This is a genomic window from Sulfurospirillum sp. HTRB-L1 (assembly GCF_059415125.1).
In genome coordinates this window covers 1-57,025 of the sequence record NZ_JCAHZR010000008.1, presented here as the reverse complement: position 1 = coordinate 57,025, position 57,025 = coordinate 1, and the positions used below count along the sequence as shown (strand labels likewise).

The 57,025-nt window shown below is 46.3% G+C and carries 61 protein-coding genes and 2 pseudogenes (1 of these 63 cut by a window edge); 31 read left to right on the top strand and 32 right to left on the bottom strand.

All coding sequences use genetic code 11. The annotated features are described in order from the left end of the window. The 7 genes in view from AC5SLM_RS12175 to AC5SLM_RS12145 are tightly spaced (at most 9 nt apart) and all read right to left on the bottom strand, a layout consistent with a single transcriptional unit that may run on beyond the window. On the bottom strand, nt 1-976 hold the 5' portion of the coding sequence (locus AC5SLM_RS12175; RefSeq protein WP_495251236.1) for a UDP-glucose dehydrogenase family protein. 350 nt of this gene lie to the left of the window's left edge; the window shows 976 of its 1,326 coding nt (coding positions 1-976); it begins with the start codon at nt 974-976; the stop codon falls past the left edge of the window. Further along, nucleotides 966-1,964 carry a UDP-glucose 4-epimerase GalE gene (galE, locus tag AC5SLM_RS12170; protein ID WP_495251235.1) on the bottom strand — a complete coding sequence of 333 codons (999 nt, stop codon included), beginning with the start codon at nt 1,962-1,964 and terminating at the stop codon, nt 966-968. Before galE ends, AC5SLM_RS12175 begins: the two co-directional genes overlap by 11 nt. After that, nucleotides 1,964-2,779, bottom strand: coding sequence for a DNA ligase (locus AC5SLM_RS12165; RefSeq protein WP_495251234.1), 816 nt, complete (start codon nt 2,777-2,779; stop codon nt 1,964-1,966). Before AC5SLM_RS12165 ends, galE begins: the two co-directional genes overlap by 1 nt. Beyond that, complete coding sequence (locus tag AC5SLM_RS12160) at nt 2,776-3,828, bottom strand: NAD-dependent epimerase (protein WP_495251233.1); 1,053 nt, start codon at nt 3,826-3,828, stop codon at nt 2,776-2,778. The genes AC5SLM_RS12165 and AC5SLM_RS12160 overlap by 4 nt, the downstream gene beginning before the upstream one ends. Before the next feature lie 9 nt (nt 3,829-3,837). Next, nucleotides 3,838-4,629, bottom strand: a complete 792-nt coding sequence (locus AC5SLM_RS12155; RefSeq protein WP_495251232.1) for a 3'-5' exonuclease — start codon at nt 4,627-4,629, stop codon at nt 3,838-3,840. Then, the gene (locus AC5SLM_RS12150; protein ID WP_495251231.1) at nt 4,626-5,399 is read right to left on the bottom strand and encodes a BUD32 family EKC/KEOPS complex subunit; all 774 of its coding nucleotides are present in this window, start codon (nt 5,397-5,399) and stop codon (nt 4,626-4,628) included. Before AC5SLM_RS12150 ends, AC5SLM_RS12155 begins: the two co-directional genes overlap by 4 nt. Then, nucleotides 5,386-7,119, bottom strand: coding sequence for an ABC transporter ATP-binding protein (locus AC5SLM_RS12145; RefSeq protein ID WP_495251230.1), 1,734 nt, complete (start codon nt 7,117-7,119; stop codon nt 5,386-5,388). Before AC5SLM_RS12145 ends, AC5SLM_RS12150 begins: the two co-directional genes overlap by 14 nt. A gap of 150 nt (nt 7,120-7,269) precedes the next feature. Between AC5SLM_RS12145 and rfaD the strand changes: the two genes are divergently transcribed. From rfaD to AC5SLM_RS12045, 20 genes are all read left to right on the top strand, one after another. Further along, a complete protein-coding gene (gene rfaD, locus AC5SLM_RS12140) occupies nt 7,270-8,268 on the top strand; it encodes an ADP-glyceromanno-heptose 6-epimerase (RefSeq protein ID WP_495251229.1) in 999 nt (332 codons plus the stop codon). Beyond that, nucleotides 8,261-9,676 (top strand): D-glycero-beta-D-manno-heptose-7-phosphate kinase, encoded by a 1,416-nt coding sequence (gene rfaE1, locus AC5SLM_RS12135; protein ID WP_495251228.1) that lies wholly within the window; start codon nt 8,261-8,263, stop codon nt 9,674-9,676. The genes rfaD and rfaE1 overlap by 8 nt, the downstream gene beginning before the upstream one ends. Next, on the top strand, nt 9,673-10,248 hold the full coding sequence (gene gmhA, locus AC5SLM_RS12130; RefSeq protein WP_495251227.1) for a D-sedoheptulose 7-phosphate isomerase: 576 nt from the start codon (nt 9,673-9,675) through the stop codon (nt 10,246-10,248). The genes rfaE1 and gmhA overlap by 4 nt, the downstream gene beginning before the upstream one ends. A 1-nt stretch (nt 10,249) precedes the next feature. Beyond that, nucleotides 10,250-11,002: a lipopolysaccharide kinase InaA family protein gene (locus AC5SLM_RS12125; protein ID WP_495251226.1), complete on the top strand. Its 753-nt coding sequence runs from the start codon at nt 10,250-10,252 to the stop codon at nt 11,000-11,002. Next, nucleotides 10,992-11,717 (top strand): polysaccharide deacetylase family protein, encoded by a 726-nt coding sequence (locus AC5SLM_RS12120; RefSeq protein WP_495251225.1) that lies wholly within the window; start codon nt 10,992-10,994, stop codon nt 11,715-11,717. The genes AC5SLM_RS12125 and AC5SLM_RS12120 overlap by 11 nt, the downstream gene beginning before the upstream one ends. Next, the gene (locus tag AC5SLM_RS12115) at nt 11,710-12,468 is read left to right on the top strand and encodes a glycosyltransferase family 2 protein (protein WP_495251224.1); all 759 of its coding nucleotides are present in this window, start codon (nt 11,710-11,712) and stop codon (nt 12,466-12,468) included. Before AC5SLM_RS12120 ends, AC5SLM_RS12115 begins: the two co-directional genes overlap by 8 nt. Next, entirely contained in the window at nt 12,465-13,385 is a 921-nt protein-coding gene (locus tag AC5SLM_RS12110; protein ID WP_495251223.1) for a glycosyltransferase family 9 protein, read from the top strand. The genes AC5SLM_RS12115 and AC5SLM_RS12110 overlap by 4 nt, the downstream gene beginning before the upstream one ends. Continuing rightward, entirely contained in the window at nt 13,382-14,416 is a 1,035-nt protein-coding gene (locus tag AC5SLM_RS12105; protein WP_495251222.1) for a hypothetical protein, read from the top strand. Before AC5SLM_RS12110 ends, AC5SLM_RS12105 begins: the two co-directional genes overlap by 4 nt. Continuing rightward, on the top strand, nt 14,413-15,348 hold the full coding sequence (locus AC5SLM_RS12100; protein WP_495251221.1) for a glycosyltransferase family 9 protein: 936 nt from the start codon (nt 14,413-14,415) through the stop codon (nt 15,346-15,348). The genes AC5SLM_RS12105 and AC5SLM_RS12100 overlap by 4 nt, the downstream gene beginning before the upstream one ends. A gap of 9 nt (nt 15,349-15,357) precedes the next feature. Continuing rightward, a complete protein-coding gene (locus AC5SLM_RS12095; RefSeq protein ID WP_495251220.1) occupies nt 15,358-16,143 on the top strand; it encodes a glycosyltransferase family 32 protein in 786 nt (261 codons plus the stop codon). After that, complete coding sequence (gene rfbA, locus AC5SLM_RS12090; RefSeq protein ID WP_495251219.1) at nt 16,140-17,030, top strand: glucose-1-phosphate thymidylyltransferase RfbA; 891 nt, start codon at nt 16,140-16,142, stop codon at nt 17,028-17,030. The genes AC5SLM_RS12095 and rfbA overlap by 4 nt, the downstream gene beginning before the upstream one ends. 1 nt (nt 17,031) lies before the next feature. After that, entirely contained in the window at nt 17,032-17,607 is a 576-nt protein-coding gene (gene rfbC / locus AC5SLM_RS12085) for a dTDP-4-dehydrorhamnose 3,5-epimerase (protein ID WP_495251218.1), read from the top strand. Further along, on the top strand, nt 17,600-18,469 hold the full coding sequence (rfbD, locus tag AC5SLM_RS12080; protein ID WP_495251217.1) for a dTDP-4-dehydrorhamnose reductase: 870 nt from the start codon (nt 17,600-17,602) through the stop codon (nt 18,467-18,469). The genes rfbC and rfbD overlap by 8 nt, the downstream gene beginning before the upstream one ends. Further along, the gene (gene rfbB / locus AC5SLM_RS12075; RefSeq protein ID WP_495251216.1) at nt 18,469-19,488 is read left to right on the top strand and encodes a dTDP-glucose 4,6-dehydratase; all 1,020 of its coding nucleotides are present in this window, start codon (nt 18,469-18,471) and stop codon (nt 19,486-19,488) included. Before rfbD ends, rfbB begins: the two co-directional genes overlap by 1 nt. Continuing rightward, the gene (locus AC5SLM_RS12070) at nt 19,489-20,319 is read left to right on the top strand and encodes a glycosyltransferase (RefSeq protein WP_495251215.1); all 831 of its coding nucleotides are present in this window, start codon (nt 19,489-19,491) and stop codon (nt 20,317-20,319) included. It begins immediately after the preceding gene. Between the two features lie 205 nt (nt 20,320-20,524). Next, a complete protein-coding gene (locus tag AC5SLM_RS12065; RefSeq protein WP_495251214.1) occupies nt 20,525-21,445 on the top strand; it encodes a glycosyltransferase family 2 protein in 921 nt (306 codons plus the stop codon). 180 nt (nt 21,446-21,625) lie between these two features. Further along, nucleotides 21,626-22,699: a DegT/DnrJ/EryC1/StrS family aminotransferase gene (locus tag AC5SLM_RS12060; protein ID WP_495251213.1), complete on the top strand. Its 1,074-nt coding sequence runs from the start codon at nt 21,626-21,628 to the stop codon at nt 22,697-22,699. Further along, nucleotides 22,699-23,250 (top strand): acyltransferase, encoded by a 552-nt coding sequence (locus AC5SLM_RS12055; RefSeq protein WP_495251212.1) that lies wholly within the window; start codon nt 22,699-22,701, stop codon nt 23,248-23,250. Before AC5SLM_RS12060 ends, AC5SLM_RS12055 begins: the two co-directional genes overlap by 1 nt. Then, nucleotides 23,247-24,149, top strand: a complete 903-nt coding sequence (locus AC5SLM_RS12050) for a hypothetical protein (RefSeq protein WP_495251211.1) — start codon at nt 23,247-23,249, stop codon at nt 24,147-24,149. The genes AC5SLM_RS12055 and AC5SLM_RS12050 overlap by 4 nt, the downstream gene beginning before the upstream one ends. Further along, on the top strand, nt 24,149-25,429 hold the full coding sequence (locus tag AC5SLM_RS12045; RefSeq protein WP_495251210.1) for an O-antigen ligase family protein: 1,281 nt from the start codon (nt 24,149-24,151) through the stop codon (nt 25,427-25,429). Before AC5SLM_RS12050 ends, AC5SLM_RS12045 begins: the two co-directional genes overlap by 1 nt. A gap of 143 nt (nt 25,430-25,572) precedes the next feature. Here AC5SLM_RS12045 and AC5SLM_RS12040 read toward each other — a convergent pair whose 3' ends face one another. The 5 genes from AC5SLM_RS12040 to gmhB all read right to left on the bottom strand — a co-directional run bounded on the left by AC5SLM_RS12040 (nt 25,573) and on the right by gmhB (nt 29,895). Further along, nucleotides 25,573-26,391 (bottom strand): glycosyltransferase, encoded by an 819-nt coding sequence (locus AC5SLM_RS12040; protein WP_495251209.1) that lies wholly within the window; start codon nt 26,389-26,391, stop codon nt 25,573-25,575. Beyond that, on the bottom strand, nt 26,382-27,512 hold the full coding sequence (locus AC5SLM_RS12035) for a glycosyltransferase family 4 protein (protein ID WP_495251208.1): 1,131 nt from the start codon (nt 27,510-27,512) through the stop codon (nt 26,382-26,384). The genes AC5SLM_RS12040 and AC5SLM_RS12035 overlap by 10 nt, the downstream gene beginning before the upstream one ends. Further along, a complete protein-coding gene (locus AC5SLM_RS12030; RefSeq protein WP_495251207.1) occupies nt 27,442-28,332 on the bottom strand; it encodes a lipid A biosynthesis lauroyl acyltransferase in 891 nt (296 codons plus the stop codon). Before AC5SLM_RS12030 ends, AC5SLM_RS12035 begins: the two co-directional genes overlap by 71 nt. Continuing rightward, entirely contained in the window at nt 28,325-29,320 is a 996-nt protein-coding gene (gene waaC, locus AC5SLM_RS12025; RefSeq protein ID WP_495251206.1) for a lipopolysaccharide heptosyltransferase I, read from the bottom strand. Before waaC ends, AC5SLM_RS12030 begins: the two co-directional genes overlap by 8 nt. A gap of 74 nt (nt 29,321-29,394) precedes the next feature. Then, nucleotides 29,395-29,895, bottom strand: coding sequence for a D-glycero-beta-D-manno-heptose 1,7-bisphosphate 7-phosphatase (gene gmhB / locus AC5SLM_RS12020; protein ID WP_495251205.1), 501 nt, complete (start codon nt 29,893-29,895; stop codon nt 29,395-29,397). 125 nt (nt 29,896-30,020) lie between these two features. Between gmhB and AC5SLM_RS12015 the strand changes: the two genes are divergently transcribed. Further along, entirely contained in the window at nt 30,021-30,320 is a 300-nt protein-coding gene (locus AC5SLM_RS12015) for a c-type cytochrome (protein WP_495251204.1), read from the top strand. A gap of 4 nt (nt 30,321-30,324) precedes the next feature. Here the strand turns inward: AC5SLM_RS12015 and ccoS are convergent, their stop codons facing one another. Both ccoS and AC5SLM_RS12005 read right to left on the bottom strand, forming a co-directional pair. Then, a complete protein-coding gene (gene ccoS / locus AC5SLM_RS12010) occupies nt 30,325-30,558 on the bottom strand; it encodes a cbb3-type cytochrome oxidase assembly protein CcoS (protein WP_495251203.1) in 234 nt (77 codons plus the stop codon). Then, complete coding sequence (locus AC5SLM_RS12005; RefSeq protein ID WP_495251202.1) at nt 30,555-32,972, bottom strand: heavy metal translocating P-type ATPase; 2,418 nt, start codon at nt 32,970-32,972, stop codon at nt 30,555-30,557. Before AC5SLM_RS12005 ends, ccoS begins: the two co-directional genes overlap by 4 nt. A 70-nt stretch (nt 32,973-33,042) precedes the next feature. Between AC5SLM_RS12005 and AC5SLM_RS12000 the strand changes: the two genes are divergently transcribed. The 4 genes from AC5SLM_RS12000 (at nt 33,043) to AC5SLM_RS11985 (ending at nt 37,588) form a co-directional block, all read left to right on the top strand. Next, nucleotides 33,043-33,474, top strand: coding sequence for a hypothetical protein (locus tag AC5SLM_RS12000; RefSeq protein WP_495251201.1), 432 nt, complete (start codon nt 33,043-33,045; stop codon nt 33,472-33,474). A gap of 189 nt (nt 33,475-33,663) precedes the next feature. Continuing rightward, a complete protein-coding gene (gene rho, locus AC5SLM_RS11995; protein ID WP_495251200.1) occupies nt 33,664-34,995 on the top strand; it encodes a transcription termination factor Rho in 1,332 nt (443 codons plus the stop codon). A 5-nt stretch (nt 34,996-35,000) separates the two neighbouring features. Then, nucleotides 35,001-35,762, top strand: a complete 762-nt coding sequence (murI, locus tag AC5SLM_RS11990) for a glutamate racemase (RefSeq protein WP_495251199.1) — start codon at nt 35,001-35,003, stop codon at nt 35,760-35,762. 242 nt (nt 35,763-36,004) lie between these two features. After that, nucleotides 36,005-37,588, top strand: a complete 1,584-nt coding sequence (locus tag AC5SLM_RS11985) for a DNA polymerase III subunit gamma/tau (RefSeq protein ID WP_495251198.1) — start codon at nt 36,005-36,007, stop codon at nt 37,586-37,588. Between the two features lie 70 nt (nt 37,589-37,658). Here AC5SLM_RS11985 and AC5SLM_RS11980 read toward each other — a convergent pair whose 3' ends face one another. Further along, the gene (locus AC5SLM_RS11980; RefSeq protein WP_495251197.1) at nt 37,659-37,985 is read right to left on the bottom strand and encodes a hypothetical protein; all 327 of its coding nucleotides are present in this window, start codon (nt 37,983-37,985) and stop codon (nt 37,659-37,661) included. A 126-nt stretch (nt 37,986-38,111) separates the two neighbouring features. Next, entirely contained in the window at nt 38,112-39,209 is a 1,098-nt protein-coding gene (gene prfB / locus AC5SLM_RS11975; RefSeq protein ID WP_495251196.1) for a peptide chain release factor 2, read from the bottom strand. A gap of 67 nt (nt 39,210-39,276) precedes the next feature. Between prfB and panC the strand changes: the two genes are divergently transcribed. The 3 genes from panC to tilS are packed head-to-tail and all read left to right on the top strand — an operon-like array spanning nt 39,277 to nt 42,374. Next, a complete protein-coding gene (gene panC, locus AC5SLM_RS11970) occupies nt 39,277-40,098 on the top strand; it encodes a pantoate--beta-alanine ligase (protein ID WP_495251195.1) in 822 nt (273 codons plus the stop codon). A gap of 1 nt (nt 40,099) precedes the next feature. Continuing rightward, a complete protein-coding gene (rimO, locus tag AC5SLM_RS11965) occupies nt 40,100-41,413 on the top strand; it encodes a 30S ribosomal protein S12 methylthiotransferase RimO (protein WP_495251194.1) in 1,314 nt (437 codons plus the stop codon). After that, nucleotides 41,388-42,374 (top strand): tRNA lysidine(34) synthetase TilS, encoded by a 987-nt coding sequence (gene tilS, locus AC5SLM_RS11960; RefSeq protein WP_495251193.1) that lies wholly within the window; start codon nt 41,388-41,390, stop codon nt 42,372-42,374. Before rimO ends, tilS begins: the two co-directional genes overlap by 26 nt. Here the strand turns inward: tilS and AC5SLM_RS11955 are convergent. From AC5SLM_RS11955 to AC5SLM_RS11925, 7 genes are all read right to left on the bottom strand, one after another. Next, nucleotides 42,349-42,882, bottom strand: a complete 534-nt coding sequence (locus AC5SLM_RS11955) for a hypothetical protein (RefSeq protein ID WP_495251192.1) — start codon at nt 42,880-42,882, stop codon at nt 42,349-42,351. The two genes, tilS and AC5SLM_RS11955, sit on opposite strands and share 26 nt — an antisense overlap. Continuing rightward, on the bottom strand, nt 42,875-43,396 hold the full coding sequence (locus tag AC5SLM_RS11950) for a hypothetical protein (RefSeq protein ID WP_495251191.1): 522 nt from the start codon (nt 43,394-43,396) through the stop codon (nt 42,875-42,877). The genes AC5SLM_RS11955 and AC5SLM_RS11950 overlap by 8 nt, the downstream gene beginning before the upstream one ends. After that, nucleotides 43,393-44,442: a DUF8341 domain-containing protein gene (locus AC5SLM_RS11945; RefSeq protein WP_495251190.1), complete on the bottom strand. Its 1,050-nt coding sequence runs from the start codon at nt 44,440-44,442 to the stop codon at nt 43,393-43,395. Before AC5SLM_RS11945 ends, AC5SLM_RS11950 begins: the two co-directional genes overlap by 4 nt. Before the next feature lie 96 nt (nt 44,443-44,538). Beyond that, complete coding sequence (locus AC5SLM_RS11940) at nt 44,539-44,991, bottom strand: hypothetical protein (protein WP_495251189.1); 453 nt, start codon at nt 44,989-44,991, stop codon at nt 44,539-44,541. Then, nucleotides 44,981-45,607 (bottom strand): lysophospholipid acyltransferase family protein, encoded by a 627-nt coding sequence (locus AC5SLM_RS11935; RefSeq protein WP_495251188.1) that lies wholly within the window; start codon nt 45,605-45,607, stop codon nt 44,981-44,983. Before AC5SLM_RS11935 ends, AC5SLM_RS11940 begins: the two co-directional genes overlap by 11 nt. Next, on the bottom strand, nt 45,600-46,907 hold the full coding sequence (miaB, locus tag AC5SLM_RS11930) for a tRNA (N6-isopentenyl adenosine(37)-C2)-methylthiotransferase MiaB (protein WP_495251187.1): 1,308 nt from the start codon (nt 46,905-46,907) through the stop codon (nt 45,600-45,602). The genes AC5SLM_RS11935 and miaB overlap by 8 nt, the downstream gene beginning before the upstream one ends. After that, nucleotides 46,907-47,149 (bottom strand): HP0268 family nuclease, encoded by a 243-nt coding sequence (locus AC5SLM_RS11925; protein WP_495251186.1) that lies wholly within the window; start codon nt 47,147-47,149, stop codon nt 46,907-46,909. Before AC5SLM_RS11925 ends, miaB begins: the two co-directional genes overlap by 1 nt. Nucleotides 47,150-47,342: 193 nt before the next feature. Between AC5SLM_RS11925 and nusA the strand changes: the two genes are divergently transcribed. After that, nucleotides 47,343-48,461, top strand: a complete 1,119-nt coding sequence (gene nusA / locus AC5SLM_RS11920; RefSeq protein ID WP_495251185.1) for a transcription termination factor NusA — start codon at nt 47,343-47,345, stop codon at nt 48,459-48,461. On the opposite strand, the gene AC5SLM_RS11915 is transcribed toward nusA, so the two are convergent. From AC5SLM_RS11915 to gap, 5 genes are read right to left on the bottom strand one after another with little or no spacing between them, the layout of a single operon-like run. Beyond that, nucleotides 48,458-49,426 (bottom strand): ABC transporter permease, encoded by a 969-nt coding sequence (locus tag AC5SLM_RS11915; protein ID WP_495251184.1) that lies wholly within the window; start codon nt 49,424-49,426, stop codon nt 48,458-48,460. The two genes, nusA and AC5SLM_RS11915, sit on opposite strands and share 4 nt — an antisense overlap. After that, nucleotides 49,427-50,248, bottom strand: coding sequence for an enoyl-ACP reductase FabI (gene fabI, locus AC5SLM_RS11910; protein ID WP_495251183.1), 822 nt, complete (start codon nt 50,246-50,248; stop codon nt 49,427-49,429). 16 nt (nt 50,249-50,264) lie between these two features. Then, entirely contained in the window at nt 50,265-50,963 is a 699-nt protein-coding gene (locus AC5SLM_RS11905) for a triose-phosphate isomerase (protein ID WP_495251182.1), read from the bottom strand. Further along, complete coding sequence (locus AC5SLM_RS11900; protein ID WP_495251181.1) at nt 50,960-52,168, bottom strand: phosphoglycerate kinase; 1,209 nt, start codon at nt 52,166-52,168, stop codon at nt 50,960-50,962. The genes AC5SLM_RS11905 and AC5SLM_RS11900 overlap by 4 nt, the downstream gene beginning before the upstream one ends. 9 nt (nt 52,169-52,177) lie before the next feature. Continuing rightward, nucleotides 52,178-53,176: a type I glyceraldehyde-3-phosphate dehydrogenase gene (gene gap / locus AC5SLM_RS11895; RefSeq protein ID WP_495251180.1), complete on the bottom strand. Its 999-nt coding sequence runs from the start codon at nt 53,174-53,176 to the stop codon at nt 52,178-52,180. A gap of 68 nt (nt 53,177-53,244) precedes the next feature. Here gap and nadD point away from each other — a divergent pair. Together nadD and rsfS are read left to right on the top strand one after the other, a co-directional pair. Next, a pseudogene (gene nadD / locus AC5SLM_RS11890) lies at nt 53,245-53,736 on the top strand (nicotinate (nicotinamide) nucleotide adenylyltransferase); the annotation flags it as partial. A gap of 45 nt (nt 53,737-53,781) precedes the next feature. Continuing rightward, the gene (rsfS, locus tag AC5SLM_RS11885; RefSeq protein ID WP_495251309.1) at nt 53,782-54,108 is read left to right on the top strand and encodes a ribosome silencing factor; all 327 of its coding nucleotides are present in this window, start codon (nt 53,782-53,784) and stop codon (nt 54,106-54,108) included. A 12-nt stretch (nt 54,109-54,120) separates the two neighbouring features. Here rsfS and argS read toward each other — a convergent pair whose 3' ends face one another. The 4 genes and pseudogenes from argS to AC5SLM_RS11865 all read right to left on the bottom strand — a co-directional run. Then, complete coding sequence (gene argS / locus AC5SLM_RS11880) at nt 54,121-55,704, bottom strand: arginine--tRNA ligase (RefSeq protein ID WP_495251179.1); 1,584 nt, start codon at nt 55,702-55,704, stop codon at nt 54,121-54,123. A gap of 9 nt (nt 55,705-55,713) precedes the next feature. After that, nucleotides 55,714-55,944: a twin-arginine translocase TatA/TatE family subunit gene (gene tatA, locus AC5SLM_RS11875; RefSeq protein WP_495251178.1), complete on the bottom strand. Its 231-nt coding sequence runs from the start codon at nt 55,942-55,944 to the stop codon at nt 55,714-55,716. Nucleotides 55,945-56,013: 69 nt separating this feature from the next. Beyond that, on the bottom strand, nt 56,014-56,628 hold the full coding sequence (gene gmk / locus AC5SLM_RS11870) for a guanylate kinase (protein WP_495251177.1): 615 nt from the start codon (nt 56,626-56,628) through the stop codon (nt 56,014-56,016). A 3-nt stretch (nt 56,629-56,631) separates the two neighbouring features. Then, nucleotides 56,632-57,025: pseudogene (locus AC5SLM_RS11865) on the bottom strand (hypothetical protein); the annotation flags it as partial.

The following is a 57,025-nucleotide window of genomic DNA, read 5'->3' as shown; positions in this document are numbered from 1 at the left end:
AGGCAAGGCCCCACAGCGCAAAGGTCAGCCCGTGCAAATCTTCCCCAAAACGGGCAACGATTTTTTGCACCAAAAGGGTTTTTTGGTCCGCATTCACCGCTTCGACGGACTCCAAAATGCGCGGCGTGTAGCCGTAATCTTTGGCGGTTTTTACCAGCGCTTGCACGTCTTTGGGGAAACAGCTCCCGCCGTACCCGCACCCTGGATAGATAAAACTGTACCCGATGCGACTGTCTGAACCGATGCCATTGCGCACTTGGTTCACGTCCGCTCCCACGCGCTCACAAATGTTGGCTATTTCGTTCATGAAGCTGATTTTTGTGGCTAGCATGGCGTTGGCGGCGTATTTGGTCATCTCGGCACTTTTGATGTCCATGGCAATAAACCTGTCGTGGTGCAACATAAAAGGGGTGTAGAGTTCTTTAAGCACTTCCAGGGCTTCAGGCGCGTCTGTGCCCACCACCACGCGGTCGGGCTTCATGAAGTCTTTAATAGCAGCACCCTCTTTTAAAAATTCGGGATTAGAGGCCACATAAAAAGGCACAGCAAGACCGCGTTTATCTAGCGCCTCGGCGATGCGTTGGCGCACTTTGTCGGCTGTTCCCACCGGCACCGTGGACTTGGTCACGACCACCAAAGGGTGCTCCATGTGTTCGCCAATGCCCTGAGCAACAGCCAACACGTAGCGTAAATCCGCACTACCATCCTCGCCCATGGGTGTTCCCACGGCGATGAAAACCGCCTGTGCGCCCTGCAAGGATTCAGGTAAGCGGGTTGAAAACACCAAAGAACCTTTTTGGGCGTTTTGCTTCACCATCTCTTCGAGTCCGGGTTCGTAGATGGGGATAATGCCCTCTTTAAGCTTGGCGATTTTAGCCTCATCCACATCCACGCACGTCACAGCGTTGCCCATTTGGGCGAAGCATGTTCCCGTTACCAATCCTACATACCCTGTTCCGATGACACTAATTTTCATGTATTTTTTTCTCCCATGCTAATGCTGTTTTGCAAATGTGCTCCAAGTCGTCGTATTGAGGCTTCCACCCCATGCGCGTTTTGATTTTTGTGTTGTTGGCCACCAGTACTGCGGGGTCACCCTCGCGCCTTGGGGCTCCTTTGACCTGAAAATCTACCCCACTCACGCGCTTCATGGCTTCCACCACTTCGCGCACGCTAAAGCCATGTCCGTACCCCACGTTAAAAGTGTCGCTCGGGTGCGTTTTGAGGTATTCAAGCGCCTTTAAATGAGCATCTGCCAAATCTTCCACGTGGATATAATCGCGCTCGCACGTGCCATCTTTCGTGGGGTAGTCCGTTCCAAACACCGCCAACGCATCGCGCGCACCAAGGACTGTTTGTGCCGCGACTTTAATAAGATGGGTTGCATCAGGAAAAGACTGACCAATGCTTCCGTCTCCCGCTACTCCAGCCACATTAAAATAACGTAAAATCACATGCTTGAATGCAGGATGAGCATTCGAAGCATCCCTCAGTACTGTTTCACTCATGAGCTTGCTTCTACCATAGGGATTAATAGGCGCAAGCAAAACGGTCTCATCAACAGGGTTTGTCGCAGGCTCCCCATATACCGCTGCAGTTGAGGAAAAGACAAAGCGTTTGACCCCAAAGTTTACACACAGTTCGATGAGCCCCGTGGTTTTGGCGGTGTTGTTTTTGTAGTATTTTAGAGGGTTTTGAACTGATTCTGGCACCACGATAGACGCGGCAAAATGCAGCACGTCCGTGACTCCAAAACGTTCGATGAGCATTTCGAGCATTTCAAGGTTTTCAAGGTCAATCTTGGCAAAATGAAAATCCCGAATCTCCAAAAGCGTATCGATGCACGCTTGGTTGCCAGTGGAGAGATTGTCCACCACGACGACGTTTTCCTCGGTTTTCTCCAACAACTGTTTGAGCACATGGGAACCAATGTAACCCGCACCGCCGGTGAGTAAGATAGCCATTAGCGCTCACTCCTTACATGTAAGAACACAGGAAAGCGTGGCAATCCTGAATTTGTGGTGCCATAGAACTTGTATGTTACTGTAGCGCCAAGAGGAGGTGGTGTGCGGCGGTCGGCATTTTTAAGACCTGAGCCAATGCGAAACTGTGTGCCGTTTTCATCTTTACATGTAAAGGCACCTAGCAAGCCTTCAAGCTTCCCTTTGCCTTCATGGTGTGCCACTACTTCGCACTCGGCGTCTTCGTAGCGCTTGACCTTCAGGGCCAAGGGTGAACGACTGGTTAAATACCCGACATTAGGGTCGCGCACCACCACGCCCTCGCCCCCTTGGTCTTCCACGGAGGCTAAAAAACCTTCCAAAGAGGAGGTATCTTCACACACATGCTGGGGAATCACACGAACAAAAGGCGTGGGAATGCGTTTGAGGTAATCTTCCAAAACACTCAAACGTTGTGCCAATCCACCCTGCCCGTCTGGCACGTCAAACACATGAAAAGCAAGCTTTCTCCACCCCTCGTGGGGTGTAAGTTGCGCCGTGATAGAGGCAATCTCTTCAAACGCCCCGCGCCCACTCCACAGTTCACCATCAAGGGCAAAAGGTGGAAAATCTTCGGTAAACCACGCGGGTGCGGCAAAAAGGTTGCCGTTGCGTGAATAGAGCGCCGTCCCATCCCAATAAGCCCGCACGCCATCGAGTTTTTCGCTCATGAGCCACCCTGAAACGTTATGGTCACGGTAAGTTTCAAGAAGCATGAGGACGGGTTTTTGCGCCCAAAGGGAAAGGGAGAGAAAAAGCAGTAACGCCCAAATTCTCACAACTTCACTCCAAAAAATTGCGCGTACCACTCCACAAAACGGTCAATACCTTCTTGGATGGGCATGGCGGGTTGGTAGTTCAAATCCTCCACCAAATCGCTCACGTCCGCATAGGTGGCAGGCACGTCGCCTGGTTGCAAAGGCATGAGGTTTTTCTGGATAGGCTTGCCAAGCTTTCGCTCAATAGCTTCGATAAAATCCATCAATTTCACGGGCGCATTGTTGCCGATGTTGTAGATTTTATAGGGAGCAAAAGAGCGTGAGGGGTCTTGGTGGTTCCATGTGGGATTAGGCGAAGGTGGGTTGTCGATGACCCGCACTACGCCCTCAACAATATCATCCACATACGTAAAATCCCGCTGCATGTTGCCGTGGTTAAACACGTCGATGGGCTTACCCTCAAGTGCCGCTTTGACAAACAAAAAGAGCGCCATATCAGGTCGTCCCCACGGGCCATAGACCGTGAAAAACCGAAGCCCCGTGGTCGCGATGCCAAAAAGATGGCTGTAGGTGTGTGCCATGAGTTCGTTGGATTTTTTGCTCGCTGCGTAGAGGCTGATGGGGTGGTCGACGTTGTCTTTGGTGGAAAAAGGAAGGCTTTCATTGAGTCCGTACACCGAACTGCTGGAGGCGTAGGAGAGGTTGTTCACGCCGTGATGGCGACAGCATTCTAGGATGTTTAAAAACCCGATGATGTTGCTGGTCATGTACGCGTCGGGATTGGTGAGCGAATAGCGCACGCCCGCTTGGGCAGCAAGGTTACAGACGGCATCAAATTTTTCGGTGGCAAAAAGGGCTTGCAAGGTTTCTTTGTCTTCGAGGTTTGCTTGAATGAAACGGTAGTTGGCGTGTTTGGTGCTTTGGGTGAGGGTGTTTGGTGTGATAGCTTCTTGGTCAATGCCTGCCTCTTTTAAGCGACCGTATTTGACCCGCACATCGTAGTAATCATTAACAGAATCAAGCCCGACCACCTCATCCCCTCTAGCAAGAAGTCGGTTTGCCAAATGAAAACCGATGAAGCCCGCGGTACCTGTAACTAAAATGCGCATGTTTTTCCTTTAATGTGTTGCTACTTTCTCAAGCGCTTTAGCGATGGCTTCTTGAAACACAGGGGTGTACTCTTTGTCTTTGGCAAGTTTTGCGCCCATGGTTTCAAGGGCAAGGGCATAATCCTTACATGTAAGGTTTCCTCTGAGCAGTTCGTATTTTAAATAGAGCCAATACGTATTGAGCACATCGCTTTCGCAGTAGGTTTTGATTTTTTCCAATTCCCCTGCATAGTAGAGCCCCATCACTTGGTCTCCGCTGACGTCGTACTTGCCTGGCATCCCTGCCATGGCGCACACGTGGTCAAGTTTGAGCCCCCGCGCGGCCCCAAAGTCACTGATGTGGTCCATTAAATCCACATGAAAACGGTCGCTAAAGCGCGCGCGGTAATGTTCCCATTTGTTTTTATTGTGCTCTTTGCTCTCGGTGTCAAAGTACGCAGGGCAGGAGAGATTGTACGCAAGGGCACGCACCATGAGCATGGGCATGTCAAAACTGCGTCCGTTAAAGCTCACGAGCTTGGGATTGTGGCGGTCAATAAACTGCAAAAAGGCTTTAAGCAAGGCTTCTTCCGTGTCACCTTCCATGCTATTAACCCGCAAAAACATCCCAAAATCATCGGTGATTACCGCCGAAATCGCCACGACTTTATGAAAAACGATAGGCAAAAACCCACTGCCCGTTTTGGCCTCTTGGGCCTCTACAGCTTCTCTCGCCACCACCTCATCGCTCCCCTCAAGGCCATAAATACGGCACAACAACGCGCTATCAGGAATGGTTTCGCAGTCAAAGATACAAATCATGCTTCCTCCTCAAATTCCAAAGCGCTCAGAATACGCAGCAACCTAAAGGCACTTTTGGAGTCTTGGTCTAGCACCTTTTGCATCAGTGACGTATGGGCCAGCCATGTCAACACTCCAAAACTTTGGGCTAGGGTTTTTATGCGCTTCGCCATGCCGTTTTTGGTACGCGCCTCATAAGAGTGTATCAGCTTCGCATAATCCGCTTCAACCCCGTGTTTTGAAAGAGAAAACAGAAATAAAAACAGGTCACGAAAATGCAAATCTGCCAAAGAGATAGACGCGTCAAAAGCCTCTTCAAAGTCCAATGCAAAAACCTTATCCTCTTTACATGTAAAGTTTTTAATCTGTGCCCCACCGTGGAATTCTCCCTTTACATGTAAGGCTACCAACACTTCAATCACCTTCTCCAAAAGTCCTGAGACATCGGTGATTTCATGGTTTCTTATGGCGTTAAGCACGCTTGGGCCTTGGTCTTCTAGGATAAAAAAATCACTGCACTGGGCGACCACGTGTGGCACGTTTACCTCTTTTTGTGCCAAACGGACAAGCTTTTCTGCCTCATGCGTAAGGGCTTGGGAGGGGCCTTGAGAGAGAGATGGCACAAGCAAAGGGTGTTTACACAGGCCATAAGCCAAATGATGAACAGCCCTTGAGCCCGTTTTACGCGCACGCTTTACCCAGTACTTCTTTTGCTCATGCATCAAACTTAAAACACCCCACGTAGGGTTTGCAACCAAGGCTTCCTTTGCGGCTTGTTCAATCGGCGTCATGGGCCAGTTTTCCTGCAAGACGGCGGTATTCTTTGGAGTGTTCTAGCAAATAGGCCTCATTGCCCATGTCTACAATCTTTCCACGGCGCAACACGGCGATTTTATCGGCTTGTTTAATAGTACTAAGGCGGTGGGCGATGATGATAGTGATGCGGTCTTTACTCACCGCTTCAATGGCTTCGGTGATTTTTTGCTCACTTTTGGAATCTAGCGCACTAGTAGCTTCATCAAAAATCAAAATCTGTGGGTCCACATACAGCGCCCTTGCAATAGCGATGCGCTGGCGTTGTCCGCCAGAGAGGTTGGTGCCATGCTCATCCAAAACCACTTCCACGCCACCCATCTCTTCCACAAAATCCAGTGCGTTGGCTTGGCGCAAACACGCCTCAACATGCGCCAAATCAATCTCTTTGCCATAGGCCACATTAGCAGCGATGGTGTCGTTAAAAATGTAAACCCGCTGGGTGACGATAGAAACCCCGCCGCGCAACTGCTCCAACCCCACATCACGCAGCGGGGTTTTGTCTAAGTAAATCCCACCAAAACTGGGGTCAAAAAAGCGCACAATGAGGTTTACAATAGAGCTTTTTCCCCCTCCACTATCCCCCACAAGGGCCAATTTTTCACCCTTTTTTACCTCAAAACTCACGCCATTGAGGGCCGTTTTGTCCCCATAGTGCAACACCACCTCTTCAAAACGCAAGGTTTGCACAGGGGGCATGGGGAGGTTTTTTTCAGAAACAATGGCTGGCTTTTGGTCAAAAATATACAAAATCCGCTCACTGGCCGCGATGGCATCTTGCACTGCGTTGTACAAATCCGAAATGCGACGAATAGGCGTATAAAGCATAAAAAGTGCCGTCAAAAAGGAAAAGAAACTCCCTACGGTCATTTGTCCTTCGATGACCTCGCGTCCGCCTATCATGATGACCGTTGCTACCCCAATGGCTCCCGCCACTTCCATCAAGGGGCCTGAGAGTTCAGAGGTTTTGACCGACTTCATGTTGAGCTTAAAAAACTGCATGTTTTCTTTGGCAAAAATCTGGTGTTCGTGTTTTTCGGCTGCGTGGGCCTTGATAATCTCAATATTGGTGAAAATCTCTGAAAGTTTAGAGGTAATGTCGGAAGTTTTTTCCTGAGAATGGTGGGAGAGTTTTTTGAGTTTTTTGGCAATGAGGCGCAAGGGAATGATGATGAGCGGAATGATGATGAGCGCAAAAAAGGAGAGTTTTGGACTTTGGTAAATCACCACCCCAAAAAGCCCAAGGGCCGTAAGCCCCTGCCGACCCATCTCAGGAATAAGGGTCGAGACAATACTGCGAATGCGCTCCACATCGTTGACGTTACGGCTAATGAGCTCTCCCGAACGCAACCGGTGAAAAAAAACGATGTCTAAATGCAACATGGTTTCAAGCAGTTTATCGCGCACCTTGCGGATAATGTCTTGGCCAATGAGTGCCGAGTAGTACACCTGAATGTACTTCCCGCCGCCTTTTAGGAGGTACACCCCGATGATGGCGTAAGGCAATAAGTAGAGCAAATCGATGTCTTTTTTAACAAAAATCTCATCCAACACAGGCTTAACGAGGTAGGCAGAAGAGGAGGCGCCGATGGCTGAGAGCACCATGCCCAAAATGGCCAATAAAAAATAGGGGATATACCCTTTAAAATAAGGGAGAACTAGCCGACGAAGCACCATCCGAATGTCTTTCACACCCATCCTTTGAACTGTTTAGGGCATTGTACTTTGTCGTTGCTGTGCAGTTAATAAAAATATACTAAAATGGCACTTAACTTTACGGATACTTTTACGTTCCTTAAAGTCCCCCATTGTTATAATCTCCCCCTAATAAACACCAAAGGACTTTTCGTGCCCACCACCCAAACATTTGAAAACAAAACCATCCTCATCACTGGAGGGGCTGGGTTTATCGGCAGTAACCTTGCTTTTTATTTTCAAGAACACCACCCCAAGGCGACGGTGATTGTCTTTGACACCTTTCGCAACGAAGAGCGCTTTAGCAACGGCAACCTCAAAAGCTTTGGCCATTTTAAAAACCTCCTTGGCTTCAAAGGCAAAATCCTTCAAGGGGACATCACTAAAGATTTAGGTCTCCTAGACTCCCTAGACATCGACTTTATCTTTCACCAAGCCGCCATTTCCGATACCACCGTGATGGATCAGGGCATCATGATGCAAACCAACGTCAACGCCTTTGAAGACCTCCTTGGCCTCACCTTGCGCAAAAACGCCGTCATGGTCTACGCCTCTTCGGCTGCCACCTACGGCAATGCCCCAAGTCCCCAAACAGTAGGCTATGAGGCCCCTGAAAATGTCTATGGTTTTAGTAAGCTTGCCATGGACAACCTCGCCCGTCTTTGGGCTGCTAAAACCGACTCAACCATCGTGGGACTGCGCTATTTTAACGTTTATGGGCCACGGGAATTTTACAAGCAAAAAACCGCCTCCATGGTGGTGCAACTGGGCCATCAAATCCTTAGCGGTAAGGCCCCGCGTCTTTTTTACGGCTCAGATGCTATCGTGCGGGATTTTATCTACGTAGACGATGTTATTCAGGCTAATATCCTTGCTGCTACCGCAGGCAAGAGCGGGGTGTACAATGTGGGCACGGGCAAGCCTCGCAGCTTTCAAGACATCGCTGATATTTTGCAACAAGAACTAGGCACGAATCTGGGCACAGACTATTTCCAAAACCCCTACAGCGCCTACCAAACCCACACCGAGGCCGATATTTCCCTTACATGTAAAGACTTAGGCTATGCGCCTCGTTTCACCCTAGAAGAAGGCATCCGCGCCTATGTCCCCCACATCAAACGGTTGTTTGAAACGGAGGTCAAAGGTGCATAGACTCCACGGACGCACCCCAACCCTTTTGGTGGTGGGAGATTTGATGCTAGACCATTACCTCTGGGGGGCGTGCGAGCGCATCTCTCCCGAAGCACCCGTGCAAGTGGTGGACATCAAAAACGAAACCACTGTCCTTGGTGGGGCGGGTAATGTGCTTTCCAATCTTGCTAGTCTTGGGGCCAAAGTGCATGTGGCCAGCGTCATTGGCAACGACGAAAACGGCAATGCGTTAGTAGAAAAACTGCGCACCTTAAGCATCGGCCACCAAAGCCTCGTGCGCCAAGTTGGGCGAAAAACCAGCAAAAAAAGCCGCGTCATGGCAAGCCATCAGCAAGTGGTGCGCTTTGACGCAGAATCCAAAGAGCCCATCACTTCCCAAAGCGAAGAAGCGCTTTTAGCCCACGTGCAAGCTCTTTTGGGCTCGGTGGACGCGCTGTTGCTCTCAGACTATGGCAAGGGTGTTTTGACTCCCACTCTCACCCAGCGCCTCATCACCCTCTCAAACGCGCAGGGCATCCCTTGCCTTGTAGACCCCAAAGGCAAAGACTACAGCAAATACCACGGCGCTACCCTCATCACCCCCAACCGCGCCGAAGCTTCTTTGGCCACCAACATCAGCATCACCGATGACGCGTCGCTTTTGAGTGCGGGCATGAAGCTTAAAAATGACCTTGACTTAACCTACGCCATCATCACCCTCTCTGAGGATGGGATGGCCATTTTTGGCGACACGGTAGAAAAAATCCCCACCGTTGCCCGCGAAGTGTACGATGTCACAGGGGCAGGCGACACGGTGCTTGCTAGCCTTGGTTTCGCTCTGGCATGCAACATGAACATCAAAGAGGCGGCACTGTTTGCCACTTCTGCCGCAGCCGTAGTGGTAGGAAAACTAGGAAGCGCAACCACAACGCTAGAAGAAATCATCCAGTATGAACGCTCTTTAACCCTCCCTTCACTCCCTGAAAAAATCCTCACCGCCCAAGCGCTCAAACCGCTCTTAAGTGCCTACAAAGAAGGGTCGGTTGTCTTCACCAACGGGTGCTTTGACATCCTTCACGCAGGCCACGTGCGCTACTTGGAAAAAGCTAAAAGCTTTGGAAGCGTACTTGTGGTGGGGCTCAACTCGGACGCATCCGTCAAACGCCTTAAAGGGGAAAAACGTCCCATCAACCCCCAAGACGACCGCGCTTTTGTACTCTCAGGACTAAGTTCGGTGGACTATGTGGTGGTGTTTGACGAAGACACACCTTACCAGCTCATCCAAGAACTTTTACCTGATATTTTGGTCAAAGGGGCGGATTATGAGGGCAAAGAGGTGGTGGGAAGCGACCTTGTCAAAGAAGTGCGCCTTGTGGAGTTTTTAGAAGGGCGCAGCACAACGCAGATACTTAAAAAGGCACAACAATGAAAACGATGATTGCACAGGAAATGGCCGACCACCAAGCCGTCCTAGAAGCTACGATGCAAACCCTCCCAAGCGCCATCGAAGAAGCCGCGACACTGATGGTGGAGGCCTTAAAACAAGGCAATAAAGTCCTCTTTTTTGGCAACGGAGGGAGCGCAGCAGACGCGCAACACTGGGCCGCGGAACTCAGTGGGCGTTACAAGATAGAGCGCGGTGGACTTGCAGGTATTGCGCTTACTACCGACACGTCCGCCCTTACTGCCATTGGCAATGACTACGGGTTTGAGGTTATTTTTTCCCGCCAAGTCGAAGCCCTTGGACGCGCGGGCGACGTGCTCGTGGGCATCTCCACTAGCGGCAACAGCCCTAATGTCTTGCGCGCCTTTGAAAAAGGCAAAAGTCTGGGGTGTAAAAACATTGGTTTTAGCGGTAGAGACGGGGGCAAAATGGCCGCCTTGTGCGATGTAAACCTCATCGTCCCCTCCAGCAACACCCCTCGCATCCAAGAGATGCACGCCCTCATCGGACACATCTTGTGCCAAGCGGTCGATGACGCCTACGCGCCCAAAGACTAACATGCGCACCTGCCGTTTTGAACTCTCGCCCGCTTACGCCCACTTGGAAGAGTTTTGTAAAAACATTGAAAAAGAATTTGCCCAAAGCAACACCACCATTCACCGTGCGCGCAATGAGCTAAAAACCTTACATGTAAAGGGTGAAGCACTGGTGGTAAAGTCTTTTAAAGTACCCAAAGGCGTGCAAAAATGGGTTTATAGCTTTTGGAAAAACAGCAAGGCCAAAACTTCCTATCTCAATGGGCTTTTTTTACAAGAAAAAGGCATCTGCACACCCCAACCCATCGGATATGTGGAGTTTTATGAAGGGAAAATCCTCAAAGAGAGTTATTTTATCGCCCAAGAGTGGACGTATGACTTTACCATTAGAGAACCGCTCTTAGAAGAGAATTTTCCAGACAAAGAGGCCATTTTTAAAGCTTTCGCCCATCTTGTGCACACCTTGCACACGCACCACATCACCCACAAAGACCTCTCTCCTGGCAATGTGCTCATTCGCCGCGAGGGACTGAAAATGTGCGTGGTAGACATCAACCGCATGGGCTTTTCCCCTTTAAGTACCTCCCAAAAACTGGCCAATTTTTCAAAACTTTGGGCAAAAGACGCGGACTTAAAAACTATTATTTCCCATTATGCGACCTTGGCTGGGCTTGACCCAACACAAGCATGCGCTACCGCCCTTGCCGCCTCCCATCGCCTAAAAGCTAAAATCAACTTCAAGAAACGTTTGCGAGGAGTAACGGTTGTTGATTAATATCATGTACCACCACGCCAACAGCGATGCGTGTAGCAACCCTCTGGCGATGCTCGAACAGCATCTTGCTTACGTATCCAAGCATTTCACATCGGTTTTTCCGGGGGAGTCTTTAGAAAAACCCAGCGTGTGCTTGACCTTTGATGATGGGTACAGTGATTTTTATTTTTTGATTTTTCCTCTGCTGCAACGCTACAACCTCAAAGCCCTCCTTGCCGTGCCGAGTGCTTATCTGCTTGAAACCTGCGCCCTTTCACCCAAAGAACGCATGGGCTACAAGCATGATGAGCTCTTTGCCAACTGGGAAAAAGGGACATTTTGCAGTGTAGAAGAGTTAAAAACCATGCTGCAAAGCGGTCTTGTGCGCATCGCTTCCCACGGCCACACCCACACCAACCTTCTGGAAGCTGGCGTTGACCTTGACCAAGAACTTCTAGGCTCCAAACGCCTCCTTGAAGAGCGCCTTAACACTTCCATAGAGAGCTTTGTTTTTCCCTACGGCAAGCACTCTCCCGCACTTGTCGCCCAAGCCAAAGCCCACTATCCTTATGTTTTTCGCATCGGTAACGCTATTCACAAGGATTTTTCAGGCATCCATGGGGTAAATTACCGCGTGGATGGGGATAACCTCAAGGCACCAGACGCACTGTTCGCATGGCTGCGCCTTTTACAATACCGCTTCAAAGGCTGGATGAAAGGAATGTCCCGTGGCTAAGGTTTCTGTGGCGATGATTGTCAAAAACGGAGCCCACACCTTCAAGCGCTCCTTGGAAAGTTTGAAAGATTTTGATGATGTGGTGGTGTACGACAATGGCTCTACCGATGGGAGTGTTGCTATCGCTTCCAGTTTTGCCAATGTGCGGGTTTTTGAAGGAGAGTTTCTAGGCTTTGGGCCCACCAAAAATGCTGCAGCAGCACACACGCGCCACGACTGGGTACTCATCCTAGACGCGGACGAAGTGGTAGATGAATCTCTTTCTTGCGCCCTAAAAACGGCCTCTCTTGAACACAACACCCTCTACCTCATCCGTTTTCGCGCCTTTTACAAAGAGCGTGAGATTCGCCATTGCGGCTGGAATAACCAAAAAATCCGCCGCCTTTACAACAAAACCGTAACGTGTTTTAATGACAATTTTGTTCATGAAAACCTAAAGGATGAGGGTTTACATGTAAGGCTTTTCGAGCACGGCCACATTTTGCATTACAGCTACCATAGCCTCAGCGACTTCATCATCAAGGCCGACCGCTACTCTTCCCTATACGCCGCCAACAATGTCGGCAAGAAAAAATCCAGCCCCGCCAAGGCGTTTTTCAACGGACTCTACTCTTTCGTGCGCACCTATGTGCTAAAGCGCGGCTTTTTGGATGGCTGGGCGGGGCTTGTCATCGCTTTTTCGCACATGGTCACCAACTTTTTTAAATACATGAAGCTTTATGAGGCCAACAAAGAGGCAGGATTTCAGTGAAGCTTCTCATCACTAGACACGATAAAATCGGTGATTTTATCACTGCTTTGCCTTTGGCTAAAGCCATCAAAACCCAGTATCCCGCTACCCACATCACCTTGCTTGTAGCGCCCATCAACGCCCAGTTTGCGCGCACGCTTCCGTGGGTGGATGGAGTAATCGTGTATGAAAAAAAAGGGTTTTGGTCTCTCGTGCGCACCTTGCGCCGTGAAAAATTTAACGCCTCCATTAGCTGTTTTATCACCACGCGCCTAGGATGGCTACTTTTTCTAAGCAATATCGGCGTGCGCATTGCCCCAGCCACCAAGCTAGCGCAGTTTTTTTTCAACCGCCGCATTACCCAGCGCCGTAGCCATGTGGCGATGACCGAATGGCAATACAACCTTGAGCTTGGCATGGGGCTTTTTCCTGATTTCAACCCAACCTTTTCTCTCCCACTCCTAACCTACGAAGCCCCCGCCAATCCGCAGGAAAAAAAGGTGGTCTTTCACCCAGGAAGCGGAGGTAGCACCGATGGAAATTTGCCTCTTCTTGAATATATGCACCTTGCCCGCCTTGCTAGCACACTACCCAACACAAAAGTTTTTTTTACCTTTGGACCAGACGATGCTGCCTTAAAAGAAGAAGTGGAAAAGCTGTTGGATTTTCCCGCCACAGTGTTGCCACGTTTTGACACCTTGGAAGAGTTTTGCCGCTTTTTAAGCACCTGTGCGCTGTTTGTGAGCACTTCCACCGGCCCCATGCACCTAGCAGGCGCGGTGAACATACCCACCCTCTCCTTTTTTGGAAGCTCCACCTTTGCTTCTAGCAAACGCTGGGCGCCCGTTAACGACCCCCGCAAACAGCACAATTTCATGCTAGAAGCAGACTACTCGCTTGCGCCCATTGAGGTAGCACTCCAAGAGGCCCTTGCATGAAACCCCCATTTTTTTGGGATGCCTACTCGGACCAGCCCGCAGTCTTAAAAGACAAAGCCTACAAAAACACCATGCGCCGTGCCCAGTGGAAAGAGCATCTTAAAACCTTTGGCACAGCACTCTTTGTCTTGCCGCTTGCCCTGTGCGCCATGCCTTTTTTCAAACCCAAAAAACCCTTTGAACTTGGGTTGTGCGTCAACCTTGACAAAGGCGAGGAACAAGTGGCGCTTGTGGAAGAATTGGGCGTGAAACAGTTGCTTTGCCGTTTTCCCCTGTGGGAAATGGAGCGTCTGGACGACTACGTGGCGTTTATCAAAAGCTTTGGAGCAGATAAAACCTTTACGGTGTGCGTGCTTCAAGACCGCGAACACATCGAAAACCCCTCCCTCGCCGCTTTACATGTAAAGCGGGTTTTTGAAGCGCTCTCCCCTTTTGCAAAGGAGTTTCAAGTGGGCAATGCCATCAACCGCGCCAAATGGGGTTTTTTTAGCGTGGGCGAATATTTGCGGTTTTTTGCATGTGTCCAAGAGGTGCGCGACACCCACTTCCCCCACCTTAAACTCATTGGGCCCTCCGTCATCGACTTTGAATACCACTACACCGCGCGGGCCCTCTTTCATGGGTTTAACACCCGCTTTGACGCGCACACGGCACTCTTGTACGTGGACCGTCGGGGCGCACCCCACAACAAACAGTTGGGTTTTGACACGAAAGCAAAAATCGCCTTTTTGTATGCCCTTGCGAAACTTAGCCCCAAAAGTAGCGATGACCTTTACATCACCGAGGTCAATTGGCCTCTCTCCAACACCGCACCTTACGCCCCCACCAGCGAAAAAGAGTGTGTGGATGAGGCCACCTACGCCCGTCACCTAGAGGCGTACATCACCACCGCCAAAGACAGCGGCAAGGTGCGCAAACTCTTTTGGCACCAGCTCATCGCTCCGGGCTACGGACTGGTGGACAACCGCGAAGGAATACGGAAAATGCCAGGATTTTACGCGTTTAAAAAACTTCTTGAAAGCAACCCATGAGACTCTTTATCGAAGTGCCCGTGTGGCTAGGGGATACTATCATGGCAAGCGTGGCGGTGGAAAATGTCATGGCTCATTTTAAGGGTGCGGAAGTAGTAGTCTTTGGCTCAAAAGTTGCCACGGAAGTGTACAAAGCGCACCCTAGCGTGAGCGCTGTGGTGGTGGATGAGAGCAAAAAAAGCGCTAACCGCTGGAAGTGGCTCTACTACACCGCCAAAGCCTTGGGGAAATTTGACCTAGCTATCTCCTTTCGCAGGCAGTGGAGCACACGCTTTTTACTGTGGTGCATTCGGGCAAAACGCAAAGCGCGCTACCGCCGCCTTAACAAAGAAAGCATGCACCAAGTCAAGCGTTACAACGACTTTGCTGCCCATGTTTTAGGTGTGGAATTGCCCCTTGGGGATTTGGTCTTGCCCTTTGCGCCCCACACCTTTGCGCGCCCCACCCTAGGACTCAATCCCGGCGCGACCTACGGAAGTGCCAAGCGCTGGTACCCTGAGGAATTTGCCAAAGTAGCCATCGCTCTTAGCCACACCCACGACATCGTTATTTTTGGGGGCCCAAACGAAGAGGACATCGCAGGAGAGATTGAAACCCTGCTCCATGAAGCCAAGGTCACCAACGTCCAAAACCTCGCAGGAAAGACCACCATTGCGCAACTGTGCGCCTATATCGGCGGGCTAGAGTGGTTTATCACCAACGACAGCGGCCCTTTACATGTAAGCGCAGCCTACAAGGTAAACACCGTCGCCATCTTTGGCCCCACCATCAACACCGAAACCCACGGCTGGCACAACCCTAATGAGCGCATCGTTAAGTTAAACCTGCCTTGCCAACCTTGCATGAAGCGAGTGTGTCCACTGGGGCACCATGGGTGCATGAGGGGAGTGAAGGCTAAGGATGTTTTAGATAAAATGGCACTTTTAGCATAAAGGGGAAGTATGTCGTTTTGGATCATTGTCGCAAACCGTTTGGAAAAATTCCTAGGGACCGTGGTAAAAACCCTCGCCTATCCCTTTCATACTCTTTTTCCAAAAAAGCGCTTCACTATTCCTTTGCATGCTAAACCTTTGCTTGCTTCAAAGGAGACAAGCAGCATCCCTAAAATCATCTGGCAGACCAATTATACTAACTGCGTTAGCCTTCCTGTGTATGTTAATTACCTCTTTAACCGTCTCATGGGCTACGATTTTGAATACCGCTATGTAAGTACCGAAGAGCGACTTGAATTTATCAAAAAAAATGCCCCACAAAGGTATATTGATGCCTTTGAACAACTCGCCGATGGGGCAGCTCAAGCTGATTTTTGGCGTCTTTTTGTGCTCAATCACACTGGCGGCGTATACATGGATATCGATGCTCACGTCGTGTGGCCTTTGTCAAAGATTATCCAACCCGATGATAAAGAGATTATTCTTATGACAAAACATCGTTATAGTAATTATTTCATCGCCACTGCACCCAACAATCCACACCTTGCAAAAACACTAGAGATTATCGTAGAAAATATAGAGAGAAAAGATGTCAGTGGAGGTGTGTATAACCTCACGGGCCCAAACGCCCTCAATAAGGCCATAGGCAATGCCGCAGTAAACCATCGCCACACTAAAATAACCTGTATTCAGGGCAGTTTTACCAACGAGTACTTCCAATACATCGACAAGCCAAGAGGCAAATGGACATACAAAAAGCAAGAGGAACTTTTAAAACAAGGGGATTTAAAATGAAAGGCATCATCCTAGCGGGCGGCAGTGGTACGAGACTCTACCCCATCACCAAAGGCGTCAGTAAACAACTCGTCCCCATCTATGACAAACCGATGATTTATTATCCGCTTTCTGTGTTGATGCTAGCAGGCATTAAAGAGGTGCTCATCATCTCCACGCCCCACGACCTTCCGCGCTTTGAGGAGCTTTTGGGAGATGGCTCCACTATTGGGATGGCGTTTTCTTATGTGGCCCAGCCCAGTCCCGATGGCCTCGCCCAAGCGTTTATCTTAGGTGAGGCATTTTTAGATGGCGATGATGCATGTTTAGTTTTGGGGGATAATATTTTCTACGGTCATGGTCTCACCCATCTTTTGGCCCAAAGTGTTAAAAATGTTGAGCAAGAAAAAAAAGCGACTGTTTTTGGCTACTACGTCAAAGACCCAGAGCGCTACGGGGTTGCCGCCTTTGACACCAAGGGAAATGTGGTTTCCATCGAGGAAAAACCCAAAGAGCCAAAATCAAATTACGCCGTGGTCGGACTCTATTTTTACCCTAACGATGTGGTTAAAAAAGCCAAAGAAGTACGGCCAAGTGCGCGCGGAGAACTAGAGATCACCACGCTTAATGAAATGTATCTAGGCGAGCAACGCCTAAAGGTCGAACTCATGGGGCGCGGTTACGCATGGCTAGACACAGGCACCCACGAGAGCCTTTTGGAAGCAAGCCAATTCATCCAAACCATCGAAAACCGTCAAGCGTTAAAGGTGGCTTGTATTGAAGAGATAGCCTATGAGATGGGCTATATCTCTAAAGAACAACTCCTCGTCCTTGCAGAGCCTTTGTGCAAAAACCAATACGGCCAATACCTCCTTGAACGCGCCAACCATCCGCGAAGGACACGCTAATATGGAATTTGTACGCACCGCTATCCCTGATGTCATCCTCATCAAACCCCGCATTCACGGTGATCATCGGGGTTATTTTGTTGAAACCTACAGACAAGACAAACTAGAAGCGTTCCTAGGGCATAGCCTCTCTTTTTGCCAAGACAACGAAAGCAAGTCAAGCAAGAGCGTTCTTCGCGGTCTTCATTATCAGCTTCCTCCTTTTGCCCAAACCAAACTAGTACGGGTTATTCAAGGAAGTGTGCTTGATGTTGCCCTAGATATTCGCCAAGGCAGCCCCACTTTTGGAAAGCATGTAGCCGTACAATTAAGTGCGCAAAACAAACACCAACTGTTCGTCCCCCGTGGCTTCGCCCACGGGTTTGTGGTGCTAGAGGATGACACTATCTTTGCCTACAAGGTAGATAACTATTACGCTCCAGAGCATGACCGTGGCATTGCCTATGACGATGGTGATTTAAAGATTGATTGGCGCCTTCCCAAAGAAAGCCTCATTCTCTCGTCCAAAGACACCCAGCAGCCTCGTTTTAAAAACAATGTTTCACTCTTTCAATATGGAGTCCATTATTATGGCTAAGATTCTCGTCACAGGAGCTAATGGACAGCTAGGAAGTGAAATCAAAGCCCTGCATGGCGAGTATTCCCACTATGATTTTCTCTTTACATGTAAAGAAGATTTAGACATCACAAACCAAGAGGCCATCACTTCTACATGTAAGGCCCATGAAATAACCCACATCATCAATTGTGCCGCCTACACCGCCGTAGATAAGGCCGAAAGCGAACCAGAAAAAGCCGATGCTATTAACCACCAAGGCGTACGCAATCTTGCCCTTACATGTAAAGCATTAAATATAAGCCTAATCCACGTCTCGACCGACTACGTCTTTGATGGAAAGCATTACAAGCCCTACACGCCCCAAGATGCGCCAAACCCTCAAACGGCCTATGGCCAAACCAAGCAAGCAGGAGAAAAGGCTTTGCTAGAAGCGGAACTAAAAAACAGCATCATTCTTCGCACCTCATGGGTTTATTCATCCTTTGGCAACAATTTTGTCAAAACCATGTTGCGCCTTGGCAAGGAACGGGAAAGTCTTGGTGTGGTGTGTGACCAAGTGGGCGCGCCCACTTGCGCCAAAGATTTAGCTAAAGCAACACTAGACATCATTCCCCATATTCAAACCCCATCACCCCGTATTTACCACTATGCCAACGAAGGCGTGGTAAGCTGGTTCGATTTTGCCAAAGAGATTATGCGCATGGCAAAACTCCCCTGTAAGATTCACCCCATTGCAACAGAAGACTACCCCACCCCTGCCAAGCGACCGCACTATTCCGTGTTAAACAAAAATGCCCTCAAGTGCGACTTTGGCATCGACATCCCCTACTGGAAAGACAGTTTAGATGCTTGTTTAACCAAACTCGGAGAAAGACGCTAATGAAACACCTCCTCCTCACCGGCACCGCCGGTTTTATCGGTTCCAACTTTGTGCCTTACTTCTTAGACACCCACCCTGATTATAAACTCATCAGCCTTGATGCCCTTACCTATGCGGGCACCATAGACAATCTCAAAGAGGTCGCCAACCACCCCCGCCATGTCTTTGTAGAAGGTGACATCACTTCACGCTCTTTAGTGCAACACCTTTTTGAAACCTACACCATCGAAGGGGTCATCCACTTTGCCGCTGAGTCTCATGTGGACAACTCCATCAAAAACCCTGGCGTGTTCATCGAAACTAATGTCAACGGCACCTTTACTCTGCTGGATGTAGCCTACAAGTTTTGGATGGAAAAACCCTTTACATGTAAAGCAGGTTTTGAACATGCACGCTTTCATCACATCTCTACCGATGAAGTGTATGGAACACTAGGCGAAACAGGCCTTTTCACCGAATCCACTCCTTACGCGCCAAACTCCCCCTATAGTGCCAGCAAGGCTTCAAGCGACATGATAGTGCGTAGCTACCACCACACCTATGGACTCAACACGGTCATTACCAACTGTTCCAACAACTACGGCCCCAAACAGCACGATGAAAAACTCATCCCCACCATTATCCGTAATGCCCTAGAAAGAAACCCCATCCCCATTTACGGAGACGGTAAAAACGTCAGAGATTGGCTTTATGTGCTGGATCATTGCAAGGGCATCGACTTGGCTTTCCATAAAGGCAGGGCAGGAGAGACCTATAACATCGGCGGAAGAAATGAGCGAACGAATTTGCAGATTGTTGATAGAATTTGTACGCTCTTGGATGAAAAAGCTCCTAGAGAAAAAAGCTACAAAGAGCTCATCACCTTTGTCGAAGACCGCGCAGGACACGACAGACGCTATGCTATTGACGCCACCAAGATTGAAAATGAGCTTGGTTGGAAGGCGGATGAGGATTTTGAGAGTGGAGTGGAGAAGACTATTGAATGGTACCTCAAACACTACGCAACAAGGGTTAAGTAAATGACACCCAAATGCTCCATCATCATCTCTGTTTACAAAGATACCCAAAGTTTGGATTTGATTTTTCAAAGTCTAGCTCGTCAAACACGCACCCCAGATGAAGTTATCATCTCCGAAGATGGCAATGCACCCCAGATGAAAGATTTTGTAGAGCAAGCGCAAAGAACTTACCCAACACTCAAGATGCTTCATCTTTCTCAAGAGGATTTAGGGTGGAGGAAAAATATTGCCCTCAACCGCGCTATCCTCGCTTCTGCCCACGAGTATCTCATTTTCATCGATGGGGACTGTGTGCCTTTTGATGATTTTATAGAGAATCATCTACTTCAAGCAAAACAAGGAATTGTGCTTTGTGGAAAAAGAGTTGAACTTGGTCCAAAAATAACAAAAAAAATCTATGAAAGAAAACTCAAAAGTGATTATTTGACTAAAAATTATATTTTATTTCTTCCGCAGCTAATAGCAGATAAAACAAGACATTTAGAAGATATATTTCACATTCATTGCAAGTCATATTTGGCAAAATTTTTAAAAAGAAGGGTCAGATACATAATCGGGTGCAATTGGTCGGCTTTTAAAGATGATATTTTGACGATTAATGGTTTTGATGAAACATATAAAAATCCTTCTGTTGGCGAAGACATTGACCTAGGTTGGCGTTTTCGTGGACTTGGCATCGAACTGGTTTCTTGTAAATTTAACGCAAATTTAATTCATTTGTACCACAAAAAACGGTTCAACAGTGACATTATGAAAATTAATGATGAAATTTTAATGGCAAATTTCAAGCTAAACAAATTTTTTTGCAGTAATGGTATATGCAAACAATGAAAAATTTAAAACTAAAAGATAAATATTATTTTGAAAAATTACTAGAATATTATGAAGATTTTGATAAAAATTGGCTCAACTTTAATATGTTTATATTTTTATCAAAACACAAAAACATATTTTTCAAAATAACAAGCAAAAACAAAACTATTGCTTGCATAAAAGAGTCATTCGGTGGTAAACTTTATAAAATGGTTCCTTTCATATGACGAATATTGACATATCATTCATCACCATAAATTACAACTCATCGAATCTAACAATATCTTTAGTTGATAGCATAATTAAACAAACCTCAAAAGATATAAAATATGAAATTATTATTATTGACAATGCCTCAAGCGTAGATGATTTTAAAAATCTAAAAGACAAACTAAAAAATATAGAAGTCATAATAATAAGAAACAGAGTCAACAGCGGATTTGCATCTGGTAATATGCTGGGGGTAAACTATGCATCTGGTAATTATTATTTTTTTATAAACAATGATTGCATATTTATAAACGATACCGCAAGCATAATAATGGATTATGCTGGTAAAAATAATAAAATAGCCATACTAACTGCTTCCATCATTGATACCAATAACAATTCGTCATCAACGCATAAACTTTTCCCATCCATAATAAAAGAATTGCTCGGAAATAACATAGCAAGAAAGCTAAAAAACATGCCCAGCAATAAACAGACACTAACTAGTGCTACATCAGTGGAGGTAGTAAGCGGATCTTGTATGTTTTTTAGAGCTGATATATTTTGTGAAATTGGCGGATTTGATACTACATTTTTTTTATACTGCGAAGAAGAAGATATATGCAAAAGAGCACTAAATCATGGTTATAAAATAGTTGTTTTACCCCAAGCAAAAATCTATCATAAGTCTGGCGGTAGCACACAAAAATGTTTTCAAATAAAACTGGAGTACTATATTTCATACAATATATTGCTAAATAAACACTTTTCATTATTTTCTAGATCAATTTTGCTTATAGCATTGTATGTCAAGCTGTTTAGGCGTTGCTTTAGAGGCAAGGATGATTTAAAAATGTTTTTATCTGCATTAAGAAAATTCTCAACAAAACATAGCCTAAGGCATTCACAAAGGATAATATGTGACGCCAAATAAGAGCATATTATTATACTCGTCGATAAAATATTTCACAAGAATCACAGTTGCATTTTTCTTCATATTGCATCTATATCACTCTAAAAAATTTGGAGGAGTTCAGGGGTTGGTCAATAGAAAAATTATAATCTCGAATCAAGCTATAAACAAATTTTTTTGCAATAATGGTGTTGTTAAAACATGATTAATGTAACAAAAACATACTTACCAAACAAAGAAAAATATAAAAAATATATTGATGAAATCTATGAAAATGGTTGGATCACCAACAATGGTCCGCTTCTTCAAAGACTTGAAAAAAGACTTGCCGAGTATCTTGGTGTAAAAAATATTGTATTGGTTTCAAATGGTACAGTGGCTCTTGAAATAGCCTACAGGACTCTTGGACTAAAAGGTTTTGTAATAACGACACCTTTTAGTTTTGTGGCGACTACAAGCTCACTTGTAACAAATCAGCTTTTACCGATATTTGCAGATATTGACCGAAATTCATTGAATCTTGACCCAAAAAATATAGAAAAGTTGATCACTCCAAACACATCAGCAATTCTTCCCGTGCATGTATTTGGAAATGCTTGTGAGGTAGAGGATATTGAAAAAATAGCAAATAAACATAATCTAAAAGTAATTTATGATGCGGCTCATGCTTTTGATGTGAAGTATAAAAATCAAAGTGTATTAAACCATGGAAACATATCAACCCTCAGCTTTCATGCTACTAAGCTTTTTCATAGTATTGAAGGTGGTGCCTTAATCATCAATGATGATGAACTTGTTCAAAAAGCAAGATATCTTATAAATTTTGGCATTAAAAATATGGAAGAGATACCAGAACTTGGCACAAATGCTAAAATGAATGAGTTTGAAGCAGCAATGGGACTTTGCATACTTGATGATATTGAAGAGATTAAAGAAAAAAGAAAAGTTTTAATAGAAAATTACGCAAGAGAATTAAAGGGTTTCGTTCAATTTCAAAAGCAAAATAAAAATGCAACTCAAAATTATAGTTATTTTCCAGTAGTTTTTAAAACTGAAGAGCAACTTTTAAAAATACAGAAAGTATTAAATGAAAAAGATATCTTCCCACGAAGGTATTTTTATCCATCACTTGATACTTTGTCTTATATTGAGCCAAAGCAAGAATGTAAAACATCAAGAGATATTTCAAAAAAAATACTTTGTTTGCCTATTTATGCAGAACTGGAAAAAAGTATTCAAGAGATAATTATTAAAACCATAAAGGAAAATTTATAATGGATAAATATAGGATTCCAAATGTTAAAACTTTTGAATATACAAAAATCATAGGATTGGAAAATATAGAGTTTGGCCAAAATATTATTATTGATGATTTTGTACTTATTTATGCGAAAGAGAAAATTAAAATTGATGATTTTGTGCACATCGCAAGCTTTTCTTCTATTTCAGGTGGAGGAGAGTTAATTATGGAGGAATTTTCAGGTCTGGCTTCAGGTTGTAGAGTCATTACAGGAAGTGATGATTTTAAAGATTGGGGATTTGGAAATCCTACTATCGACAATAAATTTAGAAATGCTAAAACTGGAAAAGTAATAATTGGCAAATTTGCAATTATAGGTACAAATTGTACTATTTTACCAAATGTTAGTATTGGTGAAGGAGTCACAGTGGCTGCAAATTCACTCATTACAAAAAATTTAGAACCTTGGGGTATCTATGTAGGCAATAAAAAAGTTGGAGAAAGAAACAAGGAAGGAGTTTTAAAAAATTATGAGATATTTTTAGCTACTTCCAAAAATGAAAGAGTTGGAAATTTGTTTAAATGAAGTTCATTATATATACACATAGGTATGACATAAATTCTGGTGGTTTGATTGTTTTGCATATGTTATGTCACATGTTAAATGATTTAGGATATGAAGCATATTTATGGCCGAGTTATCGTCCTATTTTTAATTCTAAAAAATCTTTAAAAAGCCTAGGACAGTTTTTGAAATATTACAAAAAAGAGCTTCACAGACCTTTTACTGTAAATAAAAATTGGAATACACCGGTTGTTCATAAAAAGCTGGAATTAGAAAAAACCATTGTTGTATATCCTGAAGTAGTGGAGGGAAATCCCTTAAATGCAAAAAATGTTGTGAGATGGTTATTACATAAGCCTGGATTTCATAGCGGAAAAATTGATTTTGCTTTAAGTGATATGATAGTTGGTTTTGGTGAAAAATTTGCTACTAAAGATTTTCCTATTTATAAAGATAATCTTTTAACAATTTTTTATATCATGACAGATATTTATAAACAAACTAACTTTAATGATAGAATTGGAAGTTGTCACATGATAAGAAAGGGTAAAAATAAACAGTTTGTCCATGAAAAAAATTCATTGCTGACTGATGGTATGTCACATGAAGAATTGGCGAAGATTTTTAATGAAAAAAAGTATTTTATTTCATATGATACATATACATGCTATTCCATATATGCCTCACTTTGTGGTTGTATTAGTATTGTGATACCTGATAAAGGTGTAACCAAGAAAGAATGGCACCCAAAAGTTGAAGATACTTATGGTTTAGCTTATGGGCTTAATGACATTGAGTATGGTATACAAACAAAACACCTAATGCTTGAATATATTGAAAAACAACAAAATGAAAATATAAGGTCTGTTGAAAATTTTGCACAACGGTGTCAAGAATATTTTAAAGAAGAAAATCTGTAATGATATCAATTGCTAGCAAAACTAAAGATTTTTACAGCTATATTAAATGTAATGCGGTTTTATATGCAAACTACTTACTGTTAATATATACTTTTTTCTTACCAGTCTCAAAACAACTTAGCAATATTGCATTTTCTATTGTAATTTTGCTTTTTATTATAGATGGTAATTTTAAAAATAAATTCTTATTTTTATTTAAAGACAGAGTTGTAATGGCAATTTTTGCTTTTATACTGATGCATATTATTTGGCTAATTGGAACTGAACACTTTAATTACGCTCAAGATAAGATATCTAGCATGAAGCACTTTCTGTCTATTGGCATTATTATTTTAATAGTAAAAAAGAATTTTGTTGTAAAAATAATTGGAGCATTTGTTTTATCAATGCTTTTCAGTGAGATATGCTCTTATTTGATATTTTTTGGCATTATAGAACCATTCAATAATGCAACAAAAATAAATCCGGTTCCTTTCATGCTAAATCACGGCTTCTATGCTACTTTTCTAGCTTTTTCTCTAGGCATACTCCTTTATGGGTTATTTAATAAAAGACACCATACTGGCTATACTGCAAAAATAATTGGGTTTGTTTTTATCATAACAATTGCATTTAACATATTGATAATCTCTTCTAGGCTAGGTTATATTTTACTAATATCAGTCATATTAACCATGGTATATATTTTCTTTAAAAGAAATATAATAAAAAGTCTTTTTATCAGCTTGTCCATTCTTTTTATTCTATACTTAACAGTTTATACAAATATACAAAATTTCCAAAAAAGAATAAATCAAGCTATTGAGCATATAGAAAAAATTGCTAGTGAAAATAATTACACAACATCTGAGGGCATAAGATTTGGATTTCATGTTTATTCCATAAAAGGCATGAAAGATAATATATTTTTTGGACTAGGGACAGGAGATCACATAGAGCATATAAAAAGCATAATTAAAGAAGCTAATAAAAAGAGCTACAGGCCAATGATCAGCATCTTAAGTCAAGGCACAGGCTCTTCTTTACACAGCGATTACTTAGATATTTGTGTGCAGTTTGGCTTAATAGGATTAATTATTTTCTTAAATATTTTTTATCAATTGTATAAATATAATCAAAAAAATCGTGATCTAAAATCACTTCAAGTTTTATTGATTGTTGTGGTGCTTATAAGTGCTATTTCTCAAGGAATGATTTATTTTTCTCCATTGAATAAATTATTTATATTGTTTTCGGGAATCACACTAAGACTATACCAAGACGAGAAATATGGTGTATAAATATATTTGTGAGAATAGTTTTTGTAAGCAATGATGGCTAAGCAGACATTAATCGAGTATAAAAATTCTTCAATTTCTTTTTTATAGTTTTTCTTGCTTTGATAAATATATTTTTTACTGAAAACACCCTTTAGAAAATTATTTTATGCCTCATGAGCATTTAGCCCGATATCGCATATAAAAGAGTTTTTAACTTTTCTTTGATTCATAATCGCTAAAAATGGTGTGGCATCCCCTCTGTCGTGTATCTTGTGCCACAGATGGAACATATTAGCACTGTTTTTACAAGATTTAAGCGCTAACCCTTTAGCTCTAAATCGCCAATCCAAATCCATATCATCAGGGATTGCAGTTTCGCCATAGCTCTCATCAAACCCGTTAATCTCAACCATATCTTTTTTAAAACATGAAAAATTACATCCTAAAATTGAGGCACATGGGCTACGTGTTGATAAGATTTTATACAATGTGCCCTTCGGATCGAGCCTTATTCCTTGTTTAAATCTAGCTTCTTTGTCAAAAAAAAGATACCAATACTTCCATGGTTTTTTTTCTATATCTATGGATAAAACTTTTTTATTTTTTACCATTTCACTGAGTTTTTTTGGCAAATTCACCCTTCTGCCTGAGAGCACTTTCTTTTTCTCCGCCAAAGCCACATGCCCCTCCACAAATGTGCTATAAGGAACACAATCTCCATCAATAAAAATCAAATACTCACCGTCACTTGCCAACACAGCATTGTTTTGACTTCTCGCTTTTCTAACACCCAAATCTTCTTGCGTCGTATGTTTAACCTCAAGCCCTTCAATGCTTTTCACGTACGCACCCATAGCTTCATTTTCTCCATCTTCAGCAACGACTACTTCAAAGTTTTTATAAGTCTGTCCTTTGAGTGCCCCAATGATGAGCCTTAATGCCTCCACGTCTTTATAGACAGTCACAATTACACTCACACGCATAGTTCCTCCAATGCCGCCCTCACTTCTTCAAACTGCGTCGTTTCGTCAAACCGCTCTTTAGCTCTTTCTTGACCCCGTTGTGCCAATGCAGTACGCAACCCCTCATCCTCTAGCACTAGAGCTAATTTTGCCGCCAAATCTTGTGCATCCATGGGTTTAAACAACATCCCGCTGACTCCATCTTCGATGATTTCCCTTGGGCCCCCATTGTTACTTCCAAGCACACACACGCCCGCTTGCATGGCTTCTATGAGTACAAGCCCAAAAGTCTCTTTTTCTGTTGCAAGCACCACGCAATCACACCCTTGCATCAGTTTGGAAACCTGATTGCTAAACCCCACAAACACATCCTTCCCAAAGCGCTCATGCAGGCTTTTTTCATAATTTTTATCCATCGCCAAACCCACCACAAGGGTTGCAATAGCTTGCCCTTTTTGACGCAAGTACTCTACTGCCTCTAGCACTATATGCTGCCCCTTTGCTGGCTCAATACGCCCAAAGATGCCAACCACAAATGCTCTTTCAAGGCCGTACTCTTTCCGCAACTTCAAGCGCTCTGGCAGCTCAAGCACAGGTGGAGTCGCCACGCCAACATAAGAAGCAAACACCTTGGGTCGCACTGCCTTTGGCACAAACTTCTCAATCTGCTCGCACACAAGACGTGTCACACCGATGATGCCATCTACGTTTCGGTATAAAAACCGATGGTAAAAATCATTCTTAAACCGTGTCATATGCATGTGTCTTGTTTGCACAATCTTTGGCCTTTGAGGGGATAAAATCTTTGCAAAAACAGCCACAGGAAGGTCTTTTGTCCAGTGTACATGTAAAACATCTGCTTTACATGTATCGATGATTTTAGCTAATGCAAAAGGGTTTTTTCTGCCAATTTTCTCATATTTTAAGTCTTCTTCCTCAAGATATCCTGCTAGCTTTGAATCTTTTGCTATAACCATACTGGCTCTAAAGTGCTTTGCGCAACGCAATGCATAAAGCTCCAAACCCCCAAGATCAGGAGAAAGACACACTTCCAAGATACATATTTTTGTTTTACATGTAGGCATGGGCATGCTCGCACTTCCATCGGCGATGAAACCAAAACCACTCATCAGGCTTAGCACGAATAGCCTCCTCGGTAACACGCGCTTGGGCTTGGGTGGCTTTCAAAATATCTTTTTCCATATCCTCAGTCCTAGCCACTTCAATAGGTGGGTAAAAAGTAAGGGTAAAATGTTGATGGTCAGTTGTTGTCATAAACACAGGCACGATAAGCCCATCAACACGCCTTGCAACGATACTAGCCGCTGGCGTGTGACGCACTTTTTTTCCAAAAAAATCCACCAATACTCCCTCTCTAGCTCCTGTGCTTTGGTCCACAAGCAATCCCAAGTTTCTCCCTGCTTTGGCTGCTTTTAGCATAGGGCGCATCGCCCCATGCTTGTCGATAATCTCGATATCCAACTGCTCCCTATTAAAACGCACAATTTCATTCATTGCAGGAGAGTCCAAAGGGCGCCCGATGCCACTCAGTGGCCCGTATTTTGCCGCCAAGGCCAAAGACACCAACTCCCAATTTCCATAATGTGCTGTCTGAAACACCAGAGTTCTTCCTTGGGCAAGCGCCTCATCTAAAATGCCCTCGTTGACAAAGGTGACTTTGGTTAAAATCTCTTCTTTAGTACTGTTTTGATTGCGAATAAAATCTGCCCCGTTGAGCGCAAGATTGCGGTAGCACGCCTTTAAAATCCGCTCTTTTTCAGCCGCATCCATACTTTGCCCATAGGCCAAATCCAAATTGATACGAATGATGCGCCGATGCTTTTTATTCACCCACCTTACACCATCCGCCAAGGCGTACAACAAGGGTTTTAGCACCCCAAAGGGCACCCAACGCACCAGTGCCCTAAACCCATAAAAAAGCATCACATACATCTTATCCATTTAGCAATTCCTTTGCCCTGGCCACAATGGCCTCAGGCGCAATCGTCTCAATACACATTTCGTGTTTATTTAAGCGTTTTGCATCAATTTTCTTACCGCAATCTATTGTCACATTAACCGGCGTTGTGTAGGTATTGCGCGCGCTTGGCGTAGGCCCAAACAGGGTAATACTAGGGCGATTTTGCGCCCAAGCTACGTGCGTAGGCCCGCTATCTGGCCCAATCACTAAAGCACATTGTTCTACCAAAGCTACAAGCTCAGGCAAGGAAAGTTTGGGCAAAACCTTGGCTTGGGTGCGTGTGGCAATCCACTGGGCAATTTTTTCCTCCGTCGCACTTCCCCAGCACAGCCACACCAAAGCGTCCCCTAAGCCCTGCGCAACAAGGGCCATTTTTTCTTCAGGATAAACCTTGCTGGGCCAACTTGACCCTAGCACAAGTAGCACATTGGGGCGCGTTTGCTCAAACGTTACATGTAAAGAGGATTTTGAGAAAAGGCAAGGGATTTTGCTCTCAATAGCACGTCTGTCAAAGGGAAACTTCAGTGCCGCACACACGAGCTTTACATTGCGCACAATCACATTTTCCTCATAGGCCACCACTGCACGAACGTCATACAACAAACTCGCGGGCCACTCCCGAGTCGAACGCCCCGAAAATCCAGCCACGCATCTACCGCCAAGCACCCTGCTCACCACGGCGGATTTAATCAATCCCTGCAAATCAATCACCATGTCGTAGTTTTCTCTTTTTAGTGCTCGCAAAACCTGCCATTGCTGCCATGCGTTTTTCACAGAACCTTTGGCTTTTTTAAGTGACACAGCATGTACTTGGCGCAAAAGTGGGTGGCCTTCTAGCAAAGGTGCAAACCGCTCCTCCACCACCCAATCAACCTGCACATCAGGAAAATGGGCATGCATAATTTGCAAGACAATACTCGCATGCACAATATCACCAAGGGCAGAAAGCTTCACTAGAGCAATTTTCATAAATATCTTCTTTATATGTAAGCTTTGAGGGTTTCAAAAGCCTTTATTTTACAAAACCCAAACAAAAAAAGATGTTAATCAATCACCCCAAGCGCCTCATACAGCGACTCGACACTGGGGCATCCTTCACTTTTTAACCCCACCAGCAAGCATTTTTCAACCCCTGCATTTTTGCCCGCTTCCATGTCACTAAGCTTATCGCCCACCATCCACGAGCGCGCAGGGTCGATGCCAAACTCTTCGATAGCCTCTTCTAGCATGCCAGGACGCGGCTTGCGGCACGCGCATCCCACTTCTGGCGCATGGGGACAGTGGTACACCTTGGCAATGGTGACGCCATTTTTTTGAAACTCCTCAAGCATCCATGCGGTTAATGTTTCGTAAGCTTCTTGGGTGTAATACCCCCGCCCGATGCCTGATTGATTCGTCACAATGATGAGCAAATATCCCCGCGCCTCAAAGGTGCGCAAGGCCTCAAAAACCCTCGCACAAAAGGTAAAATCCTCAATGCGCGAGACATACCCCTTGTCTTCATTAATGACCCCATCACGGTCCAAAAACAGTGCTTTTTTCACGTCAATTTCCTTTACATGTAAGGCAATGAAGGGATTATACCCTAGCAAGCTAAAGTGATGCAATAAGCTCGCACAAAGCCAACTTAACTATAATACAGGAAAATTTTTATTAACTGGAGTGGTGAATGAAAAAAATTGCTTTCGCACTTTTATTCGCAGGTGTTTCTTCTTTGGTGGCTGCTGATGGCGCGGCTGTTTACAAAAAATGTATCTCCTGTCATGGAGCCGATGCCAAAACAAAAGCCTTGGGCAAATCAGAAGTGATTGCAGGCTGGCCAGCGGACAAACAAATCGCAGCACTCAAAGGCTACAAAGACGGCACCTACGGCGGCCCTATGAAAAACCTCATGAAAGGCCAAGTTGCCAACCTAAGCGACGCGGACATCGAAGCGGTTGCCAAGTATGTTGAAGGACTTGGAAAATAACCCCCTACTCGGGCGTTTTTTCGCCCGGGTTTTTTCTTCTCTCCTGCGCCTCTTTTTTCTTTTGCTCCATCATCACCGCGTCTCGCAACGCATCTTCACCGTCAAATTGCACCCCGTTGATAAACTTGCTCTGGTCGTCAAATTGCCCCGTTTTCAACCCCCAAAGCAACGCCAACAACGCGATTGCGCCTAAAAAAATCGACACACTTACCATCATCATCACCAATCCACCGCTCATAATTTTCCTTTTTTTAGCATGGTGCGAATACGCATCGCATTTCCAATCACCACTAGCGAACTTAACGACATAGAAATCGCCGCAATCATCGGATTCACAAACCCCAAGACCGCCAAAGGCACTGTAGTGACATTATACAAAAGAGAAAAGCCAATGTTTTGCTTGATGGTTCGGTAAGTTTTGCGTGAAACCAAAAACGCGTCTTCAAGGCTTTTCAAAGAATCATTCAGCAACACCACATCACTAGCGCTCACCGCCACATCTGCCCCCTCACCCATGGCAATAGCAATATCCGCTTGCGAAAGCGCCAAGGTGTCGTTAATGCCATCCCCCGCCATCACCACGCGCACACCTTTGGCTTGGTATTCCTCCACTACTGCGGCTTTTTCGTGAGGAAATAAGGAGTGGCGCACCTGCGTTATCCCTACTTCGCGCGCCACCTTCCACGCGGCAACTTCGTTGTCGCCCGTGAGCATTTCCACGCTAATACCCAGTTTTTGCAAGCGCGCCAACACTGCCTTCGCCTCTTTTTTTGGCGTATCCTCCAAAGCAAAACGCGCCAACACGACTCCATCACAACTAAACAGGTAGTGGGTCGCCCCAACCCGCTCATGTGCAATCCCAAGTTCCTCCATGAGCCGTCCACTCCCCCCTGCAATGGCGTGTTCTTTCCACTTAGCTTGCACCCCTTTGGCCTCCACCACTTCCACGTCCAAAAGTGCTGCCTCTTTGAGTGCTAAGGTATGTTCTTCCAAATACTCCCGCACCCCTTGGCTCACCGGATGAGACGAGGTGCCAAGGAGGGCATAGAGCACGTCAACTTCGCACGCAGGGTCTATCCACGCCTCTTTCACCTTGGGGCGTCCCTGAGTGAGTGTACCTGTTTTATCTAGCAACAACACGCGACTCTTGGCCATGTTTTCCAAAAAACTTGCCTCTTTAAACAGCACTCCTTTTTGCGCCCCCACCCCAAGACCCACCAGGGTAGCCACGGGCGTTGCCAAGCCCAAAGCGCACGGGCACGCAATCACAATCACCGAAATCGCCACCACTAGCGCTGTCTCAAAAGAGCCCGAAGCGGCAAACCACCCCGCAAAGGTGAGCAACGCAATGCTTAACACCACCACCGAAAATTTGCCTGCAATGCTATTGGCAAGCTGTTCGATGCGGGGTTTTTTAGTCATGGACACTTCCAAAAGGGTCACAATCTTGGAAAGAATGGAACCTTGATGGGTTGCACTTGCCTCGTAGCGCACCACGCTATCAAGGCAAATCGACCCACTTAAAATCGCCTCTTTTGGCCCCTTGAGTCGCGGTTCACTCTCACCTGTGAGGCTTGATTCATCAAATGACGCCTCACCGCTAAGCACCACCCCATCAATCACCACCTTCTCACCAGGGCGCACCTCAATCACATCACCTGCTTGCACCTCTTCTACATGTAAGAGTATTTTTTCCTCGCCGCGAATCACCATGACCTCTGTGGGCAAGGAGCCTATCATGGCATCCAACGTATCAACCGCGCGTTTTTTGGTGAGCACTTCGAGGTATTTTCCCGAAAACACAAAGGTCACAATCATGGTCACCGAATCAAAATAAGTCTCGCCATTTCCCGAAAACATCGCGTACAGTGAAAACCCGTAGGCCAAACTCGCCCCCGTGGCGATGAGCGTGTCCATGCTCACATACCCGTGCTTAAACCCATAATACGCCCCACGGTAGTACACCCAACCCGTGTAAAAGAGCGCGGGCGTTGCTAACACAAACTCCGCAAAATTAAGCACACTTTTAATATCGCCCCGCATCCCTGTAAAATACCCCGCGTATTGGGCGATGGCAATCCACATGATATTCATCGTGGCAAAAACCCCCACCAAAAGCCGTGAGTAGTATTCGCGTCTGGCCGCATTGGCATGTTCTTCTTGGAGTTTTGGATCATAAGGATGAGCGTTATACCCAATGGCACGAATGGTTTGGATGATGCTTGAAAGGCTCGTGGTTTCAGGGTCCCACACAATCCTCGCCTTATGGCTTGTACCGTTTATGCCAGCCTCCAACACCCCTTCTTTTTGAAACAGCACCTTTTCATTAAGCCACACGCACGCCGCGCAATGAATCCCCTCGATAATGAGCGAAATCTCACAAAATCCTTCAGCGTTGACCTTAATATAACGCTCTTTAAACTTCTCCAGATCAAACTTTTCAAGCCCCGAAAAAACCGGTGCCTCAGGGGGAGCAATCGCTTGACCACCGAGCTTGTCATAAAAACTCTCAAGCCCTTCACTTTGAAGCAAGTGAAACACCCCTTGGCATCCCTTGCAACAAAAAAAGCGTGGCTCCCCAAAGGTTTCATCGCAAAGCAATACCGCTTCATCGTACAACAGCTGGCAGTGGTCACATCGGCGTTTGGGCATGGTTTAATCTTTACATGTAAATTAAATTGAAATTATAATGTAGCTTTCCTCAGGATGACCTAAAACTCCCTTGATGCACCCCGCGCTTTATGCTACAATTTCGCCCATGAATGAACCCCTTCTCGCCCTCTTGTGCGCACTTATTTTTTTTGAATTCTTTGAGGTTGTGTGGCAACAAGGCCACTCCACACGCCGCTACATTGCCACCCTTTTACAGGTTTATTCCCGTAGTATTTTTTTGTTTATTGCCTTGCATCCGAGTTTTTATTTCGTCATTTTTTGCATGATGTACGCCCACGTCTACACCCCGCTTGCTTGGTTGCTCGTCAGCATTAAGGGACTAGACATCGTGGTAAAACTGGTTTTTTTAGACCGCCTGGCTACCCACAAACACCTTGGTGTTTACGCGCCTCTTGTAAATGTTGACCAAGGCTTCCCGTGGATGATGAAACTTATCCCGCTGGTTTTATACTCCATACTTTTTTATCTCGCCTTTGCTTGACAAGCGGGTGGGTTTAGTATAAAATTACACCCGAAGTTAAACGTACACGTGTCCAAAACTTCTTATTTTTTTGCCCCGAATCTATTTCTCGCACATCGACTCAGTACCGTGCAGCCTAACGGGCAGACATCATTATCGCTACATAGCAACAGGTAACCAATCCAACAAACCAACCAAAAAGAAGGAACCATGGGCGAAAGCACCAACACGGGAAATGGCAAGCCAAGCGCCAAAACCCAAAACCAACGCACGCACGTCCCCGTTGAGGGCTATAGAATCGAAGACTTACGCACACGAGATTTAAAACAACTTTTAGACATCGCCGAAAAAGCCGGCGTTGAAAACCCCCAAGAGCTCAAACGCCAAGATTTGATGTTTGAAATCCTCAAAACCCAAACCTCCAAGGGCGGGTTTATTTTATTTACCGGCATCCTTGAGATGTCTTCTGAGGGCTACGGCTTTTTACGCGCCACCGACTCCAACCTTACCCCAAGCCCCAATGATGCCTATGTTTCAAGTACGCAAATTCGCAAATTCGCCCTGCGCACCGGCGACATTGTTACTGGCCAAGTGCGCCCTCCTAAAGACCAAGAGCGCTACTATGCCCTGCTAAAAATCGAAGCTATCAACTATTTGCCTATGCAAGAGTCCAAACAGCGTCCTCTTTTTGACAACCTTACACCCCTTTACCCTGCCGAAGCGTTGAAGCTTGAATTTGACCCCATGAAACTCACCGGGCGGATGCTTGACCTCTTTGCCCCCATTGGCAAAGGCCAGCGTGGACTCATCGTCGCCCCTCCACGTAGCGGTAAAACCGAACTCATGAAAGAACTCGCTCATGGCATCGCCAAAAACCACCCCGAGGCCGAACTCATCGTCTTGCTTGTGGATGAGCGCCCCGAAGAGGTAACCGACATGCAGCGTTGTGTCAAAGGCGAAGTGTACAGCTCCACCTTTGACTTGCCCGCTTCCAACCACGTACGCGTGGCGGAATTGGTCATTGAAAAAGCCAAACGTCGCGTCGAGATGGGTAAAGATGTCATCATCTTGCTTGACTCCATCACTCGCCTCGCACGTGCGTACAACACCGTCACCCCTTCCAGTGGTAAAGTTCTTAGTGGCGGCGTGGATGCCAACGCACTTCACAAACCCAAGCGTTTCTTTGGTGCGGCCAGAAATATCGAATTTGGCGGAAGCTTGACCATCGTTGCCACTGCACTTGTAGAAACAGGTAGTCGGATGGACGAGGTTATTTTTGAAGAATTTAAAGGCACGGGCAACAGCGAAATCGCCCTAGACCGTAGCATCTCCGACCGACGTATTTTCCCTGCTATTAACATCATGAAATCAGGAACCCGCAAGGAAGAATTACTCATCTCGCCAGATAACTTGCAAAAAATTTGGGCTATTCGCACCGCCATCAGCCAAATGGATGACGTGGAAGCCCTCAAGTTCCTCTACGCCAAAATGCTTAAAACCGCTAACAACGAAGAGCTTTTGGCTGCTTTAAACGACGGCTAATCCCCATGCGCGCGGGGGTATTTGACAGCGGTGTGGGAGGCTTGAGCGTTGTGCGTAGCCTCCTTGAGCACCGCTTGTTTGATGAGATTATCTACTACGGCGATACTGCGCGCGTGCCCTATGGGGTCAAAGATAAAAACACCATCATTCGCTACTCCCTCGAAGCGGTGGAGTTTTTCAAAAACTTTGACATCGACACCCTCATCTGCGCGTGCAACTCCGTTAGCGCCTATGCCATCCCAGAACTTCGCGCCAAGGCACCTTTTCCTGTCTTTGGCGTGATTGAGCCTGGCGCCATTGCGGTGTGCAATAAAATCCTTGATAAAAACGCCCACATCCTCGTCCTTGGCACCCGCGCCACCATCAATAGCGGCAAATACCAAGACTTGTTGCGTGCGTGTGATTTTACAAACATCACCGCCCTCGCCCCTTCACTCTTTGTCCCCATGGTCGAAGAGGGGTTGCTAGAAGGCCCTGTGCTTGAACAAACCATGCACCATTATTTTAAAGATTTGCCCCACGCCCCCGATGTCATTATCCTTGGGTGCACCCATTTTCCACTCATTGGTGCCGCTATTGGGTCTTATTTTCCCCATGCTACATTGGTACATTCAGGCGAAGCGATTGTTGAGCACTTGGAAGAGCATTTAACCCTGCCAAGGCAAGAGAAAGAGACCCAACTCAAACTCTTTGCAACGGAAAATCCAGAAGGATTAAAAAACGTTGCGGCGATGTGGCTGGGTCTTGAAAAAGGGGGATTACTTTGAGCGGTGCATCGGATGCTGGTAGTCGTTGCGTTCGCAGCCACTTAAGGCTGCGCTAACACCAAGCGCGATTAGCATTGCTAACATCATGTGCTTCATCGGTTGCTCCTCTCGTTATAGTTTGGCCCATTATACCAAAGCTTAATCAAAAATCCAGTACAATCACTCCTTACGCATTGTGTGTGAAACCTAACCCATTTGCAAAAAATATTACTCTCTTGCTGTTCATATCCTAGGAGTCTATCGTGCCTGAAAAATCACAAGTCTTAGCCCTAAAATACCGCCCAAAATCCTTTGAAAAACTCATCGGACAAGAAGCCATCACCCAAACGCTCATCCAAGCCTTAAGCGCCAAACGCCTTTCCCATGCTTACCTTTTCTCAGGACTTCGTGGCAGTGGAAAAACCTCCACCGCACGCATCTTTTCCAAGGCCCTTGTGTGTGAAAAAGGGCCCACACCCACCCCTTGTGATGTGTGCCCCAACTGTGTCATGGCCAATGAAAACCGCCACATCGACATTATTGAAATGGACGCAGCAAGCAGCCGAAAAATCGACGATATCCGCGACTTGATTGAACAAACCAAATACCGCCCAAGCATCGCCGCTTTTAAAATCTTCATCATCGACGAAGTGCACATGCTTACCCGCGAAGCCTTTAACGCCCTGCTAAAAACCCTTGAAGAGCCGCCAGAATACGTCAAATTCATCCTTGCCACCACAGACCCGCTCAAATTACCCGCGACCATTCTTTCGCGCACCCAACACTTTCGCTTTAAGCAAATTTCGCGCAGTGACATCGTCCACCACCTCAGCCACATCCTCAACCAAGAACACATTGCCTACGAAATCGAAGCCCTTGAAATGCTCGCACGCGCAGGCAATGGCTCTTTGCGCGACACCCTCACCTTACTAGACCAAGCCATTCTTTTCTCCAAAGGCCACGTCAAACCCAATGTGGTTGCTTCCATGCTAGGCTTGCTTGACCCTGAGCGTTTAGAAGAGCTCTTTGAAATGATTCTTGAGGAAGACCGAAAAGGCATTTTAGAGGCCATCAAAGAGCTTGAAGACCACGAGTGTGAAGTGGTGATTGATGAACTCATTGCCTACTTAAAAGAGCGATTTTTAGAGCAAGATAGCCGTTTTTCTACCCTCTTGTGCGAACGCTTTTTCCGCATCCTAAGCGAAGCCAAACAGCTTTTGTTCATCAACGCCGAGAGCGGCTTTGTCTTAAGTCTTGTCTTTTTCAAGATGCTTGAAGCACTCAATATTAAAACCGTCGATGAAATGATTGCCTCCTTAGAGAGCGAAAAGTTTCGCCCCTTTGACGCCCCTCAAGTTGCCGCAGCACCCGCGCCCAGTGTGCCAAAACCCCTCACACCACCTCTCAAAAGCACCTACGAACAGCTAGTGGAGAAACTCTTTGACCGCGATTATGACTTAGGGCTTTGTTTTGAAAAACAGATTCGTTTTGTCGGATTTGAAGAGGGAAAACTTACCCTTGCCTCCTACGCCGATGAAGGGTGTCGAACCCATTTACGCAATGCTTCGGGTGTCATCAAACACCTCGTCAAAGAAGTCTTTGGGCTTGAAACAACCATCCAAATCACCCAAGAAAAACACGAAGCACTCCCTCAAGAGGAACCAGAGCCCTTGACTCCGCCAACAGAAGAAGTCCCCGAAGAAGGCGCAACACAAGGATGTGTCAGCGCGCCTTATGAAGAAAATAAAAAAGAGTTAGACGCTAAAGAGGTGTTAAATGACCCTTTTGTGCAAAAAGCGCAAGAACTTTTTAGCCCAAAAAAAATTCAAATTCGACCTAAGATTTAGCCTTACATGTAAGGGGTTTGTCTAAAAAGTGCCTTACATGTAAAAGGTTACATGTAAGGCATAACGCGGGTTATTTTTTAAAGCCTAGAACATAAAAGGTTTCTTGTCCAGAAACTTTTTCCAATTGCACTTTAAACTTCTCGGCCCACTTGAAGATGATTTCATTCACCTCTTCTTGGGCTTTGGATTCGGTAGCCATGTTTTTGATTTTAAAATAGTCCTTGTTGCTTGAGAGTGCCACAAATGAAAAATGGGGTTGCAAGTGGTCATGCAAGGTCACCAAGTGTTTTCCGATATGCTCAAAACCTTCGGTGTTTTGAATCACACGGTCGATTTGTGCCAAAGAGCTTTCGCTCACGCTGTAACCAAGTTGGGTTAAAAATGCATCATGGGTCATGAATCTCCTTTTATAAAAGTTCTTAATACGCCTTTGAAGCAAAGCTCCAAAGACTACGCTAACGCTAAGTTCTGCTCAGCGCAGGGCTCGCGCACCTTTGGTGCTTTGCCTGCTTTTGCAAGCAGGCTATTTACTTTGTTGAGAAATTAAAACGTCTTCTATCATCTTTGTAATGTCGCCATCTAGTATTGCCTCCACCTGCGAGTAAGCGACGTTACTGCGGGTGTCTTTGACTTGTTGGTAAGGGGCTAGCACGTAGCTACGAATCTGGTGCCCCCACCCAATCTCACTCTTTGCCACCCCGTCTTTTTCCGCTTGCTGTTTTTCAAGTTCCAATTCATACAAACGGGATTTTAACATTTTCATGGCATTGGCGCGGTTTTTGTGCTGAGAGCGGTCGTTCTGGCACTGTACCACAATGTTGGTAGGAATATGGGTGATGCGAATGGCGCTGTCGGTTTTATTGACATGCTGCCCACCCGCCCCGCTCGAACGGTACGTATCCACGCGAATCTCTTTATCTTCAATGACAATGGCAATATCATCATCCACTTCAGGACTCACCATCACCGAAGAAAAGGAGGTATGACGCTTGGCGTTGGAGTCAAAAGGGCTGATGCGCACCAAGCGGTGGATGCCATTTTCCGCTTTCATGTACCCGTACGCGTTGTCGCCTTTGAGGATAAAACTCACGTCTTTAAGCCCCGCTTCTTCGCCATCTTGGTAGTCCAGCACTTCCACCCCAAACCCCATGCGCTCCGCCCAACGCAAATACATGCGGTACAACATGCTCGCCCAATCCTGAGACTCCGTTCCCCCCGCACCCGGGTGGATGGAAACGATGGCATTTTTTCCATCATCCTCACCGCTAAGCATCATGGAAACCTCCAGTGCTGTCGTGGCTTTTTCAAGGCCTGAGGCATCGGCAATGAGCGCATTTAGAGTCTCTTCATCTTGTTCGCTTGAGGCCATCTCAAAGAGGTCTTTGGCATCTTCCACGGCCGCTTTGGCTTTGCGGTATTTTTTAAGCATCGCGACAAGTTTGGTTTTCTCTTTTTGTAACACTGCTGCTGCTTCAACCGCCTCCCAAAACGTAGGCTCTTGCTCTTGCGCCTCAATCTCATCAACCCGTTTTTTAAGGGTTTCAGGCTGAATAATTTGGGCAATATTGGTAACTTTTTTGGTTAGTTTTTTTAACAATTCTGTGTATTCGTAGTGGTCCAAAGGCACTCCCGTTTTTTTGGTATAATGTCTTCCTTTTAAAAACCCATTCTACTGTAAAGTCGCTAAAATGAAAATTGTTTCCCAACCCGAAGAACTCGCCCAATTTCGCCAAACCTTGCAAGGAAGCGTGGGGTTTGTTCCCACCATGGGCGCGCTCCACAACGGGCATCTTTCGCTGATTAAACGCTCCATCGCTGAAAATGACCACACGGTGGTTTCCCTTTTTGTTAACCCTACCCAATTTTTGCCCGGAGAAGATTTGAGCACTTACCCAAGGCGCCAAGAGGCCGACTTAAAACTGTGTCGCCTTGCTGGCGTAGACGCCGTGTTTACACCCCAAGCTACCGCCATGTACAGCATTGAAGAGCCCATTCTTTGTGCGCCCGACACCCTAGGCTACATGCTTGAAGGATTGCGCCGCCCTGGCCACTTTGATGGAGTGTTGCGCGTGGTACTTAAACTGTTTAACCTCACCCAGCCCACCCATGCTTATTTTGGCAAAAAAGACGTCCAACAACTCTACCTCATCCAAAACATGGTGCGTACCCTCTTTTTGCCTGTGAGCATCGTTCCGTGCGACATTGTGCGCGAGGAAGACGGCCTTGCCCTCTCTAGCCGCAACGTCTACCTCTCTTTTGATGAGCGCCAAGAGGCCCTCAAACTCTCCAAGGCCCTCAAACACGCCTCCCGCCTTGTGATACAAAAAGAGTTTCGCACAGAGGTTCTAGAGCGCACCATGCAAGAGACGCTAACCCCTTTACATGTAGAGTACGCCCGTGTTTTACGCCGAGATTTTACCCCTATTGAGCGGGTGGAACTGGGCAATACCCTCATCGCTATTGCTGCTTATGTTGGCTCGACGCGACTCATCGATAACCTTTGGATGTAACATGCAAAAAACCCTTCACCTTGTCTCATTAGGCTGTAACAAAAACCTTGTCGATAGCGAAATCATGCTAGGCAAACTCAAAGCTTACGCACTCACCAATGACCCAAGCACCGCCGATGTGCTCATCGTCAACACCTGCGGTTTCATCGGGCCAGCCAAAGAAGAGAGTCTTAATACCATTTTTGAACTCCACCAAGCGCGTAAAAAGAACTCCTTGCTGGTAGTGGCAGGCTGTTTAACCCAGCGCTACAGGGAAGACCTCATGAGAGAACTTCCCGAAGTGGACCTTTTTACAGGCGTGGGAGACTACGGAAGCATTGATGAAATCATTGCCAAAAAAGAGAGTCGCTTTAGCCCGCGCGTGTACCTCCAAGACACTTATGACCGCGTCATCACAGGCTCCAACGCCCATGCCTACATCAAACTCTCCGAAGGCTGTAACCAACAGTGCAGTTTTTGCGCGATTCCAGGCTTCAAAGGCAAGCTCAATTCCCGCTCCCTTGAAGACATCGTCGCCGAAGTAACCCACCTTGTCGCCCAAGGTTTTTACGACTTTAGCTTCCTTTCGCAAGACAGCAGTTCGTACTTGCGCGACCATGGCACTCATGATGGGCTTATTGGGCTTATTGACGCGGTTGAGGGCATAAAGGGCGTGCAAAGTGCGCGCATTCTCTACCTTTACCCTTCCACTACTTCCGATGCCCTGATTGACCGTATTGGCGCGTCAGCTTTGTTTCACAACTACTTTGACATGCCTATCCAACACATCAGCGACCCCATGCTCAGACGTATGCGCCGTGGGGCAGGAAAAGCGCGCATCCTAGAACAACTCCTTGCCATGCGCGCCCTACCCAACTCCTTTGTGCGTACCAGCATCATCGCAGGGCACCCCGGAGAGAGTGAGGCAGAATTTGAAGAGGTGCGGTTATTATTAGAGAGTTTCCCCTTTGACCGCGTCACGGTGTTTGCTTACTCGGACGAAGAAGAGACTCTTGCTTATGACATGGAAGAAAAAATCGACGCCAAAACCCTCAACAAACGCCTTAAAACCCTTGAAAAACTGGTAAGTAAAACGGTTGAAGCGTGCTTGGAGACTAGAATTGGCACCCAGACCAAGGTGCTCATTGAGGGCGAAAGTAGCGAACACGAACTCTTTATGGGAGCAAGGGATTTAACGTGGGCTCCTGAAATCGACGGCGAAGTGCTTATTAATGATTCGGACATTGGGGCGCTAGAAGTGGGCAAAACCTACCACGCCACCATCACCCAGCGCGCGGGGGACAAGCTGCTTGCAACCGTTACCGCACCTGCCTGAATCCCTCCTAGAGGGGCTGCGCACCTCCCATAACCTTTTGGCGTTCTCAGGCGGCGTGGACTCCTCGGCCCTCTTTTTTACGCTGTTGCGTCAGGGCATTGCTTTTAGCGTTGCCCATGTTAATTATCAAACCAGACCCCAAAGCGACACCGAAGAGGCCCACGTGGCAGCGCTGTGCAAAAAACACAACATTCAGGCGCATTTCCTTACATGTAAGCTTTCCCCCGGCAATTTTGAACACCGAGCCAGAAAAACGCGCTACGACTTTTTCGAGCGCCTTGCCGCATCACACGGTTTTGACACCTTGCTGACCGCCCACCAATTAGATGACCGCCTTGAGTGGTTTTTGATGCAGTTGTGCCAAGGAGCGGGAGCGGTGGAACTTTTGGGTTTTAAAGCGCAGGAGTCGCGGGAAGGCCTTCGCCTTGTGCGTCCTTTTTTAGAACACACCAAAGCCTCACTCAAAGGGTTTTTACACGCCCACAACCTACCCTATTGCCTTGATGCCTCCAACGATGACCCTACTTTTTTGCGCAACCGCTTTCGCGCGCGCTTTGCAAGACCACTTTTAGAAGAATACAGCGGGGGGATTTTAAATACATTTCGTTTTTTAACTAGCGATGTGGCCCTCCTAGAGGGCACCTTCACCCATCACGCAGAAGAGCTCTTTGTCGCCAAAAACACGCCCTTGGCCTTGCGTCTTGTGGATAAAGCGGCGAAACATTTGGGTATCGTGATGAGCCAAGCCCAACGCAACACAATCGACCAAAAAGATGGGGTCATCGGTGGGCGCGTGGCCGTAGGGTGGACGCAAGAAGCGGTTTTTGTAGCGCCTTTTGTGCAAACGCCCATGCCAAAACCCTTTAAAGAAGCCTGCCGCAAAGCGGGAATCCCTCCCCTTATTCGCCCTTACATGTACACAAAAAACATCGCGCCTAACGTATTAGTTCAAACACTTTAATATTGAAGGTCGCGTGAATAAATGGCCCTTCTGCGCGCATTTCAATGGGAAAATCAGCCTTAACAATGCCCTCATACCGCTTCAAACTTTCTAAAAAAGAATAAAATTTAGCGGGGGTTTTAAGCAAAGAAGTGACTTTGAGTTCGTACATGATAAAATCTTTTTCGTGCTCTTTTTGCTCCAAGCGCGCCAAACTCACCTCTTCAAAAAACTCTCCCACGTAACGCACAAAACGCTCTTCATCAAAGCGGCTTATAAATGCTTCGATCACCTTTTTGTTTTCTATACGCAAGGTTTGAAGTTGTGCCTCTTTCTCTTGCAAGACCGCGCCAACGCGCTGTGTCGTCACAAGTTCATACCCATGGGCCGCTTTTTCACGCTTGTGTTCTTTAATGTTTGGCACAATAAACGCCAACACCATCACCAAGCTTGCCACCAAAAACAGTAGCAAAAACAGTAAAAGTTTAATGAGGTCAAACTCTTCAAGGCTCTTGTCTAGCTTATTCATTGAAACCTTCCGAGTCGATGATTTTGTTGGTAGAAACAAACCGATACCACCCATCATTATCCAAGTAAAACACGGTATTAGAAGCATGGAAAATGGAGCGCAAGGGAGAGGCGAGTAAGAAGTTGTACGTTTCTTTGGAAGGGGTTTGCCCGTAGATTACCAGTGCATTTTTTTCCATCACAACCCGCGAGAGGGTAATTTGGTCTGGCACCAAATCAAAAAGGTTTTTAATGCTTTCGCGCAAAATGTCATTGGACGCGTAAATGCCCTCAGCCACCCCTTTTTGATGCTCAATAAAAGCAATCTGTGCTTCGCTAGATTCGATTTTAGTATGGTACTCTTCGCGCAATGCTACAAGCTGTTGAGACTGCGCGTGGTAAGCACTAATCTTATACACCACGAAAAAATTAAACACACCCATCAAGAGCAAGGTTAATCCAATAAACACCAACCAAATTTTGGAAAAAAGTGAAAAGAGGGGTTTGGGTTTGGGGGTGATAAAACTGTAACTCATAGCCCCACATCCTTCAAGGCCATAGCAGACATGAGTTCCAACGTTTTTACTTTTTGAAGCTGAATGCGCACCATCAGTTCACCTTCTAGCATGTCAAACACGGTTTGGCTGGTTTCGTAATTATCAAAAATAATGATGTCTTCGACAAAATCGCTCTCGTAATTTGGGTTTTGGTAAAACTCTTCGATGGAAGACTTAATGTACTTATACAAGAGCATACTGCGTCCAAAAAGCGCCATGGTATGTTCTGAATCTTTGGCACTTTTTTCCACGTCAATATCTTGTATCAACCCCTCATCAAAGGTTTGCTCCCCGTCTTCTTCATCGCGAACCATCGCTTCAACATTGTCCAAATCGTCCAAATCGTCCAAGCTTTGATAATCCTCCGCCTCGTCAATCTCGTCAAGCTGCACGAGGTTTTCTACGCCTTTTTCTTCTTCAACCTCTTCCCACTCGTTGGCGCCATGCTCACCTAGCTTTTGTTCTTTCTCCCCCACAGTACGAAAAAAAGCACCAAAAAGCACCTTAGCGCCCTTATAGATTGCAATAGCAAAGGAGTCTTTGTGGTTGTACATGTAAAGGGTTGCATGGGAGGGGAATCCCTCTTTTTTCACGCATTCGTGCAACAAGGCAAAGGGCGAATACAACAAATCTAGGCCCAAATCTTCAAACAATCCTTGCGCCCAATTAATCTCAATATAAGACGCGTACACCGACCAGCTTTCGTCTATTTTAATCTGGCGCACGTGTTTTCCATCCACACTGTAGCGCTCAAATTCGCCCACATGGGCAGTAGGAACGACGCCTTGCCCCATGGCATCTAGGAAATATGCTATGTACACATCAAGGCATTCGGCCTCTTTGTGTTTGATGTATTCCACCACTTTGGCGTCTAGCATGTCAGGATCTGGGTTATCAAACGCGGCTTCGTAGCTGCGTTTTGTTTTGCCGTTTTTAATGACTTTGGCCAACAAATGGCACTCGCCACTTTCAATCACCACCGAGACAAAGAGGTTGGAAAAGTAGCGTTGAGGAAAAAACGGCATCTCTCTCCTTTTACAGACCACACCACACCCCTTAAACAGGTGAGTATTGTGCACATATGGTAAACTATTTTCCCTTAAGGGTAGCTCTAAAGCGCCTTAAAATAGCTCTTTGTAAAGCTGTTGGAACTTTTCGCGCATGAGAATGGCACGCTCTTGCAAGGTCTCATCTGTCAGTGGCGTGGGGGAAAGGGCTGTGTACCCTTCAATCATAATTTCACACATAAGTTTAATCCGACTTCGGTCTGCATCGCTCACTTCGCTCTTGGCACTAATGGCATCAATTTGCGCCAGATACTGGTTCCCTTGCGTGATGTAGGCTTCGTACTTTAGAGCAATGGCACTTTGGGTGAGCACGGTAAAGGCCATTTTATTGTAAGGGTCTTTTACATACGCTTGCTCAGAAAGTGCTTGCGCCTTGGCGTAATCCCCCAAAAAGTAATACACCCGCCCTTGGAGAGAGTCTTGGTAAGAGCTATTTAACGCAAAAAAAAGCGCGCTAAGGGCAAAGAGGAGGATCGCTCCTGCTGTAACTATTACTCTAGAAAGCATGGCGCATCAACCTTTCGTGGGTTAGTTTTTTTGCTTCATCCACCTCAAGCATGTGGGTCTCAAAAGGCTCTCCAATAAAAAATTCAATAGTTGAAAAAGGTTTTGGGATGAACAAACGGTCCCAACTTTTTAGTCGCCAAACCTTAGATGCCTGGCAATTGAGCGTGATGATAGGGATTTTCTTTCGCATGGACAACGCCACCACCCCATCCGCCACAGAGTGCCTAGGACCCCTTGGACCATCGGGTGTAACGGCCACATCACTCCCCTTGCCAATCTCCTTAAATGCCTCTTTTAGCACGCTTACTGCACCCCTATTGGAGCTTCCGCGCAAACAGGTGATACCCGCATGTGCTGCGATACGCGCCAAGATTTCCCCGTCTTTGTGCTGGCTAACGATGATAGACAAGGGGCGGTCTTTAGGATAGAACCATTGGTAGAAAAATGGCATCATGAGCAATTCTCCATGCCATAAGGCAAGCACACAAGGCGTTGAGGGAAATTTCCATTCCCCGTGAAGACGCACCTTACATGTAAGGCAAATAGACCGCAAAAGCACACGAAAAAAAAAGGGGCCTAAAAGGAGCGTAAGCCAACGAAGAAAACGTTTACGCAATCACTTCCCCGTACAACACCAACCGCTTAGGGTTGGTAATGCGCACCCGCGATGTTGTTCCCAGTAAAGACACATCCGCAGGGGCTTGCACCAAAAAGTTGCTAAAACTTCGGCCCGCAAGCACGCCCTCTTCGCGCGTCTCTTCCCAGTACACAGCCATCTCTTTGCCCTTTTGTGCCAACGCAATTTCATCTAAGATTTCCCCGTGGCGCTCTTGCAAACGCGCCAACCTCGCCGCAGCCACCTCGGGTTCAATCGCACCCTCCATAGTAGCTGCCTTGGTTAAGGGGCGTGGCGAATACTTAAAAGAAAACATTTGCTCAAAACGCACGGCCTCAAGCACTGCCATCGTCTCTTCAAAATCTGCCTCGCTCTCCCCTGGAAAAGCCACAATAACATCGGTACTAATAGCAACCTCTGGCACCAATGCGCGCAGTTTTTGCGCACGGTCTAGGAACCATTCTTTCGTATACCCTCGCTTCATCTGGCTCAAAATATGGGTCGAACCGCTTTGTAGGGGCATATGCATGGACTTACAAATCTTTGGATTAGAAGCAAATACCTCTAAAAACGCATCGTCCATGTGTAAGGGATGGGGCGAGGTAAAACGAATGCGCTCCACACCCGCCACTTCGCTAACGCGTGTTAGAAGCTCAGAAAAATTTATCTTAGGTTCGTTGCCACTAAAACGTCGGCCGTAGTTGTTGACGTTTTGGCCCAACAAAAAAATCTCTTTCGCCCCTTTTGCGGCGGCTTTTTCCACTTCGCCCAAAATTAACGCCGCAGGAATGGAGACTTCCTCGCCACGGGTCTGGGGCACGATACAATAGGTGCACTGCTTGTCACACCCGATAGAAATATTGACATAGGCTTTGTGCAAGGAGTGGCGAAAATCGCTAAAGGCGTACGTGCTCTCATCATAATCAATGTCCACGTCCATGAACTTTGGCGTACGCACCGCCTTGGTAATCTTCGAGACATTACGCGCGCCCAAAACAAAATCCACCGCGGGTGCACGACGAAAAATCTCTGCACCCAAATGGCTTGCTGTACACCCGCACACCCCAATCTTTGCTCCTGCTTTTTTATGTTTAGCAAAGGCACCAATTTCTGAAAAAAGCTTGTGCACCGGCTTTTCGCGCACGCTACATGTATTAATGACAATCACGTCTGCTTCGTCTGCTTTGGTAGTCAGAGTGTAGGCTTCATCTTTGCTAAGTTCGGCAATCATATGCTCCGAATCGCGCACATTCATGGCGCACCCAAGGGTTTCGATAAAGAGTTTTTTAGACGCTTGCATTAGAGAATGTGGACCTCGTACATGTAATCGCCCTCATCAAGTCCGTATTTTACTTCACGCAAATAGACGCTAAAGTCCTTTGCTTCAAAATATTCCACTAGGGCCACAAGGTCTTTGTGGGTGTTTTCTTTGTCAAAGTAAAAAATCTTTTGGCCATCTTTTAAGAGTGTCTCTTCAATCTTTTCAATCTGCGTAGGTCGCGGTTTTGAGTTAATAGTATTGCGTGCAAGTTTTAATTCCATAGGTCCCTCTTTTGAGTATCTCTCCTGAGTTTTAAAACGCAGGATATCGTAGATAGTCTAACATCATTTCAATAAATATCTTATTAAAGTTAACCAAAGCCCCCATTGAGTATAATACCCCTCTTCCGTGGCAATCAAACCTCACACCTCACCTTGACGTTCGTATTGCAACACTCATACATAAGGAAAAACTGTGGAAAAAATCGTCGATATCATTGAGTCTATTGCCAATGAAAAAGGCTTAAAAATAGAAGAAGTGAAAGCAACCGTTACCCTTGCCATGGCAAAAACAGCCAAGCGTGTTTATGGTGAAGAGTACGAGTACGATGCCATCATCGATGAAAAGAAAAAAACATTAACCTTGTTTCAAAAAGTGATTGTGGTGTGTGCTGAAGATGAGCGCTTGCAAAGTGCGAAGGAAAAATACATCGCCCTAGCCGAAGCCAAAGAGATCGATCCCGATATTGAAATCGGCGATGAACTCACCTATGAGCTTCCCTTGGACAATCTTGGCCGTACTGCCGCAGCTACCTTGCAACGTGAACTAGAATTTCACATCCAACGCCTCTTGGAAACAAAAATCTTTGAAAAATACCAAAACATGATGGGCAAAAGCGTTTTTGGTTCGGTTGTCCGCATCGACAACGAAGAAAACACCTTCATTGAAATCGACGAAGTCAGAGCCGTACTCTCTCGTAAAAACCGCATCAAGGGCGAAAAATTTAAAGTCGGCAATGTAGTCAAAAGCGTTATTAAAAAAGTCTACGTAGACAAAACCTTTGGTATTCGTGTTGAGCTTTCCCGCACAGCGCCTAAGTTTCTTGAATCCTTACTCGCCCTTGAGGTTCCTGAGATTGCTGATGAGCTAGTTATCATCAACAAATCTGCCAGAATCCCAGGAGAACGCGCCAAAGTTGCCCTCACGTCTGTACACCCTAATGTGGATGCGGTTGGCGCAACCGTAGGAACCAAAGGCGTGCGCATCAATGCTGTGAGCAAAGAGCTGCATGGGGAAAATATTGACTGTATCGAATACTCAACTATTCCTGAAATTTTCATCGCCCGAGCCTTGTCGCCCGCCATTATTAGCAGCGTCAAGATGGAAGGGGTGGGAAAAGCCATCGTCACCTTGCAAAGCGACCAAAAATCCAAAGCCATTGGCAAAAATGGCATTAACATTCGCCTCGCTTCCATGCTATGCGGGGTAGACATTGAGCTTGTTGAAATCGGGGGATTGCGTCCTGATGGCGAAGAGAGTAAAGAGCCCAAAGAAGCCCTTAAAGACTTGCGCGCACTCTTTGGCGAAAGCTAAGTGCGGGCCCGCTTGGCGTGAGGATTGAGCTTTAAAAGAACCATGTCTGCAATCATATTTCCAAGCAGCGTCAACAGTGCCCCGATAATGAGAATCCCCATAATCACGGGATAATCACGACTAAGGGCACTTTGATAAAACAACAACCCCATCCCATTAATGGAAAAAATAGACTCCAAAATAACACTGCCTCCAATGAGTCCAGGCAGGGACAATCCAAGCAGTGTCACCACAGGAGGGGAGAGGTTTGGAAGCAGGTAAAAACGAAGGAGCTGCCACCCTTTAACACCCCGTGCGCGGGCAAAAAAGAGGTAATCACTTTTGAGTATCTCTACGGTCAAACTTCGCACATAAAGGGTTAAACTCCCCACTCCCGCAATCACAATTACCCCAACAGGAAGAGCCAAATGCCACGCAAAATCCAACCAATAGGCCACTCCTTCTTTGGCATCCACCGAATGGAGCCCTGCGATGGGAAACCAACCCAACGTGACACTAAACACCAACACCATTAATAGCGCCAGGTAAAAAGAAGGCATGGCGTAGCTCACCAAAGAGGCTTGCTTAATCACCCGATCGGCTGTTTTTTCTTGGCGCATAGCCGCCCAAATACCCAATGCCAAGGAAAGCAAAAACACCCAGACAAGGCTGATGATATTGAGCGTTAGGGTGATGGGAATTCGCTGTAAAATCTCTTCTTTTACCGCTTTTCCACTGGCAAAAGAGATGCCAAAATCCAACCGTGCAACCGCCAAAAGCCATGAAAAAAACTGGTGCCACAAAGGCTTATCAAGACCATACACGCGTTTGAGTTGTTCTAAGGATTCAGGGGTGATGTTGGGATTTAAATCCCCGCTAGCAAAGAAAGAGTTTGGGGCAAGGTGAATCGCCCCAAAGGAGATAATAGCAATGAGAAGCAACATTCCTGCTACGTACAACACCTTGCGTAGCAAGAAAGAGGCCATCTACTTTTGCGCGTCCCACGCGAGGACTGTTTTACCCTCAGTATCTGTGGTCACAGCACCCATGCCCATGATATTGTAGCCTGCGTCCACGTAGTGTACTTCGCCGCTCACGCCACTGCTTAAATCACTCAACAAGTACATGCCGCTGTTGCCCACTTCTTCAATGGTCACATTTTTCTTCAGTGGTGCATTGGCTTCGTTCCATTTTAAAATGGTTCTAAAATCACCAATACCGCTAGCTGCTAAGGTTTTAATAGGGCCAGCACTAATGGCGTTGACGCGAATATTGCGTCCGCCGCAATCTACTGCCAAATACCGCACGCTTGATTCCAGTGCCGCTTTTGCCACACCCATGACATTATAATGGGGCACGTATTTTGGCCCACCAAGGTACGTTAAGGTCAACACCGAACCCCCGTCCTTAAGCACGGGCATGCACGCACGCGTTAGGCTTACAAGCGAGTACACCGAGGTTCCCATCGCAATATCAAAGGCCTCTTTGGTGGTTTCTAAAAAGGTTCCTTCCAACGCTTCACGCGGTGCGTAAGCAACGGAGTGCACCACAAAGTCAATCGTGCCAAAATCTTTTTCCAAAGAAGCAGTGAGCGCATCCAAATGCTCTGGCTTATTTACGTCCAATTCATACACCGCGCTGCTTCCAAGCTCTTCGGCGATGGGTCGCACGCGCTTTTCAAGCGCCTCATTTAAGTAGGTAAACGCCAGTTCTGCCCCTTGATCACGACACGCTTTGGCAATCCCATAAGCAATAGATTTTGTATTTGCAATCCCAACAATAAGCCCTTTTTTTCCCTTCATTATCATCAACATTCTCCTGTTTTTAGTGTGCTGCACTAGCAGCTTCAAGCATTGCCACAAAGGCTTCTTTTTTCCAACTTGCAGACCCTACAAGCACCCCATCACACTCTTTAAGACCCACAATAGCGCCTATATTTTCCACATTCACACTTCCCCCGTACAACAAGGGCGCACTCAGGCGTGTTTTGATGTACCGGTGGGTCTCTTGGATTTGTTCCAGTGAAGCGCTTAACCCCGTCCCGATGGCCCACACAGGCTCATACGCTACGATTAAACGCCCATAGCTTAAATCAATCCCCACTAGTTGCTCTTCCACATACGCTTGCACTGCTTTGATCCCCGCTTCACGCACCTCTTTGGGTTCGCCAATGCAGTAGAGGATTTCCCATCCTTTGTCCAAGGCAAACGCATATTTTTGGCGCACCAACTCCGTGGACTCTTTTAAAAGATGGCGGCGTTCACTGTGGCCTATTAAAACGCTCTTAATCCCAAACTCCTCCAACTGCTCCGCACCAATCTCGCCCGTAAACGAACCGTTTTGAAGAGGGTAAAAATTTTGCGCCCCCACTTTAATATGCTTAGGCAATGCAAAGTTATCTAAAGCTGTCGCAGGAGGAAAAACCCGCACTTCGTGGGAAGTGTCCAAAGCCTTAAGTGCCTCTAGGAATGCTTTTGTAGAAGCGCGGGTGTGGTTGGTTTTAAAATTGCTTGCAATAATCATTCGGGCTTCTTTAAGCGCAAAGGTTTCACGCCAGGAAGCTCCTTGCCCTCAATAAGCTCCAAACTTGCCCCACCTCCGGTGGAGATAAAGGTCATCTCATCCGCATCCCCCGCGCGCGCTACCACATCTGCGGTGTCGCCCCCGCCTACTACCGTCGTGGCGTGCGCCTCGGCAATGGCATGGGACATCTTGATGCTACCTTTGGAAAACTTATCGATTTCAAACACCCCCATAGGGCCGTTCCAAAGAATGGTTTGTGCGTCACCAAGAGCCTCGCGGAACAAACGCATGGAGGCAGGCCCGATGTCAAGTCCCATCCAACCGTGGGGAATCTCTTGGGTAGTGACAAATTTCATCGTGGCCTCTTGGGTGCATGTTTGCGCCGCCACAACGTCTACAGGAAGGTAAAATTTAACCCCCAAGCGCTTGGCTTCATCCATGATTTTCCGTGCTTCGTCCACCAACTCTTCTTCCACAAGGGAGTTGCCCACACTAATGCCTTGCGCCTTTAAGAAAGTGAAAGCCATGCCGCCGCCTACAATGATTTTATCAACGCGGTGCACGAGGTTGTGAAGGGCTTGAAGTTTTCCGCTTACCTTACTGCCACCCACCACAGCCACAAAAGGGCGTGTGGGGCGCTTTAAAAGGTTTTGGGAAAATTGAATCTCTTTTTGAAGCAAAAAGCCCCCTGCTTTTGCCTCATCCGCATAATAATGGGTAATGGCTTCAACCGAAGCGTGGGCGCGGTGGCACACCCCAAAGGCGTCATTGACATACATCTCACCAAAAGCAGCTAGCGCTTCTGCAAAAGCCCCATCGTTTTTGGTTTCCCCTTTTTCAAAACGTAAATTCTCAAGCAACACAATGCCGCCAGGCTTTAGTGCCGCGACTTTGGCTTGCGCATCTGCCCCGATGACATCATTGGCAAAAACAATGTCTTCTCGGCCTAGCAACCGACGCAACCGTTTTGCCACTGGCGCCAAAGAGTGTTTTTCATCTCTTCCTTCTTTAGGGCGCCCCAAATGGCTTGCCAAGACCAAAGAACACCCCTGGTCCAAACAATACCGAATCGTAGGGATGGCAGAACTCACACGACGGTCATCGGTAATGTTCATAAACTCATCCAAAGGCACGTTAAAATCGCACCGAATAAACACCTTTTTTCCCGCAATATCAATATCTTTAATGGAACGAATGCCCGACATCCCGCCTCCCTATTTGCTTACATGTAAGGCCATCTCAACCAACCGCGTTGAGTAGCCCCATTCGTTATCATACCACGCCATGATTTTAACCATGTCCCCATCAATCACCTGGGTTAAATCCGCCGCTACCACACAGCTGTAAGAGGAACTTTGGAAATCTTGGCTCACGCGGTACTCTTCATCCACAAGCATCATTCCCGCTAATTCACCTTGTGCTTTTGCTTTTAGAAGTTCGTTGATGGCTTCTTTCGTGGTGGTTTTGCCCACCAAAACATTCAAATCTACCATCGAGACATTAGGCGTTGGCACACGCACACTTTGCCCGTGCAATTTTCCCTTAAGCTGGGGCAACACAAGGCCAATCGCTTTGGCCGCACCCGTGGTGGTAGGAATCATGTTAATCGCTGCCGCGCGCGCACGACGCAAGTCTTTGGCATGTTTGACATCTAAAATATTTTGGTCATTGGTGTACGCATGGATAGTGGTCATAAGCCCTTTTTTAATCCCAAACGCATCATCTAGCACCTTTGCGATGGGGCCCAAGCAGTTGGTGGTACAGCTGGCATTAGACACAATGGCCTGCCCTTTGTAGTGGTGTTCATTGACCCCTAGCACAAATGTTGGTGTGTCATCTTTTGCAGGAGCGGACATCACCACACGCTTCACCCCGCTGTCAATAAACACTTGCGCTTTTTCTTGGGTTAAAAACGCGCCCGTGCACTCCAACACCACATCCACGCCAAGGGCCGCGAAGGGGAGTTCTTGGGGATTGCGGGTGGAAAACAATTGGACCACATGGTTTCCAATTTGAAGACGGTCGTTGTCTAAAAGGGTGACCTCTTCGTCAAAGGTACCATGGACACTGTCGTATTTTAATAACTGCTTCGTCATTGCACGCTCGGCAGTATCATTCACTGCCACCAGTTCCACATCATCTCGTTTTGCAATAATACGTGTCACACACCGCCCGATGCGGCCAAATCCATTGATTGCTACTTTTAAAGCCATGTCGTTCCTTTTGGTATAATACGCGTAAAATGCGACATTCTAGCAAAACCGAGGTTAAAAAATCGTAAATGAAACTTGCCATGTTTGGAGGCTCTTTTGACCCACCCCATGTGGGCCATGAAGCCGTAATCACCACTGCCCTTTCTCAACTTGAACTTGACTTGCTCGTGGTTGTTCCCACGTGGCTAAGCCCGTTTAAATCCGCCGTTAGCACGCCTGCCTCGTTGCGCCTTACATGGGCAACCAAAGCGTGGGGAAGTATCCCGCGCGTCAACGTCTCTTCCTTTGAGGTAGATCAAGGGCGCCCTGTGCCCAGTATTGAAACGTTGGAGTACTTGCACCGCACCTACCACCCCGATACCTTGTATTTAATTGTCGGTGAAGACAACCTTCTTACCCTGCCTGCGTGGCACCGCTACGAGGAACTTTTGCAGTTGGTCGAGGTGGTCGTTGCCTCAAGAGGAGGCATGTGCCAGACTTCCTTGAAAAAATTGCCCATTCATGTTACTATCTCATCTTCAAAACTTCGGGAACACCTAGACGCTTCCAAGCTACCCAAACCGATTTTTGCAGACATTGTGAATTATTACACACTAAGGAAACCAATGAAAGAACGCATTGAGCGTATCGTCGCCCTGCTTGACGAAAAAAAAGCAGAAAATATCCAAGTCTTTGATATGCACGGAAAAGAGTATTTTGTCGAACAAGTGGTGATCGCAACTACCCTTGGAGAGCGTCATGGCGCTTCTTTGTTGGATGATTTGCGCGAAGTGTTAAAACCAAAAGGGGAAGAGTTCTTACATGTAGACCCTGCTAGCGAATGGGCAGTGGTTGATTTGGGCGATATTCTTATCCACCTCATGACCCCCGCTTACCGCGCGCGCTACAATTTGGAAGAATTTTTAAGCGCGTTTGAAAAACAAAAAATGTAGAGAGCTTTCTCTCTACATTTTATCTTTTGCTTCAATCCCTAAGAGCTTTAATCCTACACGAATACTCACGCCCACAACAGCAAAGAGCTTGAGGAATTTTTCTTCATGCTCGCTGCCAACCACGCGGTTTTCATTGTAAAATTTGTGGAAACTGCTCGCAAGCCCTTTGAGGTATTCTGTCATTTTTTGCACTTGACGGGAGGTAAAAGCGTCTTCTAAAACCTCAGGCAATAACAAGGCTTGAAATAATAAATTTTTTCCCTCAACCCCTAACCCTTCCAAGCTTACATGTAAAACATCTTGGGGCTTTTTGCCGCTTTTTTCAAACACTTGATTGGCGCGTGCATGGGCATAATTGATGTAAAAAATGGGATTAGAGCTGTCTTGTTGCTTGAGCACATCCACGTCAAATTCCAAGTGCGTGTCACACTTTTTACTCAAAAAGATGAACCGTAACGCATCCGCACCAATCTCTTCCACCACTTCACTCATGAGGATAAAATTGCCCGCTCGCTTGCTCATCTTGTAGGGTTCGCCACCTTTTAAAAGGGAAACCATTTGCGCCAACAACACTTCAAGCTTGTTCTCATCGTGCCCTAAAAAGTGGAGTGCCGCCCTCACCCGCGCAATATACCCGTGGTGGTCTGCGCCCCAGATGTTGATGTAGCGATCATACCCACGCATCAATTTGTCATCGTGGTAAATAATGTCACCGGCAAGGTACGTAGGGCGCCCATCTTCGCGCACCACCACGCGGTCTTTTTCATCGCCAAGCTCAGAAGAACGTATCCATGTTTTGCCACCTTCTTCAAAGGTGCTGCCATTATCTTTGAGTTTTTGGAAACTTTCATCCCAACGGTCATACAAGGCTTTTTCACTCACAAATTGGTCAAATACAATCCCCGCATCGGCCAAATTTTGACGGATAAGTTCAAGCATCTTATCTTTGCCCCAAAGGCTAAGGCGAGGAATATTTTCCCTTGTAGCAAACACCTCTTTACCAAGTTCTTCTTTGGCCACAAAGGCCAGCTCCGTGATGTACTCTCCACGGTAAAACTCCTCAGGCCACTCTACTGTTTCGCCTAGCACGTATTGGGCACCGGCAAGGTAAAGGGAGAGGCCCAAGAGTTCCACTTGGTTGCCTGCATCATTGATGTAGTATTCGCTTGTCACCGAATAGCCAAGATGCCGTCCCATGTGGCACAACGCATCCCCGTACACCGCGCCTCTAGCATGGCCGATGTGCAAAGGGCCCGTAGGGTTGGCACTCACAAATTCCAGTAAAATCTTTTGTGTGTGTTCGCCTTTGGCAAAGGTGGCTTCTTGCGCTATCGCCTGGGTGGCGTAGGTGTCTAAAAAAGATTCGCTAAGCTTAAAGTTCACATACCCGCCCACGGCTTGCACCGATTCAAAGGCAGGCTCTTGAGCAAACAAGGCAGCGCACTCTTGGGCGATTATCGCGGGTGCTTTTCGCAATGTCTTGGAAAGGGAAAAAACAGGAGTGGCATAGTGCCCAAAGGTTGGATCTTTGGGCTTTTCTAGGACAAAATCAAAATCTAATTTTTCTGCAATCTTTCGGGAAACGGTCTCTTTCAATGGAGGCCCTTAGGCAGTTTTTGTTTCTGAGGTAGTCTCAGCAGCCGTAGCAGTTTTTGTTTCTTCAATCTTTTCAGATTCTGCTTTTTTAACCTCTGGTTCATCTTCTTTCATTTCACTCTTGAAGCTTTTAATCCCCTTACCAATACCCTTTGCAAGGTCAGGAATCTTCTTGGCCCCAAACAAAAGCACAACAATCGCTAAAATAATGAGTAGTTCTGGCATACTCGGCATACCCATGGTATCTCCTTTTTTTACATGTAAGTGTCAAATTTAAAATCCGCCCATTATACCACAGCCAAGGGCGTTTTAGTCTACGTTAGCCCAGGCCCCAATAAAACTTTCGGCGTCCAAACGTGATGTTTTATGGCGCGATGCCTTAGCAATGCACATCAAATCACCAAAGGTTCGCTCTAGGTCATCATTGATGAGTAAATAATCATAATCGTGCATGCATGTCATCTCACTCACGGCATTGTTAATGCGCCGTTCTATCACCAAAGGGGTGTCTGTCCCCCGCTCCTTGAGGCGTCGCTGAAGCTCTACTTGGTCTGGCGTGGTGATAAACACCGAGGTCGTAAGGTTGCCAAATTTTTCGCGTACAATTTTATGGCCTTGCACGTCGATGTCAAAAATAACAACCCTGCCCTCTTGAAGGGCCTTTAAGATAGGTTTTAAAGAGGTGCCATAATAATTATCGTGCACCTTTGCCCACTCCAAAAAAGCGCCCTCGTCGATGTCTTTTTCAAAGGCTTCTTTGCTGATGTAGTGGTAATTCACCCCTTCCGCCTCTCCCATCCTAGGTTCTCTTGTGGTGGTGGAAATGGAAAAATAGGCCCCCTCGAGCGTGCTTAAAAGGTGGCGCAAAAGCGAACTTTTTCCCGAACCGCTTGGCCCAGAAACCACTAAAATATTGCCCTTCACTGCTTATTCTCCATCAAAACTGATTGAGATATTGATTTTCATGGTTTTGAGGGCTTCTTTGAGCTTGGTTTGTTCAAAGGCGCTCGCCAAAGCCTTGCCAACCTCTTTTTTAATCTCTTCCCTGAGGGCTGTTGTATCTTCACGGACCTTGGTTTTCACCTCTTCTACTGCCTCACCAAGGGCAGCTTTGAGTTCAGCTTCGCTTAGGCCACCAAAGGGGTCATCAAGGGTACTAACGTCCAGCCCCACAGGAGTCGTGGTCAAGAAAATCTCTTCTTCTTGGACAAGGTCTTCTTCCTTCTCTTGCTCTCTTTCTTGTTCCAGCTCTTCTTCAGGGGCTTCTAAAATCGCGACTTCATCCAAAGATTCTTCTTCATCCAAAGATTCTTCTTCATCC

Coding starts and splice junctions, on each gene's coding strand:
- AC5SLM_RS12065 (WP_495251214.1), top strand. CDS start 20,525: ATGACGAATATTGACATATCATTCATCACCATAAATTACAACTCATCG.
- AC5SLM_RS12030 (WP_495251207.1), bottom strand. CDS start 28,332: ATGGATAAGATGTATGTGATGCTTTTTTATGGGTTTAGGGCACTGGTG.
- rfbA (WP_495251219.1), top strand. CDS start 16,140: ATGAAAGGCATCATCCTAGCGGGCGGCAGTGGTACGAGACTCTACCCC.
- ccoS (WP_495251203.1), bottom strand. CDS start 30,558: ATGAGCGGTGGATTGGTGATGATGATGGTAAGTGTGTCGATTTTTTTA.
- AC5SLM_RS12125 (WP_495251226.1), top strand. CDS start 10,250: ATGCGCACCTGCCGTTTTGAACTCTCGCCCGCTTACGCCCACTTGGAA.
- AC5SLM_RS11940 (WP_495251189.1), bottom strand. CDS start 44,991: ATGCTTTCTAGAGTAATAGTTACAGCAGGAGCGATCCTCCTCTTTGCC.
- panC (WP_495251195.1), top strand. CDS start 39,277: ATGAAAATTGTTTCCCAACCCGAAGAACTCGCCCAATTTCGCCAAACC.
- AC5SLM_RS12150 (WP_495251231.1), bottom strand. CDS start 5,399: ATGACGCCGATTGAACAAGCCGCAAAGGAAGCCTTGGTTGCAAACCCT.
- miaB (WP_495251187.1), bottom strand. CDS start 46,907: ATGCAAGCGTCTAAAAAACTCTTTATCGAAACCCTTGGGTGCGCCATG.
- AC5SLM_RS12055 (WP_495251212.1), top strand. CDS start 22,699: ATGGATAAATATAGGATTCCAAATGTTAAAACTTTTGAATATACAAAA.
- rsfS (WP_495251309.1), top strand. CDS start 53,782: ATGAAAGAACGCATTGAGCGTATCGTCGCCCTGCTTGACGAAAAAAAA.
- AC5SLM_RS12105 (WP_495251222.1), top strand. CDS start 13,382: ATGAAACCCCCATTTTTTTGGGATGCCTACTCGGACCAGCCCGCAGTC.
- AC5SLM_RS12060 (WP_495251213.1), top strand. CDS start 21,626: ATGATTAATGTAACAAAAACATACTTACCAAACAAAGAAAAATATAAA.
- AC5SLM_RS12160 (WP_495251233.1), bottom strand. CDS start 3,828: ATGCGCATTTTAGTTACAGGTACCGCGGGCTTCATCGGTTTTCATTTG.
- AC5SLM_RS11945 (WP_495251190.1), bottom strand. CDS start 44,442: ATGCCGTTTTTTCCTCAACGCTACTTTTCCAACCTCTTTGTCTCGGTG.
- rimO (WP_495251194.1), top strand. CDS start 40,100: ATGCAAAAAACCCTTCACCTTGTCTCATTAGGCTGTAACAAAAACCTT.
- AC5SLM_RS12095 (WP_495251220.1), top strand. CDS start 15,358: ATGTCGTTTTGGATCATTGTCGCAAACCGTTTGGAAAAATTCCTAGGG.
- gmhA (WP_495251227.1), top strand. CDS start 9,673: ATGAAAACGATGATTGCACAGGAAATGGCCGACCACCAAGCCGTCCTA.
- AC5SLM_RS11905 (WP_495251182.1), bottom strand. CDS start 50,963: ATGATTATTGCAAGCAATTTTAAAACCAACCACACCCGCGCTTCTACA.
- AC5SLM_RS12145 (WP_495251230.1), bottom strand. CDS start 7,119: ATGGGTGTGAAAGACATTCGGATGGTGCTTCGTCGGCTAGTTCTCCCT.
- AC5SLM_RS12040 (WP_495251209.1), bottom strand. CDS start 26,391: ATGCGTGTGAGTGTAATTGTGACTGTCTATAAAGACGTGGAGGCATTA.
- tatA (WP_495251178.1), bottom strand. CDS start 55,944: ATGGGTATGCCGAGTATGCCAGAACTACTCATTATTTTAGCGATTGTT.
- murI (WP_495251199.1), top strand. CDS start 35,001: ATGCGCGCGGGGGTATTTGACAGCGGTGTGGGAGGCTTGAGCGTTGTG.
- rfbB (WP_495251216.1), top strand. CDS start 18,469: ATGAAACACCTCCTCCTCACCGGCACCGCCGGTTTTATCGGTTCCAAC.
- rfbD (WP_495251217.1), top strand. CDS start 17,600: ATGGCTAAGATTCTCGTCACAGGAGCTAATGGACAGCTAGGAAGTGAA.
- AC5SLM_RS11955 (WP_495251192.1), bottom strand. CDS start 42,882: ATGAATAAGCTAGACAAGAGCCTTGAAGAGTTTGACCTCATTAAACTT.
- AC5SLM_RS12050 (WP_495251211.1), top strand. CDS start 23,247: ATGAAGTTCATTATATATACACATAGGTATGACATAAATTCTGGTGGT.
- fabI (WP_495251183.1), bottom strand. CDS start 50,248: ATGATAATGAAGGGAAAAAAAGGGCTTATTGTTGGGATTGCAAATACA.
- AC5SLM_RS12155 (WP_495251232.1), bottom strand. CDS start 4,629: ATGATTTGTATCTTTGACTGCGAAACCATTCCTGATAGCGCGTTGTTG.
- AC5SLM_RS12070 (WP_495251215.1), top strand. CDS start 19,489: ATGACACCCAAATGCTCCATCATCATCTCTGTTTACAAAGATACCCAA.
- AC5SLM_RS12005 (WP_495251202.1), bottom strand. CDS start 32,972: ATGCCCAAACGCCGATGTGACCACTGCCAGCTGTTGTACGATGAAGCG.
- AC5SLM_RS11915 (WP_495251184.1), bottom strand. CDS start 49,426: ATGGCCTCTTTCTTGCTACGCAAGGTGTTGTACGTAGCAGGAATGTTG.
- AC5SLM_RS12100 (WP_495251221.1), top strand. CDS start 14,413: ATGAGACTCTTTATCGAAGTGCCCGTGTGGCTAGGGGATACTATCATG.
- waaC (WP_495251206.1), bottom strand. CDS start 29,320: ATGAAAATTGCTCTAGTGAAGCTTTCTGCCCTTGGTGATATTGTGCAT.
- AC5SLM_RS11950 (WP_495251191.1), bottom strand. CDS start 43,396: ATGAGTTACAGTTTTATCACCCCCAAACCCAAACCCCTCTTTTCACTT.
- AC5SLM_RS11925 (WP_495251186.1), bottom strand. CDS start 47,149: ATGGAATTAAAACTTGCACGCAATACTATTAACTCAAAACCGCGACCT.
- rfbC (WP_495251218.1), top strand. CDS start 17,032: ATGGAATTTGTACGCACCGCTATCCCTGATGTCATCCTCATCAAACCC.
- rho (WP_495251200.1), top strand. CDS start 33,664: ATGGGCGAAAGCACCAACACGGGAAATGGCAAGCCAAGCGCCAAAACC.
- AC5SLM_RS11900 (WP_495251181.1), bottom strand. CDS start 52,168: ATGTCGGGCATTCGTTCCATTAAAGATATTGATATTGCGGGAAAAAAG.
- AC5SLM_RS12015 (WP_495251204.1), top strand. CDS start 30,021: ATGAAAAAAATTGCTTTCGCACTTTTATTCGCAGGTGTTTCTTCTTTG.
- galE (WP_495251235.1), bottom strand. CDS start 1,964: ATGGCTATCTTACTCACCGGCGGTGCGGGTTACATTGGTTCCCATGTG.
- AC5SLM_RS11980 (WP_495251197.1), bottom strand. CDS start 37,985: ATGACCCATGATGCATTTTTAACCCAACTTGGTTACAGCGTGAGCGAA.
- gap (WP_495251180.1), bottom strand. CDS start 53,176: ATGGCTTTAAAAGTAGCAATCAATGGATTTGGCCGCATCGGGCGGTGT.
- AC5SLM_RS12045 (WP_495251210.1), top strand. CDS start 24,149: ATGATATCAATTGCTAGCAAAACTAAAGATTTTTACAGCTATATTAAA.